The organism is Atopobium sp. oral taxon 810 str. F0209, assembly GCF_000466405.1.
GTDB lineage: Bacteria > Actinomycetota > Coriobacteriia > Coriobacteriales > Atopobiaceae > Olegusella.
In genome coordinates, this window is the sequence record NZ_KE952954.1 from 5,886 (window position 1) to 54,813 (window position 48,928).

The following is a 48,928-nucleotide window of genomic DNA, read 5'->3' on the forward strand; positions in this document are numbered from 1 at the left end:
TCTTCAGCCGTTTGGTACGCTTTTGAACCGTTTGCATTAAATGGAACATAACGGGTTCAGAAAGCGCCTGCACCAAGCAAACCACTGCAGCCTCAACCTCAGCAGGAACGCCCACGGAGCAGACGTGAGCGCAGCTATCGCACTCGTCCTGCTTAGCCACCTGCTTAGCCAGTATTTTGTAAGCCAGCAGCGACTCCAGATACGGTACACAAAATCAAATAGATGAGTCGCTCGCGCTCAGCGTCGGTCAGCTTGCCACCACGGACCTCCCGCAGCGCACGTGCCTGCGTAATCGAAAGCGCATTTACAAAGGGCAGACGCATACGAATCACGGGGCCAAGCACACGGCGATGTTGTAGTGGCCACTCATCGCCAACAATGCTCAATACCCAGCGACGAGTCAGCATCATTTCGTCCAGCACCTTTGCTGTCAAATCTTCACGTCCACCCAGCTCAAGATACATACGAGCAATACGACCATCCGTCTTTGCCAGCGACATCTCAACATTATCAATAAAGGTCGAAAACAGTGGCCACTCACAGTATGCTTTGCGCAGTTTGTCAAGGTCGCCCAATTTTTCACAAGCAGTACCCAAGCCATACCACGCAGCTAGATTCACGCGTGCTTGGCTCCAAGAGAAAATCCAAGGAATCGTACGCAGGTCATCAAGAGACTTGGCACCCAAACCGCGCTTGGCAGGACGCGAGCCAATGGGCATTAAGCCAATCTCAGTCAGAGGCGTTACGGTAGAAAACCATTCGGCAAAGCCCTCGCTTTCAAGCAAATCAAGATAACGCTTGCGTGAAAACTCAGACAAATCACGCGCCATCGACCAGTAGCGCTCGGTGGATTTTGTATTAGTCCACTCGGAGGCAGGTGAAGACTGCAGCAGAGTTGCCGCCGCAACCGACTCAACGTGGCGACGAGCCAACGTCACATCACCATAGCGGGCAAAGATGACTTCTCCCTGCTCGGTCAGTTTGAAACGACAATTAACGGAGCCCTTGGGTTGAGCCAATACCGCACGATTTGCGGGGCCTCCGCCTCGTCCAACAGCACCTCCACGACCATGAAAAAGCGTTAGGTCAATGTGATTCTTTTCGGCCCAAACGGCAATTTCACCCTGGGCTTGGTGTAGCGCCAAAGTTGCAGCAGTAGGACCAGCGTCCTTGGAAGAATCAGAGTAGCCAAGCATAACCTCAAGTTTGCGACCATTTTGGGCAAGTCGACGCTGAACTGCAGGCAAACGCAGCATCTCATCAAGTACCGATACGGCATTCTGCAAGTCTTCTAGTTGCTCAAACAGCGGAATTACGTCGAGCGTAGGTACATCCTCAGCATGTGCAAAAGCAAGACGCGCCAACTCGTAGACCGCCTCAACATCTTTTGCAGTTTTAGAAAACGAGATAATGTAGCGGCGCGCAGCATTAACACCATTGCGCCGCTGGATCCACGCGATTGCACGGAAAGTATCCAGCACCTCGCGAGTCATCGGATTAAGCTCACCACGTTCGCCCCAACGACCATGTTCATGGATATCCGCCAACGCCCGAGCATGCACAACAGAATGCTGACGAAACTCCATCTCGACCAAATGAAAGCCAAAGGTCTGCGCTTGCCAAATCAATTTTTGTAAGGGACCATAAGCAGTACGCACGGCACCTGCCGCAGCAAGCGATCTTTGCACCACTTGCAAATCCTCTATATATGCCTCCGCAGATGGATACATCACGTCTGCCGTGCGACTCACCGTTGCGCGCAAACGCTGGGAAATCACCAGCATAACAGCCCGATGGGTCTCAAACGCCGAACGCTCAAGAGCAGAACTCGTTAGCCCCTCGCTCATTTCGACTTGATGATTCCACAAATTGAGCAACTCTGCAGACGCCGGAGTCGTCGACACATCAAGCGTCATATTGCGTCCCACATCATGTGTATGCTGCGCCAAAGTCTCAAGCGCATGCACGCGGAATTTCTCAGCTACAGCACGGCTAACCTTGGCCGTTACGTTAGGATTACCATCACGATCAGAGCCAATCCAGCTCCCAGGATGGAAAAACGCGGGACATTTAGGCGGCAGCAAACCAGCCTTATCTCCTTGTGCCCAGTCATCAAAACGGCGGTATACCTCGGGCACCATATCAAAAAGCGTCGCATCAAAAATACCCAAAATCGTATCGGCTTCTTCGACGGGCGTGGGTTTTTTGAGTGCAATGGGAGAAGTACGCAGCAGCGCCTCAATCTCCTGCAACATCAGACGTTCATTTTCCACCAAACCAATGCCTGATAGACGCGAACGCTCCTCAAGCAAATCGGCAATACGGCGAATTTTACCCTCGACTGCCTTGCGACGCGCCTCAGTGGGATGCGCTGTAAACACAGGATGAAATTCTAGACGCTCAAGCAGACGATCTGCTTCCTCTTTACCACACTCAAGAGTGAGTTCGTGATAAGCAACCGTCAGCTCGTTAACAGGATCGCTCTCAACAGAAGGCTTGGTTTCGGCCTCACGAGCTTTGAGCGCATGTACGCGATAACTCTCCTCACAAATATTTGCACAGTGAAAAAAAGTTGCAAACGCACGCATTAAGAGCGTTGCCTGCTCGGTCGGCAGTGAATCTATGATGCTCACCGCATCTTCAAAGGTCGATTCGCGCTGTCTGACATCTAAGCTCTTGTTGTCCAAATCCGCCTCATCGGCAAGCAAATCCTCAAAGGTTGCAAGCAAGCTTGGATCGTTTTCTTTGATGATGGTGCTTACCAAGCGCAGAAAAAGCGAAAGGTTGTCCTTAATCTGATCGGGCACATCTACCGCATCAAACGCTCGTGCAGCAGCACTTTTACCCTGGGGTACCGTACTCCCCTGTTCTTGCATCGTTGCCCCTTCCGTGCAGTATGTGAGCGCAAGTTGTTGCGCTTTTTGCACATGCCCAGATACCATAGCGCGATTTTGTCGCGTTGCACACATGTCACCTTATCTCGACCTTAAAGAAACTCAGAATTTACGGTCATATCCAAACTTGAGCTTTACAATCAGTTCCAGACAAACAGCCACAAAAGGGGTTCTGAGTGAACAAAGCATTTTCCACTATTCAGCAAAGACGTGCTCGTGCTGCCCAAGCCCGTCGCGTTCGTGCAGCTCGTAATGCCCGCAGACCAAGTCCTGCTGCACATAAGCCCTCACCTTTGGTACGCATTATCAACAGTTGGTGGGACCGCTTGCTGCAATCGGTTACCCGCCATGAATTTGGCGATGCTGTAGAGCTGTATGGAGCAGGACGCACACAGCGCGACTACATCTGGAACTCGCTTGGCCTAGCCGCTTGGGGTGCAGAGTTTCCTTTTCTAACAGTTGTGGTCACGCAGCTAGTAGGCGTCAAAGGCGCCGGCATGTTTTCGATGGCATACGTGACTGGCATGATGTTGATGTTTATTGGCAACTATGGAGCGCGCACCTTCCAAGTTTCTGATGTACACGAAGAGCAAAGCTTTGCGGCATATCAGATTCAGCGTTTCTTGGCCTGTGCTTTGATGGTTGCTGTAGGCGTTGCGTGGTGTGCACTACACCGATATGACCATCAAATGAATCAAATTTGCTTTGGTGTTTTTGGCTTCCGCATGATAGACGCACTGGCCGATGTCTATGAAGGACGCTTACAACAGCAAGACAAACTCTATCTAGCAGGCATTTCTCAGGCATTGCGCTCATCTGCAACCTTCATTGCATGCAGCGTCGTACTCTTGTTGACCCGCAATTTAGGCATGGCAAGTATGGCACTTTTGATTAGTGCTATAGCCAGTTTTCTCTTTGCGACACTGCCTTTGGCGCTTCTTGAAACACCCAAATCGCGCGCACCCGAATTCGTCGAAATTCGCGAGATCTTTATCCAATGTTTTCCAGCTGCAGCAGCACTTTTCCTCTATGCCGTTATCGACAACATGCCCAAATTTGCAATGGAAGGCGCTTTGTCCTATGACAACCAGCTCTACTACAACGCAATTTATTTCCCTGCGCACGCCATCATTATGACCATCGGCTTTGTCTACAAGCCACAGCTTGTTCGCCTCGCAAATGTCTGGGCGGATCCCAGTGGTAGAAGACGCTTCGACGTAATCATTCTCGCCGTACTAGGAGTCACTGCCGCCGTAACTGCCGCCGTTGCATTGGTCATGGGTGTCATTGGCATCAAAGTCATGAGTTTCTTCTATGGCGTTGACTTTGAGCGTTTTGGTGACCTCATTTACGCGATGATTATCTCGGGCGGCCTTGCTGCTGCTATCGACTTTTTGTATCAGATTATTACCGTACTGCGCCAACAAGAATCGGTAACCAAGCTTTATACCTTAGGTTTTGCAATTTCGGTACCCGTTTCATATGGCTTGGTACATGTACTCAAGCTGCGAGGCGCTGTCTATGCTTCACTAGTCACGATGGGTGTTTTGCTCATCTTGCTCGCCATCCAATATGTCACAATCCGTCGTCGTGCCTAGGGCGCCCTGTTAATCATCGACAAACATCATGTGTGTCAGTGGTGTCCAAGCATAAAAGCACGCATAGCAGTTTCGCCAGCAAGTGGCAACGAGATGCTTGTTCTGGCACAAGCTTGCTCCAACGTCATGGGTGCTGTCACTGCAGGAATTACCAAGTCGATACCCTGACCCCAAACCGCGCCAAGGTCGTCTGCACGGCTGCCAACCACTGCAATCACAGGGATGCCGCGCGAACGCGCCCGACGAGCAATACCTACCGGAGCCTTGCCTGATGCAGTTTGTGCATCCATGCGGCCTTCGCCTGTAATAACCAAATCAACACTGCGCAACATATGATCAAAATCGATGGCATTAAGCACTTCTTCGATGCCGCGTTTGGGAGTAGCCCCACACAAAGCAGCCAAGCAGAACCCCAGACCCCCCGCAGCACCTGCACCGTGCATGCGGGATTTATCCTTACCCACAGCCTCCATCATCGCATGGGCGTAGCGCATCATCCACGAATCAAAAATGCCCAACTTGTCTTGGGGAAGTCCTTTTTGGGGACCATATACGTGTATTGCGCCATCAAGTCCATATAAAGGATTTGTCACATCGGTCAGCAGAACAATCTCGGTCACCTTGAGACGGAAATCCAAACCAGAAAGGTCAATGCGCACAGCATCACGCAAGCCAATTAAGCCTCTATTCACCTCGCTGCCATCTAGCGCCAACACGCGAGCACCCAGTGCTTGGGCAAGGCCTGCTCCACCATCGCTTGTGCCAGTACCACCCAAACCTAGATAAATACGACCTGACCCACGGTCAAGCGCATCCAAAATCATCTGCCCAAGACCAAAACTTGAGGCGTGCAATGCATCTTCTTCGCTACAAGAGCTGAGACCGATACCTGCAGCAGAAGCAGCTTCCATAACAGCAGAGCCATCAGACAAAATACCGTATGAGACTTCAATCTGTCCCCCAAGAGGGCCTTCTACCTGGAGCGTTCTTCGCTCGCCACCACGTGCAGCCAAAAGCGCATCAACCGTACCCTCCCCTCCATCAGCGATAGGTACACAATGGATGTGAGCTTGCGGACAGGCCCGCTGCACACCCTGTGCTATTAACTCAGCCGCTTTTGCACTGGTCGCAGAACCCTTAAAGGAGTCGATGGCTATCAAAACCTTGGTGTTGATGTTAGGCAGATTACTCATTAGAAGCTACAACCACCAGCAATCGAGCAGGCAGTACCTGCAGGGATATCCGTATCTACAGAGGTATCGTCAGCAATGCCAAACTCACGACCCAAATAATCAATAATGTCACTGGACTCATAGAGAGCCTTGCCATCAATAAGAAGACAAGGCACCTGGCGCTTGCCACCAAGCTCAATCAGGCGAGCACGTTCGACATCGCCCTCTTCTTCACCGTAAATATCATGCATTTCAAGTTTGATATGGTGAGCATCCATAAAATCCATGACCTTGTGACACCACGGACAATTTTGTTTATAAAAAAGCTCAAGCTTTGCCATAACTTCTCATCTCTCATCGGCAACACGCCTTTGTAAGTTCTTAAACCAATTTAAAACTTACCCACACACATTACTTTCAAACCATCGCCAAGTAGGCCAAGCAAAAATTAGCGATTTTCGATATGCGCTGCATGAATTGTAATCTGGATACCGCCCTCACTGTCCTGTGCAAACTCAATGTAGTGCTGGTCAGAGGCATAAGCAGACGGGAAGGTAATATCGATGCCTGTATCAGTACGTATACGGTGACTTTTTGCCAAACGATTTGCTGCCGAAGCACGCAAATGAACTTCTTCGGGCAAAGCTTCCTTTTGCACTGCCACTTCAAAACGACTTGCGAGCTCGGGCTTGTCTGCAAATACTTGCTCGCCCATCTCGCGTGGCGTAATCGCACTATCTTGCTGCGCGCTATGAGTCACATAGTCTTTAGCATCAGCCATAGCAAGCGCTGCTGGCTCACCGTATTGCTCGGCAATATCGCCTGCAATACGTACCACAGTATCTACTACCTTGCGCGGGGAAGGCGCTGGCTCACAGCGCAGCAAGGTCTGGGAGAGCAGATGCACAGGATTGCCTGCAAGCTGCACTTCTTCGTCAACAATCCCTACTTCGAGATTATCCATATCAATCACCAAGTAGTGTGACAACTTCTGTGTAGGATTGGGCAAAGCAGTATCATTGGTCGAAAGTCCACTTGCCAAGACACCACCCATATCCATCACCTGATGCACAAAGGCGCGCTTACGCGGAAGCAACATAATGCCCAAGAAACGGCGACTACGATCTTCTACTTCCTCATCATCCCAAGGCAAGTCATCATCAACATCAATTTTTGTCCCTGCAGTCGCATTTGCCGCCTCAGTATCAGTAAAGTCGGCTACCAGCAAATCGCAGGGCGCCGCTTCTTCGCTCAAGCGAAGTTGTTCCCATAGCTCGCGAGCAATATCTTGCGATAGGTCTACAAGAGTTCGTGCGCCCTGTACATAACGTGGCAGTTCGGATCCCAAGTTTGATGCTGTATCAAGCCTTGCTGTGTTGTTATCAGGGCTACCCGTTGCCTTGCGCATCATGCGCTGCACGTACGAGCGCGGCTGACGCTCGCTCAAATCTAATTCGCGTTCGGACAATATGCACGAGCCCGTATCCAAATCAAAAACATGCAGCACTGCATGATCTACCTTGAGCATCTACTAAACTCCCTCAAACGTATGGCCGGCATGTTCTAGGCCGACGCGCAAAAGCGTATTTACATGATCATCCGCAATGGTATACACCGAACGCTGGCCCTCGCGCCTGGCCGACACAAGACCGCGGTCACGCAACAAACGCAGCTGATGTGAAACCGCCGATTGGGACACATTACATACCTCTTCGAGTTCCTTGACACTGCGCTCCCCCATTGACAGTGCCCCCAAAATCCTAAAGCGTGTGTAATCCGAAAGCGCATCAAAAATTTGCGTTGCGGTATAGATTAAATCATCATCGCCTATCAGCTCACAAAGCTCGGCATCTGACACCAAGGCGGGCTTTTCTTCATCATGATGAGGTGTTTCAGACATGAGCATCCTCCATAAACTTTATCTTGGTTTGTGAGTATATCGCAGGTCTTTCAGAGGCGCGCTAAACTACAGTAGTGAGAACTCTGCATCGACACTATTTCTCAAGATCGATGCCTTTGATAAGCAAAACGTGAGGCCTGCACGCACAAGCCACGCAAGGCAGGCAAGGAGGTGAGCTTTTGGCAGCTAGAAGACGCGAGCAAATGCCAGCGCGCAGAGATAGGCAGCGTCACGCACACGTCAGCGCCAATACCGCCCGCTCGAGAAGAAGAACAACTCCTTCCACCCCAAGGCAGAGTCCTGATACTCGCCGTAGTAATGCTGCAGCTCGCCGCAAGACCGTCAACCCGCGTCGCCGCAATGAGCGTAGGCGTTCCTCTGTGTTTCTCCCCGTATTGCTTGTATTAGTAGTAGCAGCAGTCATTATGGTTTTTCGTCTGGTCGCCTGTCAGGCACCCGCCTCTCACGACCAGATTAATACAGGTGTTGATGCTTCCAAGCTCTATGACAATCCCTATGACTGGTCAAAGCTTAAAACCGACAATAAGGGTCGTATCAGTTATGTCTCAGACGGGAAAACCCTCTCTTACACAGGCATTGATGTCTCCCAGCATCAAGGAACCATTGACTGGGATCGTGTTGCTGCTGACGGCATTGACTTTGCTTACATTCGCGTAGGCTACCGCAGTGCCGACATTGGCAAAGTTGCTGAGGATGAGACTGCCGAGAAAAACCTCGCTGGCGCGAGCGCAGCAGGACTTAAAGTCGGTGTGTATTTTTACTCTCAAGCAATGACAGCTGATGAGGCTCGAGAAGAAGCAGATCTCGTGCTCAAAGCCATCAAAAATACCACTATCTCCTACCCTGTTGTTTTTGACTTTGAGACAGGCAACCTCAAAACCGAACGTGTTCAGGAGATGAGTTTTGACGATCGCACTGCTGTTGCCGTTGCCTTCTGCGAACGCATCGAAGAGGCTGGCTATTCTGCTATGGTCTACGGCAATGCCAGCGGACTCATGGGCTTTGATACCGAAAAACTCGCCTCTCGCGGTTTTTGGTATGCCGAATATGCCAGCATGCCCTCCACCTCCATTCGGATGGCTATTTGGCAATACTCCAGCACAGGTAGCGTAGCTGGCATTGAGGGACCCGTTGATCTTGACCTTGATCTCACACCCATCCTCAAGAAAGCTAACAAATGACACCGCAGGCGCTCATCTCGGCTGCAGCCTTCACGGCATCTGCAGTCGTACTCTGCGCCGAAATAGCAAAAGCGCGTCGACACCCAGACAAGCAAACCAATATGCAATTGCCACGGGTAAGCGACACCCTTTGGGCTGGTCTTTTTGCTGTCATAGCTGGAATAATTGCTGTCTGTCTGCTGATCTGGCCTTATACAGACAGCGTCCTCATCGCTGTAATCAGCGCCTACGCTCTATGGTTTTGCGGACATGCAAGCCTGCGCCGTCGTCTTATTGCGCCACAACTTTACGAACGGCACATCGAACGTGAAAAACTCCGCGGAAAAAAGAGTTGGCTGGGTGTACAAGCAAAACTTTTGCTCTGGATTTGCGTCAGCACCTTGTTTGCACTTGAACTCACCTGGAATACTTTTTTTCCTTTTGTTATGCCACATGCTGCAGCATTGGAGCTACTGCTCATACTGCTCGTTTTAATCCTAATATACCAACTCTTTTTGGGCTCAGGGATTGCCCTAGCTATCGTCGTGATAACTTTTACTTGTATTGGAATGGTGCAAGGCTTTGTACTGACTTTCAAGGGTACCGTATTAAGCATAGGTGACCTCTACGCAGCAGGTACTGCTGCAGCGGTAAGTGGCGGCTACAACTACCAACTCGAAGCACATATGCTCCTCGGCTTTATCTGTGCGACGCTGGGCCTTTTCTGCTGCTCACTTCTTTATCACGAGCAGAGCCACACAAGTCTTGCTTCTCGTCTATTACGTCATTGGAGTGCCGCGGGACTGACAGCAGCGGCACTTGCCTTTGTGCTGCTTGTCCCTAACTACCAAACTCAATTGCATATCAAGGTGGAATATTGGTGGGAATGGCAACTTCTTGATCACAAAACGTACTGCTTCCTACCCTCTTTTATTGCAGAAGCACAAGATTTACCCATCAAAAAACCAGCGGGGTATTCTGTTGAAGCCGCCAAAAAAGCGGAGAGCGACCTCGTTGCTCGCTATGAAAAAATCGCAGACAAAAACACAGGACTTTCCGCAGCTCAGACACAGTGGCAAGAGCAAAAACCTTCCATCGTCGTTATCATGAATGAAACCTTTACCGACCTTTCGCTCTACGACGATTTTGGCGGCTACCAAGGACCTGAGTACTTCAAGCAGGGTTTAACCGACGTCCTCAGCCGTGGCAAACTTGCCGTGTCCGTCAATGGTGGTGGCACTTGCAACACCGAATTTGAGTTCCTTACAGGGCAATCCATGGCTTTTGTGGGTAACGGCAAATATCCTTATACCCTCTACGATTTCAAGAAGGTTGCAACTCTGCCCCGTCAACTTGCCAAGCAGGGCTATCGTTGTTCGGCCATACATCCCAATCTCGCTTCAAACTGGGATCGTGACCGCAGCTATAAAGCCATGGGTTTTGAGCACTTCTACGATATTGACGATTTTAAGGATGCCAAAAGTTTCCACAATACCGTGAGTGATGAAGCTTGCTACGACAAGATTTTGGATATGCTGCAATCTGATGGGCAGCCACAGTTTATCTTTAATGTCACCATGCAAAATCACAGTGGCTACGATCAAGGTGGTATTCCCGCCGACAAAATGTCGCCATACAAAAGCTTTGGCAATGCTAAACTCAATGACACCACTAATGGTCTCGTCAAAGAATACCTTGCCTGCATCGGAGAATCCGATCGGGCCCTCAAGGGCTTTGTCAACCAGCTTCGCCAGCTCAACCGCCCCGTTTTGCTTGTCTTTTTTGGCGATCATCAGCCCTATTTCTCTAATGCCATAAACGATGCCCTCTATACAGGCGAAGACACGGTGACGCACGAGGAGCGTCTATACCAAAGTGACTACCTCATCTGGGCAAACTATCAAATCGCGGGCGGCAGCCAAGCAGAGCAAAACCAAGTCGCTAGTGCTTCTGACCTTGCCGCGCAAAGTCTCGAGCAGATAGGTGTACCACTCACTGCGCATCAAAAAGCCCAGCTTGGCGCCCGTGATCAACTCTCCGAACTCAATCTTTTTGGCTACTGCGATCTTAAAGGTACATGGCATGGCCTCAACGAGGATAAAAACAGTGCTGCCGCAAAAACCCTGCAAGAACTGCGTTATCTCTCCTACCGAGACTTTGGTAGTCTTGTTTAGGTGCCAAAAAATCACATAAAGCTTGGTTCTACTTGAGTGATGCACATACAAAGCGGGTAGGATTAAAACATTGATGAACGTTGTCGAGAGAGGATACTTCATGGCAGATGAAATGACTCCCGAAGAGGAAGAGGCGCTACGCCGCGAGGTTGAGGCGACCTTTGGCAAAGCTCCCCAGGAGTCTCCTTATTTTAAGACCAACGATTACAGTCGCATAAAGCATGTTATCGGTGTAGTTTCTGGCAAGGGCGGAGTGGGAAAATCTATCGTCACGGGCATTCTAGCCTGCGAACTTGCACGCAAGGGATACAAGGTTGGTATCCTAGATGCCGATATTACGGGTCCCTCCATCCCCAAGATGTTTGGCTTATCAGATGAGCGCATTATGGGTGATCCGGAACTCAATATGATGATTCCCGTCACCACAAAGGGCGGTATCCGCGTAGTATCAACCAACCTCGTACTCGAAAACGAAACTGACCCTGTACTATGGCGTGGCCCCATCCTCATGGGTGTACTCAAGCAGTTCTGGGAAGAGACCGTATGGGGTGAGATTGATTACTTACTTGTCGATATGCCTCCTGGAACGGGCGATGTCGCACTGACTGTCTTTCAGCAGGTACCTATTGATGGTCTCATTATCGTTACCGCACCCCAGGGTTTGGTGCAGATGGTAGTGTCCAAGGCTGTCAATATGGCGCGCCGGATGGATGTCCCTGTGCTTGGTTTAGTGGAAAACATGGCCTATGCCATCTGCCCCGACTGTGGTAAGCATATCGAGGTCTTTGGACCGAGCCAGACCGCAGAAACCGCCAAGCGCGATGGCTTGACCCTATTGGGCTCCCTGCCTATCGATCCCACACTGGCAGCAAGCTGCGATAAGGGCAGCTTCGAGCAAGATTTACCCGAAAATCTGCTGACAGATGCCGTTGATAGCATCGTGCAGGCCAGCTCTCTTTTTGGGAACTAAGACATGAAGGGATCTTCACGCGCGCAAAAACAAGCGCGCCTGCTCGATCAGGCGCGCAACACTACCCTCCCAGAAAACTGTGATGTCTGCATCATTGGTGGAGGTGCCTCAGGGATGGTTGCAGCCATTACAGCTGCTGAGGCAGGTGCCAAGACCGTTGTTATCGAGCAAAAACTGCAGGCAGCTCAGAGTATTCTTGCTACGGGGAATGGTCGCTGCAATTTGGCCAATATCTCACTTGCGCCAAAACGCTACAACCATCCTGAATTTGTTGCTGAAGTTTGCGACAGCAGCTGGCTTAATGATGTATTGGGTTTTTGGAACGCATGCGGCTTGCGCTGGACACTTGAAGAGGATCGCCTATATCCCGTATCACGTCAGGCAGCTAGTGTGCGCAATGTGCTGCTTGCCCGCGCCGAACGAGCTGGTGTGATTGTTGCTTGCGGACGCAAAGTCGAGCAAGTCGAGATAAATGATGACAATTGCACTATCAAGATTCTCGATGAAACGAGGGAGCCTGCACAGTATTGCTCCCTGATCGCTAACGCGGCCATTATTGCCGTTGGTGGTGGTGCAAGCTCTCGCATTGCCGCAGGCTTGAACCTTGAACAAGTTGCAGAGTCGCCTATACTCGCACCTCTTGCATGTGAAAATTCTCCACTTGCAAGCCTAAACGGGAGACGAGCCGAAGTCATCGCTCAAATCTATCGAGGTACCTTCCCTCAAGCCCGCGAGCGCGGAGAAGTCTTACTGCGGGACTACGGCATTTCGGGCATTGTATGCTTTAACCTTTCCCGCCATGCCCAGCCAGGTGATGTAATTACACTGGATTTCGCCCCCGACTGCAACGCCTCTGAACTGCGTCAAATTACAGATCCCAAACTCACCGGAGAGCTAGTTGATGGGTGCCTTGATGGCATACTTGACCCTCTGATTGCAGCGCAGATTATCAAGCTTGCACGCGAGCAATGGACTCTAGCAGATGACGACCGCGCAGACGCCCCCAGCTCTGATGTACAAGCAGATCCTTTGAGCTACGCCCTTGCCTTGGTAAAGGGCTTCCCGCTACGCGTAAGCGGTATTGCTCATCCTGAGTTGGCACAAGTCACCCGTGGTGGTCTTGCTATTAATCAGTTTGAACCGACAACGCTTGCGATTCAAAGCTGCCCTAGACTTTTTGCCTGTGGAGAAGCACTAGATATTGATGCGGATTGTGGTGGTTTTAACCTTGCCTGGGCATGGAAAAGTGGCATGGTAGCAGGCAATGCAGCAGCTCAGCTGCATTAAGGGTAAGGGGCAAAGTAAATGATTGAAGTTTCGGGTATCCAGCTTTCCCCACGCGATATGCATGGTGACAAAACCGCAGAGACGCAGATCTGCCGTGCTGCTCTGCTTCGCCGCCTACATTTGGCTCCCGATGATATAACTTCAATCATTTTGCAGCGGCGCTCTATAGATGCACGCAAGAAAGACCGCCTAAAGCTCAATTACACGCTCAGGGCAACTCTACGTGGTGGGGCCAATGCCGAGCGCGAGCTTCTACGTCGCTTGGAACATCGTCGCGACAATCGTGGTGTCAAGCTGGTAGAGGAAAAGCCTTTACACTGGCCAAACATTGAGCCAGCTATGCTAACTCATAAACGTCCTGTTGTTGTGGGTGCTGGGTGCGCTGGTCTTTTCTGTGCACTTGCACTTGCAGAAGCAGGACTGAAGCCCATTCTGATTGAGCGTGGTGACGATGCACGACAACGCAGCCATGTGGTAGATGCGTTCAATCAAGGCGCAGAACTTGATAGTGAATCCAATATCCAGTTTGGACTAGGTGGTGCAGGCACATTTTCGGACGGAAAACTTGCCACAGGTACCAAGAGCCCACTTCACCGGCTGGTGCTCGATACCTTTGTTGAAGCAGGTGCCTCAGCAGATATCCTTTGGGACTCTCATCCCCATGTGGGCAGTGATGTCCTACCTCAAGTTGTCACCCACATTGCCCAGCGTATTTGCGATCTGGGTGGAGAGTTGCGCTACCGTTGTCGTATGACCGACATCATCTACAAAGGCACCAAGGGAGAACGTCGTATTACCAGCGTCAAAGTAGCTCAAACTCTCTCTGACGGCAGTCTTCGAGAAGAGCAAATCGATACCAGCGATGTTGTACTTAGTTGTGGACATTCTGCTCGCGATGTTTTTGCTTTGCTCAAAGACAACGACATTGCCCTTGAACGCAAGACTTTTGCTATGGGAGTACGTATCGAACATCTACAGGCAGATGTTGACCGTGCGCAGTATGGACGTTTTGCGGGCGATCCAATCCTTGGAGCCGCACCCTATAAACTCGTTGCTCATCTCCCTTCAAACCTTGAGCACATTGGGGGACGAAGTGCATTTTCCTTCTGCATGTGCCCTGGTGGCTATGTGGTAGCTGCCACGAGCGAAAAAGATGCAGTTGTCACCAATGGTATGAGTTTTGCTGCTCGTGATGGCATCAACGCCAACTCTGGCCTGCTTGCCAATGTCTTTCCCAGTGATCTGCCAGGAGACGATCCTTTAGAGGGCATCAAACTCCAACGCAGCTGTGAGCATAAAGCATTTGAGCTTGGTGGATCCAGTTATGCAGCCCCTGCTCAACTAGTAGGCGATTTTCTTGCACCTCAACCCTCTACTGGAGCTGCTGACGTAATGCCTACCTACCCTCGCGGTGTGGTATGGGGAGAAGTTGATAATTGCCTCCCCAACTATGTCAGTGAGGTGCTTCGTGCTGCAATCCCTCTGCTGGGACGCCGTTTGTCCTGCTTTAATGAAGAAACTGCGGTTCTTACTGCAGCAGAGACACGTTCAAGCTCCCCTGTTCGTGTTACCCGTGGAGCAGACCTACAGTCTGTATCCTGCGCAGGTTTATGGCCTACAGGTGAAGGTGCAGGCTATGCAGGAGGCATCATGAGTGCGGCTACAGATGGTATCCGTATTGCAACTGCTTTGGTGGAGAGTTGGAAAACTGTGAATTAGACTTGCACGAACTGATAATATGGAGTTCAGTTCTGAAAGTTTCAAAGGGGTAACTATGGATAAGATGCAACACAACCCTCAGCCTCAAAGGCAAAGCCGTTCCAACGCCAGTCCTCAGCCACGGCAGACTCAGCGCCACGCCGCCACTCATGCAGCAGGTACTACTCCTCGAGCCAGTCGAACTGCTCATACCAACCGTGCACAGCATACTCAGCGTACAGCCTCCAATCAGGCACATTTGCTGGATTCCAGCGCATATAGCAGGCAGTCTCAGTCTCCCTATGCACACAGCAAATCTTCGGAGGGTATGACTCGCCGTGGACTTTTCAAAGCAGCAGCTGCCCTTGCTGCTGTCGCGGGCGTAGGTGCCACAGGTGTCTATCTTGTACGCAACCCACCTCTTTTTGATGTGAGCATCAATGGAACTACCTATCGTGTCAATGCAGGCACCACCCTGCAAGGCGTCGTCAAAGATGGCCTTGCTTCTCCCAAGCCCGGCAATCTCATGGCAGTTGATGGCAGTATTGCTGCCGAAGGCAAAGGCGATATGCTTGCCGCCACTATCAACGGCAAAAAGACCAACAATCCTGCAAGCAAGCTCGTTGCTAATGCTGTGGTAACCATCTCTGATGGTGCCGATACTACCGAGGAATATAGCGAAAAGACCGAAAAGATTCCTTTTGAGACCAAAAGTGATGATTCCAGCACGCTCGATAGCTACTTCAGAGGCGCACTACACGTTTATAGCAAGGGCAGCGAGGGCGAAAAGTCTACGCGTACTGGCAAGGTATCAGGCAAGACAGTCAGTGAGACTACCAAAGAACCAATTGACGCTGGCTACCACATCATCAATGCAAATGTAGGCGATGAAAAGGTCGTAGCCTTAACCTTTGACGATGGTCCTTGGGAGACCACCCCTCAGCTGCTGGATGTTCTCAAAGAAAACGATATCCATGTCACCTTCTTTGTTATTGGCAATCAGGTTGTTGAGCATCCCGATACCGTTAAGCGTGAACATGCCGAGGGGCACCAAGTAGCTACCCATACCTGGGATCACGCTGCGGGTGCAGGTCAGGGTGTCAACCTTACCTTTATGACCGCTGAAGAACAAAAAAACGAAATCACCAAAGGCATTCAAGCAATTGAAGATTGCCTGGATACCAAGGTGAGCCATATTCTCCGTGCACCTGGCGGCAATTACTATGGCGAGATTGTCAATACACTCAGTGGCATGATTGACGCAGAGATTGGTTGGAACCTCGATACCGAGGACTGGAGTCGTCCTGGTGCCCAAAGCATTGAAAACACCATCAAGTCGGCCAAGCCAGGACAGGTTATCCTTTGTCACGACGGTGGCGGAGACCGCACTCAGACTATCGAGGCCGTCAAAAATGCTGTTCCCTATCTCAAGGAGCAGGGCTTTAAGTTTGTCACAATTGACGAGTTGTTTGAGCTCAATAGCAAGTATGCAGGCAAAACAGACACCAAGGATGACAAATCCAAGTCTGATGACGGAGCAACGGCATAAGGCAGCTTATCCAAATTTAGATGGTATATGCGCAGACGGTACCAAACGCGTTAGTGTTTACGCGGGCGGTATCGTCTTCTTGTTGCATGAACAGAACCCTTACGATCGGTCTTCTTAAGACGGCCGATAACGTCCTCGGCACTGCTTCCCTCTAGACGGGTGCGGATGGCTACCAGTTGATCGCGTAACCGTGCTGCACGCTCAAAGTCCATCTCCTCCGAAGCCCGCTGCATCTCGGACTCCAATGAGGCAAGCAAAGATTCGCGTTCAGAAGCAGGGAGATCTGCAAGTTCTGCTGCAAGTACCTCGGCAGCTACGTGATTGTCGCTCTCAGCTGCCTCTGGGGCAGCCCCATCTTGTCCGCTAAAAAAGGCTCCATGACCAAGCGTATCACCACGAGAACGATCTTTGCCGGCCAGCGTTGCTTCTGCATCTTCAATAAAGCCTCTAATATCGCCAAGGCTCTTGTGAATAGTTTGCGGCACAATCCCATGCTCAGCATTAAACGCTTCCTGCAGCTCACGTCGACGGCGTGTCTCATCGATAGCAATCTTCATCGAGTCGGTCATCTTGTCGGCATACATAATGACAGCACCATGGGCATTTCGAGCAGCACGACCCATAGTCTGGATAAGCGAACGACGATTGCGTAAAAAACCTTCCTTATCAGCATCCAAAATAGCAACGAGCGATACCTCAGGTATATCAAGACCCTCACGCAGCAGATTAATGCCTACGAGGACATCAATCTTGCCTTCGCGTAGCGTGCGGATAATCTCTACGCGATCAAGTGTTGCGGTATCAGAGTGCATATAATTAACGCGAATACCCTCATCAAGCAGGTGATCAGTGAGGTCTTCTGCCATACGCTTGGTCAGCGTAGTCACCAACACACGCTCTTTTTTGGCAATACGTGCCTTGATCTCATCAATCAAATCATCAATCTGTCCACGTACAGGACGAATATCTACTGTAGGGTCAAGCAGACCTGTTGGACGAATAATCTGCTGAACCTCGTTTTGAGAAACCTTCTCTTCATAATCACCTGGCGTTGCCGACACATAGATAAACTGAGGAATACGCTGCTCAAACTCATCAAAGCGCAGAGGTCGGTTGTCCAAAGCAGATGGTAAACGAAAACCATGCTCTACCAAGGTCACCTTGCGCGAACGGTCTCCCTCGTACATACCACGGATTTGCGGTACCGTCACATGACTCTCATCGATAATGCAAAGCATATCACGGGGAAAGTAGTCGATAAGAGTATAGGGCGGCTCACCTGGCCTGCGACCATCCAAGTGACGGCTATAGTTCTCAATACCCGAGCAAAAACCCATGGTTTCAAGCATCTCAAGGTCATAACCTGTACGTTGAGAGAGGCGTTGAGCTTCAAGTAGCATGTCTGCTGCTTTGAGCTCAGCCACGCGTGCTTCGAGTTCCTCATTAATAGATTGCAGAGCGTGCTGTACCTTGGGCTGTTCTGTCACATAGTGACTTGCAGGCCAAATGGGAATTGCATCAAATTCGCGTACAATCTCACCAGTTACCTTATCTACCTCGGCAATGGTCTCTACCTCATCACCAAAAAAAGCAATACGCAGAGGATTGTCTGCATAGGGTGGATAGACATCAACCGTGTCGCCACGCACACGGAATGTACCACGAGCAAGGTCATAATCGTTTCGGTCATACTGCACATCAATAAGATTGCGAATAAGTTCATCGCGCTCAAGCGGCACATCTTTGCTGATATTAGGCGCCAAACCCGCATAATCCTGGGGACTACCAATACCATAGATACAGCTCACCGAAGCAACTACAATAACGTCTCGACGTGAAAGCAGAGAACTTGTTGCCTGATGGCGGAGCTTCTCAACTTCTTCATTAATGGAAGCGTCCTTCTCGATAAAGGTATCAGTCTGCGGGACATAGGCCTCAGGCTGATAATAGTCATAGTACGAGACAAAATAGACAACGGCATTATTGGGAAAAAGCTCGCGCATCTCACTTGCAACCTGAGCTGCCAACGTTTTGTTGGGCTCCATGATAAGTGTCGGGCGATTGAGCTCCTCAATAGTTTTTGCCATCGTGTAGGTTTTGCCCGAACCCGTTACTCCCAAAAGGGTCTGATAACGCAGACCATCGCGAATACCTTTAGAAAGGCTCGCGATAGCTTGGGGCTGATCACCTGCCGGAGCATAATCAGATACAACTTTGAGAGGCGTATCACCATGGTCTAAACCAAAGCGCTTTAGCACCCCGCCAAAGCGCTCTCGCAGTGCATCTGCACCTGTATGACCCTGTAGTTTGAAATGCTTGGCATCTTCAGGCATGATGAACTAAGACTCACACTCAAACTTGTGGTGGCACTTGGGGCAGCTAACGCGCAGCTTGCCGCGACCGCGAGGAACACGTATACGTTGACCACAATTAGGACATTTAAGGTGTTTATAGCTACGGAACTCTTTCCACGCAGCTGCAGGGTTTTTAAACCAAGGACGCAAGGGACCAACCTGCTTGAGAAACGCCTTATTTTCCTTGGCACGTGCATCAAGACTGCGCGAAGTCATACGGAAGAAGGCATAAACCACCAATGCTAACGCGATAAAGTTCAGCACAGCTACATGCGAAATCAATCCGATGATATAGACGATAATGCCCAACCAGATACTGGTATTGCTCAGGGCATCAGCGCCATTACGTCCCTGCATCCATAGGTTGATTTTTTGCTGCAACTCATACAACTTGTCATTCATAGGAGCTCCTTTGTCTGTAAGCTCAAGTATAGACGTGAATGCTGTGTACAGTCTGGCTAAGCTCTACAAGCGTCAACAAACGAACGCCAGATGCACGCATCGGTCTCATTGCGGCGCCATGTACATTCAGGATGCCACTGCACCCCGAGTACAAAACGCGCACTAGGATCTTCAATCGCTTCAGGAATGCCATCAGTAGCCTGAGCAGCCTGATTGAGTCCTTTGCCCAGCTTCAAAACACTACAGTGATGTGAAGAGTTGGCCTGAACCGTAGTGACATCACCCACACAGTGATAGAGCAGGGAGTCTTCGATAATATCTATGGGATGTGCTGGCGATGCCAAGATACCTGTGTGATGCCAAAGCATCATTCCGGGCAGAGGTTGACGTTTCTCAATGGCCATATCTAGGCTGCCGCCATAGGCAACATTGAGTATCTGCATACCACGACAGGTAGCAAAGATGGGCTTATTTGCCCCACGAAAACCCTTGATAAGTGCAAGCTCCAACTCATCGCGGTCGTGATTGAGTAGGCTTTCTTCATAAGGATCCTGATTGCCCCACAGCTTAGGATCCACATCCTCCCCACCAGGAATTGCCAAACCAGAGCAGAGCTCCACATATTCAGCAATTAAAGATTCGTCATGAGTCATAGGCATCAAGACGGGCATACCACCTGCAGCGATAATAGCGTCAACAAAATCAGAGGCACCACCCTCAAGGGGAGTGAGTGGATTATCAACCGGCACGGGAGCAGTCCGCTCTTCCATTCGGGGCGGAATACAAATCCTTGGACGCTTGACCTTCTTATCCACGCTACAACCTTTCTTGAAAGCTCGTCTTGCAAACGCTCACTACCCTATCACCAATAGGGGCCTAGTGTTCCATAATTGAGTCAAGAAATTCACGAGCACGCTCAGTCTTGGGATGATCAAAGAATTCATCGGGGGTACCTTGCTCGATAATCTCCCCATCCGCCATAAAGACAACGCGGTTTGCCACGCGACGAGCAAAGCCCATCTCGTGGGTAACCACAATCATCGTCATGCCTGCACGCGCAAGCTCAACCATAACATCAAGTACCTCGTTAATCATCTCGGGGTCAAGGGCACTGGTAGGCTCATCAAAAAGCATCGCCTTGGGCTGCATTGCAAGGGAGCGTGCAATGGCGACACGCTGCTGCTGGCCGCCAGAAAGCTGCGCGGGCACTTTGTTTGCCTGCTCGGCTACGCCTACACGCGCAAGCAAAGTCATTGCACGCTCTTCTGCCTCCTTACGCGGCACTTTGAGCACCTCAATGGGACCCATCGTGACATTTTCAAGAATAGTCTTGTGCGCAAAGAGATTAAAACTCTGAAATACCATGCCCAATCCTGCACGCATGGCTGCAAGTTCCTTGCCCTCTTGCGGGAGTGCCTGACCATCAATGAGAATTTCGCCAGAATCAATACTTTCAAGGCGGTTAATAGTGCGGCACATAGTCGACTTACCCGAACCAGACGGTCCGATAACTACGAGTACTTCTCCCTTATTAACTGCCAAATTGATATCTTTGAGTACATGTAGCTGACCATAGTGTTTGTCAACATGACGAAGTTCTATGACAGGGGTCTGCTCGGTACTGCTCATGATGACTCCGTTTCGTATTTTGAGCTCAAAATTCTCTTGACCGCACGCGTACAGATCACACAGGGTCAATATTGGTCTGGGTCACAATCTTGCCGCCACTGCGCTTGGAAACATATATGGCCAGCTGATTGACACCGTAATTAATCAGGATGTAGACCACTGCAATAACAAGATAAGTCGATACCAAGGCATCATAGTTAGCAATTAGTACGCGGGCATTTTGCAGCATATCAGGGAAGCTAACCACGTAGGCCACGGTTGTATCTTTAACTACAACTACAAGCTGGGAAATCAGCGAAGGAATAACTATGCGCACGGCCTGAGGGAAAACGATCTTCATTTTGACAATGAAAGGTCGCATACCCAAAGAAAGTGCTGCTTCTGTCTGACCTACAGGAACTGCGTTCATACCTGCACGAAAAACTTCAGCAAGTACCGCAGACGCTGCCAGTGCCACAGGCGTCGTAATCATCCAGAAGGTACTCATTTTAAAACCGTACTGGGGAATGACTAAAAAGAAAAAGTAAATCAGCAACAGACTTGGCACGCCACGGAAAAACTCAGTGATTACGCGCGCAATACCCCGCAGAACAACATAGGAGCTCATCCGCATCAACATCAGTACAAAACCCAGTACCAACGCAATAACACCAGCAGTGAGCGCTACTTCTATAGTTCCTACGAGTCCCATTCCCAAAAAACGCCAAGTTGCAGGCGAAAGGAAGAAAGACCAGTACTTTGGGTCCAACTGGCCCGCTACCGCAAAACTGCGCACTATCAAAGCAAGCAGAGCTACAAGCGCTACCACCGAGATGGCCGTACCCATACGAATGGCACGACGCGTCTTGGGTCCTGGCTCCTCGTAGAGATAATCACGCACAGAAACTTGTGCACTCATCGCAAGATCCTCACCTTCTTGTCAAGGCGATTGCCAACATAGCCAATCACCAGTGCCGTGAGGACATATCCCAAAGCAGAAATCAAAAAGGTCGTGATACCACCTGTAGTACGAGTATTGATGTAGCTCACCAAACCCGTAAGTTCTTGAGGATTGAGAGGAATCTGCGATCCTAGCGCTGTCGTAAGCATGACTGCGATCAGTAGATTGGTCATGGGCAGTACCGCCGAACGCAAGGCCTGGGGTACCACAATAAGACGAATAATCTGGAAGAAGTTCAAACCAATAGAACGCGCTGCCTCAATTTGGCCTACACCAATTGTATTGATGCCTGTCATAAAGTTCTCAGAACCAAAAGCCGAGCCAATGAGAGTAACCGTAATAATTACGCAGGTCAGAGGTTTGAGCACCAAACCTAAATACGGCAGGGCATAATAGACAATGATGAGCAGAGAAACACCTGCGATATTGCGAAACACTTGTACATAGAAGTCACCAAGCATCCGTAGGGGTTTGACAGGTGACACGCGCATGATGGTTACAACAATAGCAAGTATCATACCCAGGGCGAATGAGACCAGGGTCAGCTGCCAGGTACTCAAAAGAGCCAAGAGATATTTGCTGCCATACTCTGCCAGCAGCTCAGAAATCCCCATTCACACTCCTCCCAAAATAAAGCCCCCGCGCTAGCAGCACGGGGGCCAGACTTACAAAAACTTAGGCCCCAATTGCGGGAGGCGTAGGAACATCTTTGATGTCGGTGCGGTCACCAATGCAAACCTTCCAGAGTTTCTCCCATGTACCATCATCTTCGATGGCCTTGAGCCACCCGTTAACAAACTGAACTCCATCAGAATCCTTGGGAAGACCAATACCATAGGCATCAACAGGGCCAAAGGCATCGCCAGCGATACGATACTTACCAGGATTTTTAGCCATAGAGCTAATCTGCATGGTCATATCGATAACGTAAGCATCAACGCGGCCCTGCTCAAGATCGCGACGGGCTTCCTCATCGGTCTTGTATTCTTGGACATTTGCCTTGGGTGCCTCTTTCTCAAGAATAGAGGGGCCTGTAGAGCCAGACTGAGCGGCAACATTTTTACCTGCAAGGTCATCAATGCCATTGATGTCAGTATTATCAGCAGCCACTAAAATACCCTGCTGACTCTCATAATAGGGACCAGCAAAAGAAATAAGCTTCTTGCGCTCATCAGTAATGGAATAAGTCGCAAAAACAGCGTCGACATTGTCGTTTTGAAGCAAAGACTCACGAGTATCAGAGGTGACCTGCGTGAACTTTACCTTGGACTCATCACCCAAAATATAACGGGTGAGTAGCTGATAAAGGCCTGCATCAAAACCTCGAATTGCTTGACTTTCGGGATCGCGGAGGGCAAACAGTGTGGAAGTATCCACGCCGCCAACGCGAAACTCGCCAGCATCCTTAATCTTTTTTGCCCAGCTATTAGCTGTAATTGCAGCATCATCAGCGGTATTACCAGAAGAAATCACACCATCATAGGTCTTGGCATCAATCTGCACAGTCTCGTCAACAGCACTTCCAGCATCCTTATCCTTGGGTGCATTGGCCGACTGACCACCACAAGCTGCAAGGCCAAAGGCGGCAACGGATGCGATACCACCCAAACCAAAGACTTGGCGACGGGAAAGATTAGAGCCTAGAGTTGCCATAAGTAAATCCTTTCGTAATGAGCAAGCTTCATCGGACAGAATGCTCGCTTAGATTTTTACTGTACCCAAGTCGAGTTCTGCTCATACCTGCAAAAATCATCGTGTAACTTGCTCATTACGTGACGCTAAAAAATGCTACACAAAACGTTCGTTCCACCAGTTTTGTACTTGTTCTTTTAGGCCTTCTTGGTCACCTAAGTTGTCGAGCGTACTATCGCAGAGGGCCAGCAAGTCAGCATCACTGAGTTGACGCGCAGCACGCCGATCAAAGTCCTGCTCGCTCATACCACGGCCAATTGCACGCACACGACGAAGTTCTAGTGGACAGATAACACCAAGCACCTCATCCGCAAGCTTCAAAAGTGGTCCCATTTTATCGGGAAGCGGAACCTCAACCACAACACAGGGCACCTGTATCTGGGCTGACTGAATACGTTTGACCTGCTCTACAAGCTTGTTTTTAATTGCCGGCAGCTCGAGTGCCTCAAGAGCCGCCGTACGCTCAGCTGTCGCAAAAGCCCTTAGAGCCAACTTTTTTCGGTCAAGGCTTCCGTCTGCCTGAATAAGATCTGCTCCAAATTCTTTTGCAATATGTTTAAGCAAGGCGGAACCAGGAGCCAATACCTCACGCGAAATTTGGTCAAGATCAATGCATATAGCACCCAACTGTTCAAGCTGAGATGCCACGCTTGACTTTCCCGAAGCAATGCCACCTACGAGAAATACTATCCGCGCTTTGCTTGTTCTAGGCATGGGGTTGGGCATAAAGCGCCACCAATTCTTGGAGCATATCGACCATACTCTCGAGCTCGCCAACAGGAACAAATTCCATGGGTCCATGTGCATTGTAATAACAGGCAGAAAGATTTGCGCATGCAAACCCACGGAAAGAAAGCTGCGAGCCATCGGTACCGCCTCGCATGGGAATACACTTCATTTCGTAGCCCACAGTCTTGTATGCAGCATGGGCGCGCTCAATAAGGGGCACATTTTCAGGAAGTAGCACAATGTCTGCAAGATTGTGATACTGATCGTGGATATCGATACTAAGAACTTCGGCATCTATACGCTGATTAAAATAGTCCACCGCATTCTGCATCAACTGTTTGCGCTGAGCAAACTTAGCAGCATCGTGGTCGCGAATAATATAATCAGCTGTCGCCGCCTCACAGTTGCCACTTATCCGCTCGAGATAATAAAAGCCATCGCGCCCCTCGGTATATTCGGGACGATCCTGCGCTGGCAGCAACTCGTTGTAATGCATCAAACATTCGGCAGCATTGATCATCAAACTTTTTGCGGTGCCCGTGTGTACCGAAACACCGCGCGCCTTGAGATGCGCCTCTGCAGCGTTAAAGGTCTCATAGCAAAACTCCCCCATCGGACCACCATCAATGGTATAGCCCCAACGCGCGCCAAAGCGCTCAAGGTCAAGTAGAGAGGCACTGTGGCCAATCTCCTCATCAGGCACAAAAGCTACGGCAAGGCGTGGATGTGGCAGGCTGGGATTGTCCTTGAGACGGGCAAGCAAAGAAATGATTTCTGCACAGCCTGCTTTGTCATCTCCACCCAATAAAGTGCTTCCATCTGCGCAGATGAGCTGCTCGCCCACCATCTGAGCCAGCTGAGGATTTGTCTTTGGGCCGATGGCAACCTCATTACCTTCGCTATCGTGTCCAATCACACAGCGACCACCCTGATAGGTCACTATCTGGGGACAAACAGGAGCATTATGCGCCTGACGCACGGTATCAACATGACAACAAAAACCCAAAGTGGGCAGGTTTTCCGCGCCCCCACTCGCTGGCCAGTGAGCAATAACATAGGCGTGCTCGTCAATGCTTACATCCTCGGCTCCCAGCTCACGCAAATCATCCGCAATACAAGCTGACATCGTATGCTGTTCAGGAGATGAGGGAACTTCGCTTTGAGAGAGTGCATCTGAGGGTGAAGGAATAGAGCAGTACCTCATAAGGTGCTCAACTACATCACTCACTTCTGATACTGCCATAGATGCTCCTAAAACTTGAAAACGCTCGCCTAAACAAGCAATTGCTAAGCGAAAGAATTGCTCTCATCATAATAAAAACGGAGCCACACAAGGCGACTCCGCTTAAACGAATTATGTATCCGAGCAAACTGGACAAAAGCGCGAGCTTACTCAGCCTCAGTCGCCTCAACTTCGGTCTCGACAGCCTCAACAGCCTCGGACTCCTGCTCCTCGGCAACCTCAGCGGCCTCGGGGTTCTCGAGCGGCGTCACGTCAACCTCAAAGCCGAGAGTCTCAGCAGCGGACTTCATCGACAGGGAGATACGACGACGGTCGAGGTCGATCTCCATGACCTTGACCTGGACCTTGGTACCAACGCTGCAGACCTGGCTGGGCTGATCGACGTGCTGGCGTGCCATCTCGGAGATGTGCACGAGACCCTCGACACCGTCACCCAAGTCGACAAAGACACCAAAAGAGACGAGCTTGGTAACAACGCCCTCAACAATAGCGCCCACGGGGTACTTCTTGACGAGAACACGCCAAGGATCCTCGGTGGTCTGCTTGAGACCCAAGGAGATACGCTCGCGGTTGAGATCGACATCAAGGACCTGAACCTCAATCTCCTGGCCAACCTTAACAACCTCGGAGGGGTGGTTAACGTGGTTCCAAGAGAGCTCAGAGATGTGAACCAGACCGTCGATACCGCCAAGGTCGACAAAAGCACCAAAGTCAACGATGGAGGAAACCTGGCCCTTGAGGTGCATGCCAGGCTTGAGCTTGGAGAGAATATCGGAACGCTCGGCCTTGCGAGCCTCTTCAAGAACAACACGGCGAGAAAGGACAACGTTGTTGCGGTTACGGTCCATCTCGATGACACGAGCCTCAATACGAGTGCCCATAAATGCTGCAAGATCCTTGACGCGACGAAGGTCAACAAGAGAAGCAGGCAGGAAGCCGCGCAGGCCAATGTCAAGGATAAGACCGCCCTTAACAACCTCGATAACTTCACCCTCAACGTTCTCGTTGGCGTTGAACTTCTCCTCGACGCTATTCCAAGCACGCTCGTACTCAGCGCGCTTCTTGGAGAGGATCAAACGGCCTTCCTTGTCCTCCTTCTGGAGAACCAAAGCCTCAATCTGATCGCCAAGGTGCACAATCTCGGAAGGATCAACATCCTTGCGGATGGAGAGCTCACGAGAAGGAATAACACCCTCACTCTTGAAACCAATATCCAGCAGAACCTCATCATGCTCAATCTTGACGACGGTACCAGTGACCAAGTCGCCCTCATCAAAGGCAGTAATAGTGCCGTCGATGAGCTTGTTCATCTCCTCGTCGGATACTTCATCCAACGCAAAGACGGACGAGTTTTGAATCTCACTCAAAGGTGGACCCCTTTCGAACAACGGGGCCCCGATCGCGGTGATCGCTGCCGTAGGGCGCTGTCTAACGTACGATGGGCGCCGCAACGCACCCGCTCGCCGTGCAACCTCGCACGTGTGGAAACTGACCTTGCTATCGGGGGCCAACAGATACAGTGTGTGGGCATAACTCACACAAACTATAGATTACCCTGTAACGGCAGTTAATTTCAAGCAGAAAGCCATAGTTTCATGCACTTTTTTGCAGAAAACATAGTTTGACTTAATCGGCAAAACCTTTGTCAATAAGAAGGGATCCCGGCTCGCCATCTGCCGCCTTGGTCGCTAGTTCATCGCAACGCTCGTTAAGCTCGTGACCTGCATGTCCTTTGACCCATATGAAGCTCACTTTGTGAGGTTGCTTTGCTTGTAGGAGGCGTTTCCAAAGATCAGGATTTTTGACAGGCTGCTTTGAAGCGGTTTTCCAACCGCGAGATTTCCAACCATCTACCCAGTGCTTATTAAAGGCGTTAACGACATATTGGGAGTCAGAATGCAGTTCTACTTCACAGGGTTTTTTAAGCGCCTCAAGACCCGCAATGACCGCCATAAGCTCCATACGATTATTGGTTGTACGCTGGTAACCTGCAGACAACTCACAACGATGCTCTACGCCCTGCTTATCTATATATATGAGCACTGCACCATAGCCACCAGGGCCTGGATTGCCCCGACTTGATCCATCAGTATATATCGTCACGCGCATCTACGCCCTCCTTTTTTTGCTCTCCCTAGTCTATAGGTAAGTGGAACTTCCGCACATCTCATGCCGCCCTCATGCCATCGCCGTCGTCGCTTAATGAGGTTCACGATTCTCCCCCGACAGCGGAAAGGGTTCACGTTTCACCAGCAGGGCAGGTAACACACCAAAAAAGGCGACCGCCCGAAGGCAGCCGCCTCTCATTCCAGCTTACGTAGCGCAAGCGCACCGCAATCTACATGCAAACTACTTCTTGAGCGTGGTGTAAGTAAAGAACTTGTAGCCCAGAGGAATGCTGAAGAAGCCCTTGAGGTTCTTGTCAACCATATAGAGGTCGGTGTAGAAGTACAGAGGGCAGATGCAACCAGTAGACATCAGCAAATCTTCGGCCTTGTGCATCATAGCGTAGGCCTTCTTGGTATCGGTCTCAGCCTTTATAGCCTCAATCAGCTTGTCATAGGTCTCAGCCCAAGTACCATTCTCAACCTTGAGGTCGCCGCCCACATCAGTGGTATCAATGCTATAGGCCTTAACGCTCGCGTGAGCTCCCTTACCAAACTGGACGTCGTTGTTACCAGACTGCGTAGTCCACATATCCAAGAAGGTCATCGGGTAGTTGTAGTCTGCCAACCAGCCGTTACGAGCAATACCGTAGTCACCGTTCTTACGGGTATTCAGGAAGGTGTTCCACTCTTGGTTTTCCAGCTTGATATTGATGCCGATACCAGATAGGGCTGCCTGCAGGTACTCACCAATCATCTTGTGAGATTCCTGGGTATTGTACAGATAGGTCAGAGACGGGAAGTCGCTAAAGGTCTTTTGCTTCTCGTCATACTTGTAGTACTTCTTCAGCGTCTCAATAGCGGAATCAAAGTTCTTCTCCAGAGACTTGTCTGAAACATCAATGTAGCCGATATAACCATTCTTCTTTTTGTCACCAGCGTTCTCGTAGAACTGAGAACCGTCAGCATCAGTCATGCCCATAGCAACAAAGGAAGAAGCAGGTACTTGTCCGCCCTGAGCAATATCGTTGATGATGTGGTTGCGGTCAAAGAGCAGAGCGATTGCCTTGCGGATTTCGGCGCGCGCATTCTCGGCCTCGACACCGGTAAGCTTGGTACCAGCAGGAAGAATCTCAAGATTGACGTTCCAGTTGACGTAATAGGTGCCCAGCTGACCATCAACCTTGAACTCATCAGGATACTTATCCTTCAGAGAAGCAATCTCATTAGTGGGAACATCATCGATGAGCTGCCACGTGCCATTCTCAAAGTTGGATAGCATGTTATTGGCATCGTCAGAGAGGTAGAACTGAATCTCCTTCATCGTGACAGCGTCAGCATCGTAGTAATTATCGTTCTTCTGAACAGTAATGACCGAGTTGTGATCCCACGCGGTCATCTTGTAGGCGCCATTGCTGATGTAGGTCGAAGGATCAGTCGCCCACTTATCGCTCTTAACGATGTCCTCACGAACAGGGAAGAAGGTCGGGAAGGCAAGTAGCTCATTCCAGTAAGGCTCGCAGCTCTTGGACGCAACAACTACGAGAGTTTTGTCATCCTTGGCAGTGACATTGAGCTTGGCGTCAGGATTCACAAACTCGAGAACAGGTTCGTCCTCACCAGTCTCTTCATTCTTCTTGGTCTCGCCTGTCTCCTTGGACTCCCACATTGCGGCATAGCCATCAATCTGGTCAAACATATAGTTATAGTCACCAGATAGTGCAGGTCCTGCAGCACGGTTCCAAGAGTAGACAAAATCGTTGGCCGTAAGATCCTTGCCATCGCTCCACTTCAGGCCGTCGCGCAAGGTATAGGTATAGGTGAGCTTTCCATCACCAGTATCTTCACCCTTGGGAAGCTCAGTGACACAGTCGGGGACAATTTTGAAGCCTTTGCCATCCTTCTCCCACTTTGCAAGACCAGCAAAAAGGTGAGAAATCATCGTAGCGCCGTCAACTGCAGAGTTGAGAGCGGGATCAATGCTGTCAGGCTCGGAAGCCAAGCAAACACCAATGCTGTCAACGGTCTCGCCTGCAGCTGCAGACCCGGCACCAGATCCACCACCGTTGCCGCATGCAACGAGCATCGAGGTCAGACCAGCCAGACCAACAGTCTTAACAAAATTCCTACGTGTGAGCTGAGACATGCTAACTCCCCCTTTATCGGACCTGAGACTTGATACTGTCCAGCTTCTGATAACAGCGAGCTGTTACCAAGTATTTCAGTGCACTTTTAGTGCAACAGAAACCAAGATGAACCCAAGAATTAATATGCTTAAGAATTAATCTCTTCCACGCGATGACAAGCTACAAAATGACCTGGTTTAACTTCTTTGAATTCAGGCATGGAAGCAGAACAACTCTTATTTGCAAACGGACATCTAGTACGGAACGGACAACCCGACGGCGCATGCAGAGGACTTGGAATATCGCCCTGCAAAGGAATTCGCTTGTTGGCATGAGCAATCTTGGGGTCGGGAATGGGTACTGCAGAAAGCAAAGATTTGCTATAGGGATGCATGGGGTGGTCATAAATCTCAGCAGCATCTGCTAGCTCAACCATCTTGCCCAAATACATAACAGCAATACGGTCGGAAATATGACGCACCACCAGTAGGTCATGAGCAATAAAGAGATAGGTCAGGCCAAGCTCGTCTTGCAACTCGTCAAACATATTGATGACCTGTGCCTGAATGGAGACATCTAGTGCCGAAACGGGCTCGTCACAGACGATAAACTCAGGACCACTTGCCAAAGCGCGCGCAATACCAATACGCTGACGCTGACCACCTGAAAACTCATGGGCATAACGCGAGGCATGCTCGGAGTTGAGACCTACACGATCCATAAGTTCGAGGATGCGATCCATGCGCTCCTTTTTTGAGCTGTACATACCATGTACATCCAGAGGCTCACCGATAATATCGGAAACCGTCATACGAGGATTCAGCGAGGAATAGGGATCTTGAAAGACCATCGTCGTTTTGCGGCGGAACTCTGCCATCTCTTCTTTTGACTTGGAATTGACAGGCTTGCCGTTGTAAATAACCTGACCCGCGGTGGGTTCATATAAGTGCAAAATGGTACGGCCGACGGTAGTTTTGCCACAGCCAGACTCACCTACCAAGCCCAAGGTCTCGCCACGCTTAATCGAAAACGAAACATCGTCGACCGCTTTAAGCGGCGTCGAGCCAAAGAAGCCTGTCTTTACGGGAAAATATTTCTTGAGATTGCGAATTTCAACCAAAGGAGTTTCCTCGTTTGCAGAGGCTTTGATTTCGTCAGCCATCTTATGCCTCGCCTCCTTCCTGAGCACTCACAACAGAAGCAGACTGTTGCTTTTCGTAGAGATCTTTGACATTAAGCCAGCAAGACGCTTTGTGGAATTCATTGATATCCATCGACTCGGCAGGGTGCTTAATGCAAATCTTCATGGCCTTTTCGCAACGAGGGGCAAAAGGACAGCCCTCAGGAAGATTGAGCAGGTCAATCGGGGTACCCGTAATAGGGTGCAACTTTTGGCCCATCGATCCTAAAGTCGGAATAGAGCGAAGCAGGCCACGAGTGTACTCATGACGTGGGTTGTAGAAAATCTCGTCTGCGGTGCCTCGCTCGCAATAAGAGCCCGCATACATAACAACAATCTCATCACACATTTGGGCAACAACACCCAAGTCATGGGTAATCATGATAATTGCCATGCCCATCTCGCGCTGTAGCTTTTGCATCAGCTCGAGAATCTGTGCCTGAATCGTTACGTCAAGCGCCGTAGTTGGCTCATCTGCAATCAAAATATCGGGTTCGCAGGCGAGCGCCATAGCAATCATGACACGCTGCCGCATGCCACCCGAAAACTCGTGTGGGTACTGCTTCATACGCTTTGCAGGCTCATTGACGTTAACTAAGCTCAGCATCTCAATGGCACGCGCCTCTGCTTGTTCGCGCGTACGATCGGTATGCAAAAGAATGGCTTCCATTAACTGGTGACCAATGGTCAGGGTGGGATTCAAAGAGGTCATCGGATCCTGGAAGATAATTGAGACTTTGTTGCCACGCACATTTCGCATGACCTGCTCACCCGCACCCACTAGCTCTTGGCCGTCAAGCTTGATAGAGCCACTGACAATTTTTCCCGTAGGGGCCAAGATTTGCATGATGGAGTATGCGGTTACCGACTTACCCGAGCCGGACTCGCCTACAATGCCCAACACCTTGCCGTGATCGAGGTTGAAGTTTACACCGTTAACTGCTTTTACCTCACCTGCATCCGTAAAGAAGGATGTATGCAAATCCTTTACTTCAAGAAGCGCCATCTAAATCCCCTCCCTTCCTAGTTGTTAAGCTTGGGATCGAATGCGTCACGCAAACCATCGCCAAAGAGGTTAAGACCCAAGACGATAAGAGAAATGGCAAGAGCCGGAATTGCCAAACGCGAGGGATAGCTTGAAATACCGTTAAGAGCATCAGAAGCAAGGGATCCCAGCGAAGGCATAGGAGCGTTGACACCCAAGCCCAAGAAAGACAGGAAGCTCTCCGTAAAGATGGCAGAGGGAATTTGCAGTGCTGTCGAAATGATAATGATAGAAATGCAGTTGGGAATCAGGTGCTTGGTAATAATCCACTTTGCCTTGGCACCTGCCGCCTGAGCTGCAAGAACATATTCCTGCTCACGCAAAGACAAAATCTGGCCACGGATGAGACGTGCCATCGAGCACCAATACAACAAAGCAAAAATGATAAACAGCGACAAAATATTCGAACCAATTTTTGCAAACACCGTACCCTCAAAGGCACTACCCAAACTTGCTCGCATAACTGAGGCCAACAAGATAACCATCAACATATCGGGCAGGGAGTAGATGATGTCAACGATACGCATGATTGCCATGTCGACACGACCACCCGCAAAACCTGCGATGGAACCCATGGTCAGACCCACAATCAACACGATGATGGAGGCAAAGAAACCTACTGCCAACGAGATGCGGGTACCGTAAACTACACGAATGAAGTAGTCACGACCAGAGGCGTCAGTACCAAAAATATGTGGAAAGACAAATTGCCCGTCTTCCATCATTTGCTGTTCGCTGCGGGAATACTCCATCGGAGCCAAATTGTTATAAGAAGCATCAACAGGTTTACCCGGCTGAACACCCAGCTGCACATCATAGGAATATGGCCACACAATCGGCAGCACGATAGCCGAGATGACAATCAACACAATGACTACCAAGCTGGTAAAGGCAACCTTATTTTTGTAAAAACGCTTGCAACCATCACGGAAGAAGGTCGAGCTGGCGCGCATTTGCACCATGTAGGACTTTTCTTCCTCAGATGCAGGAAGAAAATCGTCCATGTCAACCTGCATGCTCAGGGGATTCTTGTTCATCATCGCTCCTAATCCAGGCTGATGCGCGGATCAACCACGCGATACAAAATGTCACTTACAAGGTTCATAACCACAATGAGTGTGGCAAGAATGATTGTGGTGCCCATGATGAGCGAATAATCACGACCAGTGATTGAGTTAACAAATGCACGACCAATGCCAGGTACCGCAAAAATCTGCTCAACAACCAGCGAACCTGTAGTGATGTAGGCAAGCTCGGGACCCAGATATGTAATAACGGGAATCAAGGAATTCTTCAGCGCATGTTTAAGAATAATGTTGCGCTGAGAAACGCCTTTTGCCTTGGCAGTGCGAATGTAGTCCTGTCCCAATACATCAAGCATTGAGGAGCGCGTCAAACGCGTAATATATGCCATCGGATAAAGCGCCAAGGTCACAATGGGCAGTATCAGGCCACCTTTGGCTGCACCGTTTGCTGGTAGCACATGCAGTTCAATGGCAAAAAGTAATAAGAACAGCGTGCCCATAATAAATGACGGCATCGATACAAACGCTGTCGTGATAACCATGATGATCTTATCAGCGACAGTATTGCGCCTCAGTGCAGCAAGAGCGCCAAGCAAAACGCCTGATGCTGTAGCGATAATCAGCGCAATAACACCAAGCTTTGCTGAAGTCTTCATGCCATCGGCAACAATAGTGGTTACTTCACGACCGCGCTGTTTGAGCGAGGGACCAAAGTCAAAGTGTGCAGCACCACCTAGGTAGGTGAGATACTGCTCAAACAAGGGCTTGTCGAGACCAAATTTCTCTTCAAGTGCTGCTTTTGCAGCAGGCGTAACTGCCTTCTCACTCGCAAAGGGTCCACCTGGTACAGAGTGCATTACAAAAAAAGTGATTGTAATGACTGCCCAGATTGTGACAAAAGCAAAGAGGACCCTCTTAATGATGTAGGCAACTTCTTTTGAGTTCATAAAGCTCTCCTGTCGCCGGATACAAATCCCCAGTTCGCATCAAAAATTTGTGGAATAACGCAGACTCGTCTAAACAAAACTTAAATTATCTTTGCTAACCCACATTGCGGATGGATTACAGGGGGGTTTCATTTAGGGGGCTCGAAGGTTTAGCAAAGATGAACAGCAAGCTCCTAGTACGCAGAAGAAAATTTCATAAATTTGCTGCAGAAATTTCAAACATGATAAAATATCGAATGCTGTGCTGCGTGCCCATTGTCTATGAGGTACCCTATTACCCCACTGTTTAATTGGCATGCCTAGCTGCGTTATACAGCAGACTGCTCGTCTGGGTCTTCTGTATGTACGCATAATGCAAGAAGGGGCAGCAGTTAACAAGTAACTGTACGTCTCCCGCATCAAACACGATGCGGACTGGAATGGGGAGCGTTCATGGCGCGATTCGTCGGATACGTCGTTAAGCGAGTTTTGAACTACATAGTTATGATTTTTGTAGCAACCTCGCTCACTTACTTTCTGGCCTCAGCTTTTATGAGTCCACGTTCTAATTATGAGTCTCGTACTCCACGTCCCCCACAAGAATCCATCGAGTGGGCGCTTGATGCTGCCAACCTCAACGATAAGACGCCTATCATGGAGCGCTATCAAAAGTGGATTGGCGACATCCTCACCAAGGGTGACTTTGGCAAGACTCCTACGGGCGCTTCGGTTAACCACGAAATCTCTTCCCGCATTGGCGCTTCTGTCCAGCTCATGCTACTTGCTACCATTATTTCTATCGTGGTCGGCGTGAGCCTAGGTGTCTACACCGCTCAACGCCAATATCAATGGCAAGACCGTTTTTGGAGCGGTGTCGCCTCGCTGTTTATGGTTATCCCAACTGTTGTTTTGGCAATTCTGATTGTATTTTTTGCAATCGAGGTCAATACCGCGACTGGCACACGCATCTTCTATGTAACGGGACTTTCCAGCTATAGCGGTTCCAACTTCTTTATTGGTTTGCTCGACTTCCTCCAGCACATTTTGCTGCCGACCATCGTGCTTACTATTATCAGTGCCGTTGGTTATCACTTGGGTCAGCGTACATATCTACTTAACGAAATGCATGCTGACTATGTGCGCACTGCTCGTGCAAAAGGTCTCACAAAAAAGCAGGCTATTCGCAAGCACGCTCTTCGTGCATCTTTGATTCCTACTGCCGTATCTGTAGCCTTCTCCATCGCTGGCATCTTTACTGGCGCCGTTATGACCGAGAAGATTTTTGCTATCCACGGCCTTGGTGAATACTTCATCAACTGCATCAACAATAACAATATTCATGGTGCGGTTGCTGTTGCCGCCTTCAGTGGTGCTTGTACGCTCGTCGGTGCTCTGCTTGCCGACCTCTTTGCTGCAGCACTCGATCCTCGAATCAAGATGAGCTAAGGAGAGCACGATGTCTGAAGAAAAAAGACAGGTTGCGTCCCCTGAAAATACGGACGCAAAAACTGACGAAACCCACCTCACCAACGCAGAGCTCGAGCTTTTGGCTGACGAGCTAGGTAGCTCCGGCGGCGAGGTCAAACGCATTGGCTATTTTTCGCTTATTGGCCGCCGTTTTGTGCGCCAGCGCAGCGCTATGGTGGGTCTTGTTATCCTGATTATTTTGATTATTCTCGCTATTTTTGGGCCATATATGACGCCCTTTACCTATACCGATCCCGATTTCACGGCACTCAATGTGCCCCCCAATGCGACGCACTGGTTTGGTACCGACGGCGGTGGTTTTGATCTCTTTGCCAGCGTTGTCCATGGTTTGGGCCGTTCTTTGGCAATTGGCATTATTTATTCTGTGCTGACCACCATCATCGCTGCAATTGTTGGCACCTCTATTGCCTATGTCCGCGGCGTTCCTGAGAAAATCGGCATGTGGTTCCTCGACATGCTACTCATCATCCCAAGCTTTTTGCTTGTAGCTATGGTGGTCCGTGCCTCCAGTGGTACTGAGGGCTGGTGGATGCTGATTGTGGGCCTGACTGCCTTTGGTTGGATTGGCTACGCCCGTACCCTGCGTACCATGGCGCTTTCTCTGCGTGAACGCGACTATGTTCGCGCCGCAAAATACATGGGTGTCTCCCCTATCAAGACCATTATTCGTCACCTCATCCCCAACCTTGGCTCCATCTTGATTTTGGACACGGTATTGGGTGTTATTGGCGGTATTAACTCCGAGACCGCATATAGCTTCTTGGGTCTAGGCATCAAGGCTCCCGATACATCCTTGGGCTACCTTTTGAGCCAGGGCTCATCTGCCATGCTTTCTGCCCCTTGGGTTATTCTCATTCCCTCTATCGTTTTGATTGTGCTCTGCGTCAGTATGCAGCTCATCGGCGATGGTCTGCGCGATGCAATCGATCCGTATTCCCGCGCTGCCGGCACTGTAGAAGATGACGCCGAAGAGGATGCAGCTACTACCGAGACCGCTAAGGCTTAAAGACAATTCACGATTTGACGTCTTGGGTATGGCGCGCTCACCTGCGAGCGCACAACAAATGAAAGTGACGGAGCTACAAAATGGCCGAAACGACAAGTACAAGCACGCAGACCTCTTGGGTCGCCAAGGACGATACCCTGCGCTATGAGTTGCTTGAAAATAACGGACCCAAGGGCGCCCCTGAGGGCGACCCTATCATGAGTATTCGCAACCTCAAGGTGTCTTTTGCAACCGAGGCAGGCCGAGTCGACGCCGTACGTGGTGTTAACTTTGACCTTTGGCGCGGGCGCACCTTGGGCATTGTAGGCGAGTCGGGTTCAGGCAAGTCGGTAACTGCTCTTTCTTTGATTGGCCTTCTTGATGACAATGCTCATGTCACTGGTTCGGTCAAATTTGATGGAGAAGAGCTGGTAGGCAAGACGGACGAGGAGATGGCAGCCTTCCGCGGCAAATCCATCTCAATGATTTTCCAAGACCCTCTGTCTGCCTTGACACCTATGTTTAGTATTGGTGATCAGCTAGCAGAAACTTTGCTAATTCATAACCCCAATATGACCAATCAGCAGCTACATGATCGCTGCATCGAACTGCTTACCATGGTTGGTATTACCAACCCTGAGGATCGTCTGGACGCCTATCCTCACGAGTTTTCTGGCGGTATGCGTCAGCGCGTTGTTATTGCCATTGCTATTGCTAATGACCCTGATGTCATCATTGCAGACGAGCCTACCACAGCACTCGACGTAACCATTCAGGCACAGATTTTAGATGTACTCGCCGTAGCCCAACGTGAGACGGGCGCCGCTGTTGTCCTAATTACCCACGACTTGGGTGTTATCGCGGGCACCGCAGACGATGTCTTGGTTATGTATGCTGGTCGTGCTGTCGAGCGCGCCAGTATCGATACGATCTTTGACCAGCCTTCTCATCCTTACACCATGGGCCTTTTGGGTGCTGTTCCCAAACCCCACATGGCGGCTGAGCATCGTCTGGTTCCCATCAAGGGCAATCCCCCTTCACTGGCCGCTATTCCCAAGGGTTGCCCCTTCTCACCGCGTTGCCCCATGGCAAGCGGATCATGCTTTGAGATTGAGCCAACTCTTGATCCTTTTAATGCTGCCGAAGGCCACCTTGTAAGCTGTCACAAGCTCGCAACCATCCGCGATCGCCACTTAAACTTCCAGGATGTATATCCCGAGCTTGAGCCCTTGCCTGCCAAGTGGGCCGAAGTACCTCGCGATCAGCGACCCATTGTCCTTGAGGTCAAGGATTTGGTAAAGACTTTCCCTGTTCAGGGCAAGGGTTTAATTCGTCGTGACAAGGGTACGATGACCGCTGTTGACCATGTCTCTTTCAAGCTCCATGAGGGTGAGACACTGGCATTGGTTGGCGAGTCTGGCTCGGGTAAGTCCACCACCCTGATGCAGATCATGGATCTCGTTAAACCTGAAAGCGGCAGCATTACTGTACTGGGCAAGGATATTGCAACCCTTAAAAACAACCGCGAGCGTCGCGAGCTTAGGCGTGATTTGCAAGTTATCTTCCAAGATCCCATGAGCTCGCTTGACCCTCGTATGCCCATCTATGATGTGCTGGCAGAACCCCTACGTGCGCAAAAGTGGGCACCCAAGGATATAAATAAACGTATCGGTGAACTGATGCATCTTGTCGGTATCAATCCCGACTATGTTGACCGCTTCCCCTCTCAGTTCTCAGGTGGGCAACGTCAGCGTATTGCTATTGCACGTGCCCTTGCTACCAGCCCCAAGATTTTGCTGCTTGATGAGCCTATTGCCTCCTTGGATGTCTCCATTCAGGCAGGTATCATCAACCTGCTTGAAGATCTGCAGGTACAGCTCAAGATTTCTTATCTCTTTGTTGCCCATGACCTGGCAGTTATTCGCCACATCTCCGACAGTGTTGCCGTTATGCACCTAGGCAAGATTGTCGAGCAGGGAGATACTGAGGAAGTCTTTACCAATCCGCAAGATCCCTACACTCAGGCTCTGCTTTCTGCTATCCCCATTCCTGACCCCAAGATTGAACGCACGCGCGAGCGCATGGTCTATCAGGATGGCAAGTTGGTTTCCTCCTCTAGTCTCCTTTCTGGCCATAAGGGTTAAGCATAGCTTCATTGCAAATAAACAAGCTGAAAGTGATTCGCAATTTGCGGGTCACTTTTTTGTATGTACAGGACATTCTTGGCATTATGTAACAGACTAGAAACGTCTATCCACAGATATGCCACCACTTTTTATGTGATTTCTAATAGGATATTGCGGAGCACCAAAAGGTGCTTTTTCAGCACCAGTTACCTGTTCGCTGACATTTTGGAGGAAACATGGCACTTTCTCGTCGTTCGTTCTTGGGTATGGCAGGCACTGCTGCCACCATCGCCGGACTTGGTCTGGCTGGCTGCGGCAAGTCTGGCAACAGCGGCGCTGGCTCTAACGCAGGCGACGCAGGCATCGAGCCCCAGAACGGCTCTCCCGCAACCACCCCGCTTGATAAGCTTCCCATCCCTGAGAAGGGCAAGATCTACAACAACCCGCTCGAGCGCGATGCAATCAAGGACGGCGGCACCCTCGTGCTCCCCGTTACCGAGATTGGCCCGGATTTCAACTACTTCAGCGTAAATGGCAACACCACCTACATAAGGTGGTTCTGGAGCCTTTACAACCAGGCTGCAGTTCTTTATGACTGCGATCCTACTGCAAAGGAATTCAAGCCCAACCCCAACTTTGTTGAGTCCAGCTCTGTTGAAGATAAGGACAGTAAGCAGGTTGTAACCATCAATCTCGCCGAGAAGGCAGTCTTTAACGATGGCACCCCCATCGATTGGACCGCTATTAAGGCCCTGTGGACCTGCATGAATGGCCAAAACAAGGACTTTACTCCTTCTAGTACCGACGGCTTTGATCAGATTTCAAGCGTCGAGAAGGGTGAGAATGACAAGCAGGCTATCATCACCTTTGATAAACCTTACTACCCCTATGAGGCTCTGATGGGTGCTCTACATCCCGCAGCTGCTGATCCTAAGGTCTTCAACGAAGGATGGGTCAACAACTGGCACAACGAGTGGGGCTGCGGTCCTTTCGTCATCGACAAGGCCGACGAGACTGAAATTACCTTTGTACGCAATGACAAATGGTGGGGCGATGAGGCTAAACTCGAGTCCATCACCTTCAAGCAGATGGACGCTCAGGCAATGTTCAACGCCTTCAAGAATGGTGAGATTGACGCAACTGAAGCTGGTCAAAGCGGTACTGCCGAGATGCTCTCCAACTTCTTGGGTATGGAAAACACCGAAGTACGTCGTGGCGACTCCCCCAGCATTGCTTGCATCGAGGTCAACGCTTCCCGTGAGGGCCTCAAGGACATTGCAGTCCGCAAGGCTTTCGCCCAATGCATCAACACCGAGACCATCTTGGGCATCGTCTATCAGGGCGTTAACTGGTCTGAGAAGCGCTTGGGCTCGCTGATTATTCTGCCTTGGATGGACGGCTATGAGAGCAACCTGCCCAAGGATGTCACTGATCCCAAGCCTGGCGACGAGCAGATTGCTGCCGCCAAGAAGACCCTTGAGGATGCTGGCTACACCATGGGCAAGGACGGTTACTACGAGAAGGACGGCAAGCAGGTCGCCTTTACCTTTACCGCCATTGGTGACTCCAACACCGTCAAGAATCGTGCAGCCGCTATCCAGAAGATGGCTAAGGATGCTGGCATGAAGATTGACATCGACAACAAGCCTAGTTCTGAGTTCTCCAAGACTCTGACCGGCGGCAACTGGGATACCTTCCTCCTTGGTTGGAACTCCAGCTCTGCTTCCTACAACAACGGTAAGCAGATCTTTGGCATCGACAGCTTCTCCAACTTCACGCACACTGGCTCCAAGGAGCTCGACGAGAAGTTTGTCGCTGTCACCGGCATCTCCGATCACGCTGAGCAGATGAAGGCCTTCAACGAGGCTGAGAAAGAAGCTCTCGCTTCTTACGCATTCATCCCTCTGTACGCTGGTGCAGACTGCATGCTCTGCAAGGCTGGTCTTGCCAACTGGGGCCCCGCTCTGCTCTCCGGCATCCAGGCCGAGAACATCGGTTGGGCAAAGTAAGCTCGTCTTACGCCAAATAAGCGCGGCTGAGAGCCTCCTTCGGGAGGCTCTCTTTTTATTGCCGCGAGATTCACGATATGTTGCGAGTCATCTCAAGCCTCGCCCCGCCCTGCTTGCCAAACGCCACATGTCGTTTCATGCCCAAGCGCCAAAAGCCACGTTCTATTTCACTTTTTTTGCCAAAAGCCACATTGCATTTCACGCGAAAAAAATCTACCTGCACAAATGCTGATGGCAATGAAGAGATCTGTGACTTCTGACATTTTTTTGAAGTAATCCGTGGCTTTTGGCACATAGAGCTGCGTCATTTGAAATGATATGTGGCTTTTGGCAAACAAGGCCGTGTTGGTTGAAAGAATGTGTGGCGTTTGGCAAATAGGGCCGCGCTGGATGAAATGATCGGTATTTTGGCAAGCAAAGCAGCGAGGGGATGAAATAACCGGTAGCATTTGACATGGCGCAGTGGCGCAAGGCATGAAAAAACCCGCAGGGGAAACTGCGGGTTTGGACGTACGCGATGTAAGCAGGGCTTAGATGGTGCCAAGAGGGAAAGTCAGGGCCATAATCACGATGCACAAACCAAAGACCACCGCAGAAATAACAGTCAAACGGTCAAGATTCTTTTCCCAAACAGCAGAGCCAGCAGCGGAATTGTACATGGAGCTAGCAATCATGTCAGAGACGCCTGTTCCTTTGCCAGAGTGCATCAGGATAAGCAACCCCGTGAACAAACCAGAAGCAATAAGCAGAACAACAAGGATGATATTAAGCACGTTCACAAAAGACTCCTTCACGCGGTAGACACAACCGCATACCAACTCCAAGACGGATAGCATAGAATTCTAGCAGAATAGCATCTATTAGTGCTTGCCACATCGTTTCAAGACTAAGGATACATATGGCTTATTCAGCAGCAATTTTTGATATGGATGGCACCATCTTGAATACCCTTGAGGACCTCTGGTCCTCGGTTAACTATGCCCTCGAGCTCCACGGCATGCCCAAAAAAAGTCATGAAGAAACTCGCCGCAATCTAGGTAATGGTATGGAGTTTCTCATTGGACATTCGGTACCCGCACATACGCCTGAGTCGCTAACACAGCAAATCCTAGCAGAGTTCAAAGCTTATTATGCAGATCACTGCGCACAGGCAACTGCCCCCTATCCAGGTATATATGAGCTGCTCGATGCCTTACACGCGCAAAATATTCGCTGCGCTGTGGTTTCTAACAAGGGCGATTTCGCTGTTCAGGAACTTGTGAAGCAGTATTTCCCTGGTAGGTTTGATATTGCCGTCGGTGAGCGCGAAAGCGTGCGGCGCAAACCCGCTCCCGACATGGTACAAGCAGCGCTCAAAAGCTTTGGACTCACACCAGCTGATTGTGTCTACATTGGCGACTCAGAAGTTGACATCGATACCGCTCACAATACTGGCTGTGACTGTATTGTGGTGGGTTGGGGCCTCCGTGACCATGACTTTTTGCTTGAGCATGGAGCGCCACGTATTGTCAATGACACAACAGCACTGCTGCAGACAATCCTAAGCTAGTTGAAACTCAAAGCAACGACGAAGCACAATATGCTTGGCACACGCCGCAGGCAGACGCGATTTACTTATCCTACAAAACGCATAAGCAAAAAAGAAACCAACAAATTCTTGATATTCACAATGCCTTCAAAGCATGCTCACCAAGGCATCATTTATGCTTATTTTTTGGGCAATCAACTGCGGATTTTGTATTTTTTCCTCAGAAAATCCCGCGAATACAACGCTTACCTATCGGTAAATGGCTGTGCGTATAAAAACAGTAATTTCGGGCTACTATTGGATTATGGAAGCATCGCTCATCCGAGGAAAGGTGGCACACATGGGCAAGAAAGCTGCTGAGGCACTCGAGATTAATTACGACGAGCTCGCCGACTATCTGCACTGCAATCACTCAGTGTATATGAAGGTCGACGGCAATGTCTATTACCTGACCGACGTTAACTTCGAGGCGTGGCGTGCACAGGACACCAGCAGGCGTAATAGCAAGAATCACTTTGTAGATTGCAGTCCTTTGGTTCCTACGGTCGACGAGTTCTTGGCTCTTCCCTTCATCCACGGCAAAACCATCAAGGATGTCTTCTCCGACTCCAAGTTCTACGCATCTATTTCTGGTGAGAAGAGCGCGTAAGCAAAGCCGATCGTAGCTTTGTACGAAGTTCTAAAACGACTCGGGGTCCGCTGGCGTAAGTCAGCGGACCTTAGTCATAAGAGCAGAACAAAAATGCAAGCAAAGCCATGCATACAGAACAAAAAGTGTGTCTGATTATGCGTCATACATAGAGCCTGAGATGACCCCAGACACAGCCTTAAGTTGTTAAGAAGCAGGCCACAACAACCCTCAACGCGCTACGTGTTACGGCGCAAAGCTGCAACGGGTCGAAAACGGTTCACGATTCATCAGCTCCATCGGAATTCGGTTCACGATTCATCATTGACCAAAAAATTTTCCAGGCCTTTTGTGAAGCCAAACGTGGAAAAGGAACCCTTTCCGAGTGGGATGATGAAAGAGGAACCCTCTTCCCAAATGGGGCAGTGAATGAGGAGCTTTAGAGGCGATGCACGATGAACCCCTTTCCCCGCACTGCCAAAATTTCGATAGATGGTTCGTTTCGATAGATGGTTCATCCTTCGGACTTGCGAAAAAAATGACCAGCGGTTTTACGTTTGCTCACTTCGAAGGATGAACCATTTGCGGTTGATATTTGTGGCTTGTGTTTGTGGTGTGTATCCCACCCGTATTCCAAATAGCGAAACTTGCATGTGTTGGAAAGCATCTTTTCCTCTATCACTTATCGGTTGCACGCCTGCGTATGTGTCAGACCACGGCATTTCCCTATACGCTCAGAGCCGAAAAGAGGCGCTGACCTATGTCAACGCCTCTAAAATCAGACACACTTTTATCCTATAAACTCTGTGCCATATATCCCAGAGCACGTTAAACATAAGCTCTGCTTGGTTATACCTATTTGCGCAAATTACTTACTCAGAATCAAAATCAGCCGTAAGGCTCTCCAGTTGATCGAGGTATTCATTTTCGGTAGCAAACTTGTGTGGCGACCTCTTGGCATAACGCTTAACTGCAGAGGCTGACTTCTTGATCTGTACTAAAGTGCCAGCACCAGCCACACAGCCACCAGGACAGGCCATACCCTCCAATAGATAGCCGGGATATTTGCCTTTGATGGCATCTTTCATCATTTGGCGGCACTCATCAAGACCCTCAGCATTTGCGATGGGCACCTCACGGTCAGGGTACTTCTCATGAATTGCATTGACAACCGCGTTTGCCACACCACCTGCGACCGCAAAGCCACGACCGTCGGCGCTCGCAACATCAAAATCGCTCTTATTGTCATCATGCAATCTGAGGTAATCGATATCCTTGGCTTCCATCATGCCTGCCATTTCCTCAAAGGTCAACACAAAGTCAACCTCAGAGCGAACAGACTTGCGAAGCGCTTCGCCCTTCTTTGCTGCACAAGGCCCTACAAAAACTATCTTTGCATTGGGATGCTGGCTACGAATCATACGCGCTGTCAAAACCATCGGAGTCAGCGCCATTGAAATAGCTTCCTTGTGCTCGGGGAATTCCTTCTTTGCCATAGAAGCCCATGCAGGACAACAAGATGTGCCCATAAACGGCAGCTTATCAGGTACCTCGGAAAGGTAATCCTCGGCTTCCTGTACCGTGCAGAGGTCGGCACCCAAAGCGACTTCTTCAACACCCGAGAAGCCTAATAACTTGAAAGCTTCACGCAGCTTGCCAACATTGCCTTTACCACCAAATTGGCCAACAAAGGCAGGCGCAACCGCAGCGATCACTTCTTCTCCCTGAAGAATGGAGAATATAACCTGCGCAATCTGACTCTTATCGGCAATAGCGCCAAAGGGGCAGTTAATGAGGCACTGGCCGCAAGAAACGCATTTTTCATAATCAATTTCAGCACGTCCATGCTCATCAGAACCAATGCAGTGCATGCCGCAGGCATCAGCACAGGGACGCACGTGATGATGAATTGCGTGGTAAGGACAAATCTGAGCGCAACGGCCACACTTGATGCAAAGGTCTTGATCGATAACCGCGCGCTTGTTGTGAAACGAAATCGCCTGCTTGGGACAAATCTCACGGCAAGGATGCGCAAGGCAGCCCTGACAGCTGTTGGTGACTTCATACACATTGTCTTTGCAAGCATTGCAGGCAAACTTGATAACGTTAATCAGTGGCGGCTTATAGTAGTCCAAACCGTTCGTTGTAGCTTCTTTGATTCCCTCAGAAACACGACGGGGCTTGTCAACACCTTGCAAAGGCAGGCCCAAAGCTAGACGAATGCGCTCGGAAATAATAGCACGCTCAAGAAAAACTGACTCACGATAGGTAGCTACATCACCAGGCAAAATCTTGTACGGCAGATTTTCAAATGCATCATCAAAATATTCATCACCACTTTCGGGATGACTCGGGATGCTATAGCAAATCTTTGCGACTTCGCGGAACACATCACGCCTAATTTTAGTTAGGTTGGTGTACACGCCACGCATGGTATCAGCCATGGTTGCCTCTCTCTTTTGCCGTATTTCTCCCCCAATTCTTAAAGCCTATTATGACGCAGTAAAGCCCAGCTTGACAAAGCGTTTTGGAAAGGCGGTTTCGAGCGTTATTTGCTGCTGAGTTACTGGATGCTCAAACTCCTCACGCCAAGCATGCAGCATCAGACCGTCAGGGTGTGGCGCTCCACCATAAAGGCCATCTCCTAGCAAAGGAAATCCCACAGAAGCAAGATGCACTCGAATTTGATGGCGACGACCAGAGAGCAACTCAAGCTCCAGTAAGCTCAAACCATTGCAGCGTTGAAGTACATGAACACGAGTATGCGCTTCTTTTCCATGGGGATTTATACGCATGCGATGAGCATCATGACGATCGCGACCGATAGCTGCATCTATCTGATGAATACGCAAGGGGAAATCGCCTGAGACCACGGCCAAATAGCGTTTATGCAAAGCATTGCTTGCCACCAGAGCATCAAAGGCAGGTTGGAATTCTTCTGTAAGAGAGAAAATCACAAGTCCCGTCGTTGCCACATCGAGACGCTGAATTGCCTGAGACCGCACAGCATAACCCTGCGTGTGTAGATATCCTGCAACTCGCTCGCTCAGATTAGGAACTCCTGTTCCATCTCCATGCACCAATATACCCGCAGGTTTATCGACTGCAAGGAAAAACTCATCTGCCGCAAGCAAAGAAAAGCCTTCCGCTGCAGATGGATTCAGCTGCTGCACTGGTTTAACAGCTAGCTGAAGCGTTACTTCTTCCCAAGCACTGAGCATGCCCTCAGGATGCAAGATCTGCTCTGCCGAACGCAAGCGTCCTTCGGCAAAGATGCGCTGAGTCTGCCGTCTAGAAATGCCTGCTGCCACAAGAAGTTCTCCTGCCAGCATCTCTTTTGTGGGCACAAAGCGTAGCTGCTCTCCACCAGAGATCACATGAAATGCCTGAGTTTTGCTCATTGCAGCTCCTAGATAGGATCTTCTGCCGACCAGCCCTTGCCATCCCTCACTTTGGCTTGGAGCAAATCATAAAAGGCCGTAACCATAGACCACGTATGAGGGGAGTTGCGCCATGCGACACAGATGGGATATTTTGCGCCCTCACCAAGGTCTATGAGACGCATACCTGCTTCTGCTGAGTTGGGAAAACTCGTGTGAGCCAGCTCAGATGAGCAAAAACAAGCACCTACTCCACGGTATGCCAGTGCCACCAAGGTTTCAGCATTTTTGGAAATCACACGCACGTCAGGATGAATGTTTTCGCGACGAAAAGCCTGACGTGGCACCGCCCCTGGTACATCTCCCTCTCCTACCAGCAAAAACGGCAGTTTTTCTAGTGCTTTGAGACCACCGTCCTTCGCCGCCTCTGCCACCACTTCTTCTACGCGACCAGGATAGTAGCGTTCAAGCAAATCTTGACGACAAAGCAGCATAACTGCTTCATCGTACAAATCTCGTACCACCAATCCCTGTGCATCGGGTTCGATTGTTGCCACAACCATATCAACGCGTCCTTCGCGCAACAGCTGTACCAAGTCTTGGTTTTCGCTCTCATACAAGCTGACCGTAATCTGAGGATAGCGACGCTGAAAACTGGCGATAGCACGCGGCATGATAATGTGGCCGCGCGTAGATGCCACACCAACACGCAAAAGACCACGCTGGTTGCCAGAAATATCGCGAAACTCCTGCTCCATCACGCGACGCTCAGCTTGAAAATGTCGCGCATGTTCAAGAAATTCTTCACCAGCATATGTCAGCGCCAAAGGCACATGACGATCGACTAGTCTCACATGCAACTCACGTTCAAGACCAGCTATATGAGCAGAAAGTGTCTGCTGAGTCACATTGAGCCGCTCGGCTGCGCGAGTAAAGCTAAGCTCTTCTGCAACTGCAATAAAGTAATCAAAGGAGCTAAAGTTCATATCTTCCTCCCCTTAAGTAGGCATATTTCTGGACCCATGCTGAACAATAAACTTAACTTTGCTTGGCGCTTTTTGGAGCATTCTGACGCTTTTTTAACACAAATTATATTTGTATATAATACATCTAAATACAGTTGGAATCCATGTTCTAATGAGGCAACAATAACCCTGTATGTAAGAGTATGAATTGAGGGGAACTTGCCGCATGGCTGAGTACATTACTCTTGGATTGTTCGTCGTAATGCTTTTAGTCACGCTCACTTCAGGTATCCCCCTTGTTGTATCACTCACAATTGGACTCGTTATCTTTTTGGCATATGGGCTCTTTCGTGGCAACAGCCCTCGTGCACTTTTTGACATGATCAAGCAGGGCGTATCCAAGGTTCGCCCCGTACTTCTTCTTTTGCTCATCATTGGAGCCATTACCGCAAGCTGGCGTGCAGCAGGTACTATTCCAGCTATCGTCTGTCTGTCAACCCAGATTATTTCTCCGCAGCTTTGCTTGGTTGCAATTTTTTTGCTCTGCTCGGCAATGTCAACACTCATGGGCACCTCTTTTGGTGCAGCAGCAACAATGGGCGTTGTCTGCATGACCATCGCCCGTACTATGGGTATCAATCCCATGTTTGCTGGCGGCGCAATTTTGGCTGGAGCCTACTGCGGTGACCGTTGCTCCCCTATGTCATCAAGCGCTTTTATCGTAGCAACCATCACTGATACCGACATTTTTGACAATGTTAAGCGTATGCTGCGCACGGGCATCGTTCCTTTTGTAGGCAGCTGCGTTCTCTACGTACTGATAGGCATATTCAGTGCAGGCTCGGGCAAGGTCCCCAATGTTTCTGCCGCTTTTTCGTCAAGTTTTGATATGTCACCTGTGGTCCTGCTTCCCGCTTTTGCCGTTATTGTACTTTCTGCTTTTAAGGTGCGCGTACACAAAACCATGCTGGTAAGTCTCGCGTTAGCAAGCATTATCTGCGTCTTTGTCCAGGGTATCCCTGTAGGTGAGCTGCCAGCACTTTACTTTGGTGGCTTCCACTCGATTAATCCTGCCTTGGCACATATGGTTGACGGCGGCGGTATTCACACAATGCTCGAGATTATCACCATCATTGCTATTGCTGGTAGCTACGCAACCATCTTTGAAGGCACCGGACTTATTTGCGGTATGCGCGGCATGATCAATAAAATTTCCCAGCGCTATACGCCCTTTGTAAGTGTGCTTATTACCTCGGCGCTGACTGCAATTATTAGCTGCGAGCAGACTTTGGCAGTCATGCTAACCCAGCAGCTTTGCAACGATGTCGAAGGCGATGGCTCTGCTCTGGCACTTGACCTGGAAAACAGCGTTGTGGTGATTTCAGCGCTAGTACCTTGGTCGATTACCTGCGCAGCTATTCTTTCTTTTGTAGGTGCCCCCGCCAGCTGCGTTGTGTGGGCCTTCCTGTTATATCTCATTCCACTGTGGACGCTGCTGCTGTCCTTTAAGTCTCGCAAGGATCCTAACTTCGTTGCCTCGGAAGCGGGACGTTTACTGGGTCTTGCCGAACACGATGATGTCCGCCGTGTCCGTGGCACTATAGATGCTCTTCCGAAGGTCGCATAATAGCGGCGCATTCCACCGCTTTTACGTTGCGCGTCATGTGTCTTTGCGCACACCCTTACGCAAACGGTTCAAAACCGTCGCTCTGCTTCCACAAAAGCACTGCTCACTTTTTTGCTGCGGATGCTTATTGAACCCGTTGTATAGCATTTCTCACAAGCGGTTCAAAAGCGTACCAAATGACTCGAGAAATCCCAGGTAAAAATTGTCGCAAGGGTGTTTATTGAACCGCCTGCGGGTAAAAGGGCGTTTCTTGAACCCGTTGTCTTCCCTTTAATGCAGACGGTTCAAAACCGTACCAAGTGCGCGAGAAAAGCCCTGATAAAAATTGCCGCAAGGGTGCTTTTTGAACCCGATGTGGGTTGAAAGGCGCTTA

39 protein-coding genes are annotated in these 48,928 nt (G+C 50.0%); 14 read left to right on the plus strand and 25 right to left on the minus strand.

The window, feature by feature from the left end; translation table 11 throughout:
* Positions 1-164 precede the first annotated feature (164 nt).
* Positions 165-2,876, minus strand: coding sequence for a phosphoenolpyruvate carboxylase (locus HMPREF9069_RS06270; protein WP_035438696.1), 2,712 nt, complete (start codon positions 2,874-2,876; stop codon positions 165-167).
* Between the two features lie 194 nt (positions 2,877-3,070).
* On the opposite strand from HMPREF9069_RS06270, the gene HMPREF9069_RS06275 reads away from it, so the two are divergent.
* Entirely contained in the window at positions 3,071-4,492 is a 1,422-nt protein-coding gene (locus tag HMPREF9069_RS06275) for a lipopolysaccharide biosynthesis protein (protein WP_156894177.1), read from the plus strand.
* Between the two features lie 35 nt (positions 4,493-4,527).
* Here the strand turns inward: HMPREF9069_RS06275 and HMPREF9069_RS06280 are convergent, their stop codons facing one another.
* From HMPREF9069_RS06280 to HMPREF9069_RS06295, 4 genes are all read right to left on the minus strand, one after another.
* A complete protein-coding gene (locus tag HMPREF9069_RS06280) occupies positions 4,528-5,685 on the minus strand; it encodes a glycerate kinase (protein ID WP_021626359.1) in 1,158 nt (385 codons plus the stop codon).
* Positions 5,685-6,005: a glutaredoxin family protein gene (locus tag HMPREF9069_RS06285; protein ID WP_021626360.1), complete on the minus strand. Its 321-nt coding sequence runs from the start codon at positions 6,003-6,005 to the stop codon at positions 5,685-5,687. Before HMPREF9069_RS06285 ends, HMPREF9069_RS06280 begins: the two co-directional genes overlap by 1 nt.
* A gap of 107 nt (positions 6,006-6,112) precedes the next feature.
* Positions 6,113-7,192 (minus strand): nucleoid-associated protein, encoded by a 1,080-nt coding sequence (locus tag HMPREF9069_RS06290; RefSeq protein WP_021626361.1) that lies wholly within the window; start codon positions 7,190-7,192, stop codon positions 6,113-6,115.
* Between the two features lie 3 nt (positions 7,193-7,195).
* Entirely contained in the window at positions 7,196-7,564 is a 369-nt protein-coding gene (locus HMPREF9069_RS06295) for an ArsR/SmtB family transcription factor (RefSeq protein ID WP_084170342.1), read from the minus strand.
* Between the two features lie 179 nt (positions 7,565-7,743).
* Here HMPREF9069_RS06295 and HMPREF9069_RS06300 point away from each other — a divergent pair, with 179 nt between their 5' ends.
* The 6 genes from HMPREF9069_RS06300 to HMPREF9069_RS06325 all read left to right on the plus strand — a co-directional run bounded on the left by HMPREF9069_RS06300 (position 7,744) and on the right by HMPREF9069_RS06325 (position 16,423).
* A complete protein-coding gene (locus HMPREF9069_RS06300) occupies positions 7,744-8,766 on the plus strand; it encodes a glycoside hydrolase family 25 protein (protein WP_156894178.1) in 1,023 nt (340 codons plus the stop codon).
* Positions 8,763-10,919: an LTA synthase family protein gene (locus HMPREF9069_RS06305; RefSeq protein WP_021626365.1), complete on the plus strand. Its 2,157-nt coding sequence runs from the start codon at positions 8,763-8,765 to the stop codon at positions 10,917-10,919. Before HMPREF9069_RS06300 ends, HMPREF9069_RS06305 begins: the two co-directional genes overlap by 4 nt.
* A 100-nt stretch (positions 10,920-11,019) precedes the next feature.
* Complete coding sequence (locus HMPREF9069_RS06310; protein WP_232204053.1) at positions 11,020-11,889, plus strand: Mrp/NBP35 family ATP-binding protein; 870 nt, start codon at positions 11,020-11,022, stop codon at positions 11,887-11,889.
* A 3-nt stretch (positions 11,890-11,892) separates the two neighbouring features.
* A complete protein-coding gene (locus HMPREF9069_RS06315; RefSeq protein ID WP_021626367.1) occupies positions 11,893-13,176 on the plus strand; it encodes an aminoacetone oxidase family FAD-binding enzyme in 1,284 nt (427 codons plus the stop codon).
* A gap of 18 nt (positions 13,177-13,194) precedes the next feature.
* Positions 13,195-14,895, plus strand: a complete 1,701-nt coding sequence (locus HMPREF9069_RS06320) for an NAD(P)/FAD-dependent oxidoreductase (protein WP_021626368.1) — start codon at positions 13,195-13,197, stop codon at positions 14,893-14,895.
* Between the two features lie 55 nt (positions 14,896-14,950).
* Entirely contained in the window at positions 14,951-16,423 is a 1,473-nt protein-coding gene (locus tag HMPREF9069_RS06325; protein ID WP_051317812.1) for a polysaccharide deacetylase family protein, read from the plus strand.
* 50 nt (positions 16,424-16,473) lie between these two features.
* Here the strand turns inward: HMPREF9069_RS06325 and uvrB are convergent, their stop codons facing one another.
* From uvrB to HMPREF9069_RS06405, 16 genes are all read right to left on the minus strand, one after another.
* Positions 16,474-18,756, minus strand: coding sequence for an excinuclease ABC subunit UvrB (uvrB, locus tag HMPREF9069_RS06330; protein ID WP_021626370.1), 2,283 nt, complete (start codon positions 18,754-18,756; stop codon positions 16,474-16,476).
* 6 nt (positions 18,757-18,762) lie between these two features.
* Positions 18,763-19,179, minus strand: coding sequence for a TFIIB-type zinc ribbon-containing protein (locus tag HMPREF9069_RS06335; RefSeq protein WP_021626371.1), 417 nt, complete (start codon positions 19,177-19,179; stop codon positions 18,763-18,765).
* 56 nt (positions 19,180-19,235) lie between these two features.
* Positions 19,236-19,994, minus strand: a complete 759-nt coding sequence (locus HMPREF9069_RS06340; RefSeq protein WP_035438697.1) for a gamma-glutamyl-gamma-aminobutyrate hydrolase family protein — start codon at positions 19,992-19,994, stop codon at positions 19,236-19,238.
* A 61-nt stretch (positions 19,995-20,055) separates the two neighbouring features.
* On the minus strand, positions 20,056-20,808 hold the full coding sequence (locus tag HMPREF9069_RS06345) for an amino acid ABC transporter ATP-binding protein (protein WP_035438698.1): 753 nt from the start codon (positions 20,806-20,808) through the stop codon (positions 20,056-20,058).
* A gap of 55 nt (positions 20,809-20,863) precedes the next feature.
* A complete protein-coding gene (locus tag HMPREF9069_RS06350) occupies positions 20,864-21,706 on the minus strand; it encodes an amino acid ABC transporter permease (protein ID WP_021626374.1) in 843 nt (280 codons plus the stop codon).
* Positions 21,703-22,362 (minus strand): amino acid ABC transporter permease, encoded by a 660-nt coding sequence (locus tag HMPREF9069_RS06355; RefSeq protein WP_021626375.1) that lies wholly within the window; start codon positions 22,360-22,362, stop codon positions 21,703-21,705. Before HMPREF9069_RS06355 ends, HMPREF9069_RS06350 begins: the two co-directional genes overlap by 4 nt.
* Positions 22,363-22,423: 61 nt before the next feature.
* Positions 22,424-23,401 carry a glutamate ABC transporter substrate-binding protein gene (locus HMPREF9069_RS06360; protein WP_021626376.1) on the minus strand — a complete coding sequence of 326 codons (978 nt, stop codon included), beginning with the start codon at positions 23,399-23,401 and terminating at the stop codon, positions 22,424-22,426.
* A gap of 135 nt (positions 23,402-23,536) precedes the next feature.
* Positions 23,537-24,166, minus strand: a complete 630-nt coding sequence (gene coaE, locus HMPREF9069_RS06365) for a dephospho-CoA kinase (protein ID WP_198009734.1) — start codon at positions 24,164-24,166, stop codon at positions 23,537-23,539.
* Entirely contained in the window at positions 24,147-25,412 is a 1,266-nt protein-coding gene (pepT, locus tag HMPREF9069_RS06370; RefSeq protein WP_035438699.1) for a peptidase T, read from the minus strand. The genes coaE and pepT overlap by 20 nt, the downstream gene beginning before the upstream one ends.
* A gap of 146 nt (positions 25,413-25,558) precedes the next feature.
* Complete coding sequence (rpsA, locus tag HMPREF9069_RS06375; protein ID WP_035438700.1) at positions 25,559-26,779, minus strand: 30S ribosomal protein S1; 1,221 nt, start codon at positions 26,777-26,779, stop codon at positions 25,559-25,561.
* A 259-nt stretch (positions 26,780-27,038) separates the two neighbouring features.
* Positions 27,039-27,521, minus strand: coding sequence for a ribonuclease HI (gene rnhA, locus HMPREF9069_RS06380; protein ID WP_021626380.1), 483 nt, complete (start codon positions 27,519-27,521; stop codon positions 27,039-27,041).
* Between the two features lie 240 nt (positions 27,522-27,761).
* Entirely contained in the window at positions 27,762-29,663 is a 1,902-nt protein-coding gene (locus HMPREF9069_RS06385) for a peptide ABC transporter substrate-binding protein (RefSeq protein ID WP_021626381.1), read from the minus strand.
* Between the two features lie 128 nt (positions 29,664-29,791).
* Entirely contained in the window at positions 29,792-30,805 is a 1,014-nt protein-coding gene (locus HMPREF9069_RS06390) for an ABC transporter ATP-binding protein (protein WP_021626382.1), read from the minus strand.
* A 1-nt stretch (position 30,806) separates the two neighbouring features.
* Positions 30,807-31,829 carry an ABC transporter ATP-binding protein gene (locus HMPREF9069_RS06395; RefSeq protein ID WP_021626383.1) on the minus strand — a complete coding sequence of 341 codons (1,023 nt, stop codon included), beginning with the start codon at positions 31,827-31,829 and terminating at the stop codon, positions 30,807-30,809.
* A gap of 17 nt (positions 31,830-31,846) precedes the next feature.
* Positions 31,847-32,905, minus strand: coding sequence for an ABC transporter permease (locus HMPREF9069_RS06400; RefSeq protein ID WP_035438701.1), 1,059 nt, complete (start codon positions 32,903-32,905; stop codon positions 31,847-31,849).
* Between the two features lie 8 nt (positions 32,906-32,913).
* Positions 32,914-33,840 (minus strand): ABC transporter permease, encoded by a 927-nt coding sequence (locus tag HMPREF9069_RS06405; protein WP_021626385.1) that lies wholly within the window; start codon positions 33,838-33,840, stop codon positions 32,914-32,916.
* Positions 33,841-34,272: 432 nt separating this feature from the next.
* On the opposite strand from HMPREF9069_RS06405, the gene HMPREF9069_RS06410 reads away from it, so the two are divergent.
* The 4 genes from HMPREF9069_RS06410 to HMPREF9069_RS06425 all read left to right on the plus strand — a co-directional run bounded on the left by HMPREF9069_RS06410 (position 34,273) and on the right by HMPREF9069_RS06425 (position 40,427).
* A complete protein-coding gene (locus HMPREF9069_RS06410; protein WP_021626388.1) occupies positions 34,273-35,265 on the plus strand; it encodes an ABC transporter permease in 993 nt (330 codons plus the stop codon).
* A 10-nt stretch (positions 35,266-35,275) separates the two neighbouring features.
* Positions 35,276-36,313: an ABC transporter permease gene (locus HMPREF9069_RS06415; RefSeq protein WP_021626389.1), complete on the plus strand. Its 1,038-nt coding sequence runs from the start codon at positions 35,276-35,278 to the stop codon at positions 36,311-36,313.
* An 80-nt stretch (positions 36,314-36,393) separates the two neighbouring features.
* A complete protein-coding gene (locus tag HMPREF9069_RS06420; RefSeq protein ID WP_021626390.1) occupies positions 36,394-38,436 on the plus strand; it encodes a dipeptide ABC transporter ATP-binding protein in 2,043 nt (680 codons plus the stop codon).
* A gap of 218 nt (positions 38,437-38,654) precedes the next feature.
* The gene (locus HMPREF9069_RS06425) at positions 38,655-40,427 is read left to right on the plus strand and encodes an ABC transporter family substrate-binding protein (protein WP_035438702.1); all 1,773 of its coding nucleotides are present in this window, start codon (positions 38,655-38,657) and stop codon (positions 40,425-40,427) included.
* Between the two features lie 530 nt (positions 40,428-40,957).
* On the opposite strand, the gene secG is transcribed toward HMPREF9069_RS06425, so the two are convergent.
* Positions 40,958-41,206, minus strand: coding sequence for a preprotein translocase subunit SecG (secG, locus tag HMPREF9069_RS06430; protein WP_035438704.1), 249 nt, complete (start codon positions 41,204-41,206; stop codon positions 40,958-40,960).
* Positions 41,207-41,325: 119 nt separating this feature from the next.
* Here secG and HMPREF9069_RS06435 point away from each other — a divergent pair, with 119 nt between their 5' ends.
* Together HMPREF9069_RS06435 and HMPREF9069_RS06440 are read left to right on the plus strand one after the other, a co-directional pair.
* Positions 41,326-41,976 carry an HAD family hydrolase gene (locus tag HMPREF9069_RS06435; protein WP_021626395.1) on the plus strand — a complete coding sequence of 217 codons (651 nt, stop codon included), beginning with the start codon at positions 41,326-41,328 and terminating at the stop codon, positions 41,974-41,976.
* 319 nt (positions 41,977-42,295) lie between these two features.
* Positions 42,296-42,604 (plus strand): hypothetical protein, encoded by a 309-nt coding sequence (locus HMPREF9069_RS06440; RefSeq protein ID WP_035438705.1) that lies wholly within the window; start codon positions 42,296-42,298, stop codon positions 42,602-42,604.
* A gap of 851 nt (positions 42,605-43,455) precedes the next feature.
* Here HMPREF9069_RS06440 and HMPREF9069_RS06445 read toward each other — a convergent pair.
* The 3 genes from HMPREF9069_RS06445 to HMPREF9069_RS06455 are packed head-to-tail and all read right to left on the minus strand — an operon-like array spanning position 43,456 to position 46,949.
* On the minus strand, positions 43,456-45,027 hold the full coding sequence (locus tag HMPREF9069_RS06445; RefSeq protein WP_021626398.1) for a 4Fe-4S dicluster domain-containing protein: 1,572 nt from the start codon (positions 45,025-45,027) through the stop codon (positions 43,456-43,458).
* Between the two features lie 48 nt (positions 45,028-45,075).
* On the minus strand, positions 45,076-45,984 hold the full coding sequence (locus HMPREF9069_RS06450) for an RluA family pseudouridine synthase (RefSeq protein WP_021626399.1): 909 nt from the start codon (positions 45,982-45,984) through the stop codon (positions 45,076-45,078).
* Between the two features lie 8 nt (positions 45,985-45,992).
* The gene (locus HMPREF9069_RS06455) at positions 45,993-46,949 is read right to left on the minus strand and encodes a LysR family transcriptional regulator (RefSeq protein ID WP_021626400.1); all 957 of its coding nucleotides are present in this window, start codon (positions 46,947-46,949) and stop codon (positions 45,993-45,995) included.
* A 205-nt stretch (positions 46,950-47,154) separates the two neighbouring features.
* Here HMPREF9069_RS06455 and HMPREF9069_RS06460 point away from each other — a divergent pair, with 205 nt between their 5' ends.
* Positions 47,155-48,555 carry a Na+/H+ antiporter NhaC family protein gene (locus HMPREF9069_RS06460; RefSeq protein ID WP_021626401.1) on the plus strand — a complete coding sequence of 467 codons (1,401 nt, stop codon included), beginning with the start codon at positions 47,155-47,157 and terminating at the stop codon, positions 48,553-48,555.
* Positions 48,556-48,928 lie beyond the last annotated feature (373 nt).

Bases quoted from the DNA above. Each gene is read 5' to 3' on its own strand.
- HMPREF9069_RS06270 (WP_035438696.1), bottom strand. From the start codon at position 2,876: ATGCAAGAACAGGGGAGTACGGTACCCCAGGGTAAAAGTGCTGCTGCA.
- HMPREF9069_RS06280 (WP_021626359.1), bottom strand. From the start codon at position 5,685: ATGAGTAATCTGCCTAACATCAACACCAAGGTTTTGATAGCCATCGAC.
- HMPREF9069_RS06285 (WP_021626360.1), bottom strand. From the start codon at position 6,005: ATGGCAAAGCTTGAGCTTTTTTATAAACAAAATTGTCCGTGGTGTCAC.
- HMPREF9069_RS06290 (WP_021626361.1), bottom strand. From the start codon at position 7,192: ATGCTCAAGGTAGATCATGCAGTGCTGCATGTTTTTGATTTGGATACG.
- HMPREF9069_RS06295 (WP_084170342.1), bottom strand. From the start codon at position 7,564: ATGTCTGAAACACCTCATCATGATGAAGAAAAGCCCGCCTTGGTGTCA.
- HMPREF9069_RS06305 (WP_021626365.1), top strand. From the start codon at position 8,763: ATGACACCGCAGGCGCTCATCTCGGCTGCAGCCTTCACGGCATCTGCA.
- HMPREF9069_RS06310 (WP_232204053.1), top strand. From the start codon at position 11,020: ATGGCAGATGAAATGACTCCCGAAGAGGAAGAGGCGCTACGCCGCGAG.
- HMPREF9069_RS06315 (WP_021626367.1), top strand. From the start codon at position 11,893: ATGAAGGGATCTTCACGCGCGCAAAAACAAGCGCGCCTGCTCGATCAG.
- HMPREF9069_RS06320 (WP_021626368.1), top strand. From the start codon at position 13,195: ATGATTGAAGTTTCGGGTATCCAGCTTTCCCCACGCGATATGCATGGT.
- HMPREF9069_RS06325 (WP_051317812.1), top strand. From the start codon at position 14,951: ATGGATAAGATGCAACACAACCCTCAGCCTCAAAGGCAAAGCCGTTCC.
- uvrB (WP_021626370.1), bottom strand. From the start codon at position 18,756: ATGCCTGAAGATGCCAAGCATTTCAAACTACAGGGTCATACAGGTGCA.
- HMPREF9069_RS06335 (WP_021626371.1), bottom strand. From the start codon at position 19,179: ATGAATGACAAGTTGTATGAGTTGCAGCAAAAAATCAACCTATGGATG.
- HMPREF9069_RS06345 (WP_035438698.1), bottom strand. From the start codon at position 20,808: ATGAGCAGTACCGAGCAGACCCCTGTCATAGAACTTCGTCATGTTGAC.
- HMPREF9069_RS06350 (WP_021626374.1), bottom strand. From the start codon at position 21,706: ATGAGTGCACAAGTTTCTGTGCGTGATTATCTCTACGAGGAGCCAGGA.
- HMPREF9069_RS06355 (WP_021626375.1), bottom strand. From the start codon at position 22,362: ATGGGGATTTCTGAGCTGCTGGCAGAGTATGGCAGCAAATATCTCTTG.
- HMPREF9069_RS06360 (WP_021626376.1), bottom strand. From the start codon at position 23,401: ATGGCAACTCTAGGCTCTAATCTTTCCCGTCGCCAAGTCTTTGGTTTG.
- coaE (WP_198009734.1), bottom strand. From the start codon at position 24,166: ATGCCCAACCCCATGCCTAGAACAAGCAAAGCGCGGATAGTATTTCTC.
- pepT (WP_035438699.1), bottom strand. From the start codon at position 25,412: ATGGCAGTATCAGAAGTGAGTGATGTAGTTGAGCACCTTATGAGGTAC.
- rnhA (WP_021626380.1), bottom strand. From the start codon at position 27,521: ATGCGCGTGACGATATATACTGATGGATCAAGTCGGGGCAATCCAGGC.
- HMPREF9069_RS06385 (WP_021626381.1), bottom strand. From the start codon at position 29,663: ATGTCTCAGCTCACACGTAGGAATTTTGTTAAGACTGTTGGTCTGGCT.
- HMPREF9069_RS06390 (WP_021626382.1), bottom strand. From the start codon at position 30,805: ATGGCTGACGAAATCAAAGCCTCTGCAAACGAGGAAACTCCTTTGGTT.
- HMPREF9069_RS06395 (WP_021626383.1), bottom strand. From the start codon at position 31,829: ATGGCGCTTCTTGAAGTAAAGGATTTGCATACATCCTTCTTTACGGAT.
- HMPREF9069_RS06400 (WP_035438701.1), bottom strand. From the start codon at position 32,905: ATGAACAAGAATCCCCTGAGCATGCAGGTTGACATGGACGATTTTCTT.
- HMPREF9069_RS06405 (WP_021626385.1), bottom strand. From the start codon at position 33,840: ATGAACTCAAAAGAAGTTGCCTACATCATTAAGAGGGTCCTCTTTGCT.
- HMPREF9069_RS06410 (WP_021626388.1), top strand. From the start codon at position 34,273: ATGGCGCGATTCGTCGGATACGTCGTTAAGCGAGTTTTGAACTACATA.
- HMPREF9069_RS06415 (WP_021626389.1), top strand. From the start codon at position 35,276: ATGTCTGAAGAAAAAAGACAGGTTGCGTCCCCTGAAAATACGGACGCA.
- HMPREF9069_RS06420 (WP_021626390.1), top strand. From the start codon at position 36,394: ATGGCCGAAACGACAAGTACAAGCACGCAGACCTCTTGGGTCGCCAAG.
- HMPREF9069_RS06425 (WP_035438702.1), top strand. From the start codon at position 38,655: ATGGCACTTTCTCGTCGTTCGTTCTTGGGTATGGCAGGCACTGCTGCC.
- HMPREF9069_RS06435 (WP_021626395.1), top strand. From the start codon at position 41,326: ATGGCTTATTCAGCAGCAATTTTTGATATGGATGGCACCATCTTGAAT.
- HMPREF9069_RS06440 (WP_035438705.1), top strand. From the start codon at position 42,296: ATGGGCAAGAAAGCTGCTGAGGCACTCGAGATTAATTACGACGAGCTC.
- HMPREF9069_RS06445 (WP_021626398.1), bottom strand. From the start codon at position 45,027: ATGGCTGATACCATGCGTGGCGTGTACACCAACCTAACTAAAATTAGG.
- HMPREF9069_RS06450 (WP_021626399.1), bottom strand. From the start codon at position 45,984: ATGAGCAAAACTCAGGCATTTCATGTGATCTCTGGTGGAGAGCAGCTA.
- HMPREF9069_RS06455 (WP_021626400.1), bottom strand. From the start codon at position 46,949: ATGAACTTTAGCTCCTTTGATTACTTTATTGCAGTTGCAGAAGAGCTT.
- HMPREF9069_RS06460 (WP_021626401.1), top strand. From the start codon at position 47,155: ATGGCTGAGTACATTACTCTTGGATTGTTCGTCGTAATGCTTTTAGTC.